This window comes from Streptomyces sp. NPDC104226 (genome assembly GCF_055584085.1).
In genome coordinates, this window is record NZ_JBVJMS010000003.1 from 619,616 (window position 1) to 674,960 (window position 55,345).

Sequence of the window (55,345 nt, forward strand, 5' to 3'; positions counted from 1 at the left end):
CACTGGCCGATGTCCTGGAGGAGCTCGACGCACATGGCGTCGCCCTCGCGGGCCAGCTCGGTGATGAGCGGCCCGGTGATCTCGTGGACGTTGCCGCCGACCCGGGCGATGAGGTTGTACGCGACCGGGGAGTCGGCGGCGGCCAGCTCGCGGGCCTCGCGGACCAGGGCGTTGCCGGAGCTGTACTGCTCCCAGCAGCCGCGGTTGCCGCAGGGGCACCGGTGGCCCCCGGGGACCACCTGCATGTGGCCGAACTCGCCGGCCACCCCGTAGCGGCCGCGCTTGACCTGGCCGCCTTCGAGGATGGCCCCGCCGATCCCGGTGCCCAGGGTGATCATGACCAGGTGGTCCTCGCCCCGGCCGGCGCCGAAGCGCCACTCGGCCCAGGCGGCGGTGTTGGCATCGTTGTCCACCATGACCGGGACCGCGAGCCGGGACTGGAGGGCGTCGCGCAGCGGTTCGTCGCGCCAGGCCAGGTGCGGGGCGAACAGCACGCGGGAGCGGTCGGCGTCGACCCAGCCGGCGGCGCCGATGCCCACGGCGTGCACGTCGTGCCGGTCGGAGAGGTCGAGGACCAGCTCGACGATGGTGTCCTCGACCACCTTGGGGCTCTTGGACTTGTCCGGGGTCTCGGTCCGGATCTTCTCCAGGATGACCCCGTCGGCGTCGACGACGCCAGCCATCACCTTGGTGCCGCCGATGTCGATGCCGACGGTCGGAACGCGCGGGGCGGTCAGGTGCGACCTGCGCTCACGGGTCCCGATGGTCCGCAGGACGGTGCCTCGCGCCGCCCCCCGGTGGGCGAGCGTGAAGTCCCGGTACGTGCTCATCGAGTCGTGTCGTCCCTCATGGTGCGGTGGTGCCGGATGTGGTGCCGGATGCGCTCTCAGGTCCTGATTCTGCCACTCGCTCCAGTTCGTGGCTCAGTTCGTCGAGCTCGGAGCCGCCCGCCATCTGCCGGGTGAGCTCGTCCAGGGTGATCGAGTCGCGGGTGTGACTGCCCGCCATGGTGCCGCGCTTGAGCAGCACGAACCGGTTCCCGACCAGGTAGGCGTGGTGCGGGTTGTGCGTGATGAGGACCACGCCGAGGCCGGCGTCACGGGCGGCGGCCACGTACTTGAGGACCACGCCGGACTGCTTGACGCCGAGGGCGGCGGTGGGCTCGTCGAGCACGAGGACCTTCGCGCCGAAATGGACGGCGCGGGCGATGGCCACGCACTGCCGCTCGCCGCCGGACAGGGTGCCGATGGGCTGGTCCACGTCGCGCAGGTCGATGCCCATGCGCAGCAGCTCCGCGCGGGTGGTCTCGCGCATGAGCTCCACGTCGAGGCGGCGGAAGGGGCCGCGGCCCTTGGTGGGCTCGGAGCCGAGGAAGAAGTTGCGCCAGACGGGCATGAGGGGGACCACGGCGAGGTCCTGGTAGACCGTGGCGATCCCGTGGTCGAGGGCGGCGCGCGGGTTGGCGAGCTCGGTCTCCTCGCCCTCGATCTCGAAGGTGCCGGCGTCGTGCTTGTGCAACCCCGCGATGATCTTGATCAGGGTGGACTTGCCGGCGCCGTTGTCGCCGAGGACGCAGGTGATCTCCCCGGCCGAGACCTCCAGGGAGACGCCCTGGAGGGCGCGGATGTTGCCGTAGAACTTGCTGACGTCGGTCAGCTTCACCAGTGCGGTGTTCACGTCGCCGGTACTCACTTCGCCTCCGCCCGCTTGCGGACCCATGCGTTGAGCAGCGTGGCCAGCAGCAGCATCGCGCCGAGGAAGAACTTGAACCAGTCCGGGTTCCACTGGGCGTACACGATGCCGTTGCTGGTCATGCCGAAGATGAAGGCGCCCACGGCGGAGCCGATGGCCGAGCCGTAGCCGCCGGTCATCAGACAGCCGCCGATGACGGCCGCGATGATGTAGAGGAACTCGTTTCCGACGCCCTCGCCCGACTGGACCACGTCGAACGAGAAGAGGATGTGCTGCCCGGAGATCCAGGCGCACAGGGCGACGCCCATGTACAGGCCGATACGGGTCTTCACGACCGGTACGCCGGTCGCCCGGGCGGCGTCCGCGCCGCCGCCGACGGCGAAGATCCAGTTCCCGGCGCGGGTGCGCAGCAGGATCCAGGTGGCCACGGCGACCAGGAGCAGCCACCACAGGATGGTGACCTTGAGGGTGACCGAGCCGAAGGTCCACTGCGAGGCGAAGAGCGCGCGGGCCGAGTCGAAGCCCTCCATGTCGGCGATGGTCTTGGTGGAGACCGAGCCGCTGATCAGCTTGGTGAAGCCGAGGTTCAGGCCGGTCAGCATCAGGAAGGTGCCGAGCGTGATGATGAAGCTGGGCAGTTTCGTGCGGGTCAGCATGAACCCGTTGAAGAACCCGATCGCCAGGGTGACCAGCAGCGATACGAGGACGCCCACCCAGACGTTCGCCGTCATCTGGTAGCTGAACATCGAGCTGAAGAGCGCCGAGGTGGTGACCATGACCCCGGCGGACAGGTCGAACTCGCCGCCGATCATGAGCAGGGCCACCGGTACGGCCATGATGCCGATCGTGGAGGCCGAGTACAGGATCGTGCTCAGGCTGGAGGCCTGCAGGAAGCTGTCGGCGGCGAAGGAGAAGAAGACGAAGACGGCGATCGCACCGACCACCGCGCCGAGCTCGGGCCGGCCGAGCAGGCGGCGCAGCAGCGAGGTGGGTGCGAGCCGCTCGTCGCGCGGGGCGGGGGCCGGGGCGGACGCCTTGGTGGCGGTGCTCATCGGCTGCCCCGGTTGATGAACTGCTCCAGCTTCGCCGCCTCGGCCCCGGTGACGATCTGCGGCCCGGTGAGCACCGGGCGGCCGCCGCCGAGCACGTCGGCGTTGTAGCGGTAGAGCCAGAGCAGGTCCACGGCCTCGTAGCCCTGGAGGTAGGGCTGCTGGTCGACGGCGAATCCGAGGGCGCCGGACTTCAGGTCGCGGGCCACGGAGGCGTTGAGGTCGAAGGTGTCGACCTCGGCCTTGCTGCCCGCCGCCTCCTTGGCCTTGACGGCCGTGGGGGCGAAGGGCGCGCCGAGGGTGAGGATCGCGTCGACGGAGGGGTCCGCCTGGAGCTTGGCCTGCAGGGCCGCCTGGACGGACGGCATGTTGGTGCCCTCGACGTACAGGTTCTCCATGGTCCCGCCGGACTCGGCGAAGGTCTTCTTCGCTCCGGCGCAGCGCTGCTCGTGGCCGACGTTGCCCTGCTCGTGCAGGACGCAGACGGCCTTCTTGCGGCCTCGCTTGCCCAGCTCGGTGCCGACCGCCTCGCCGGCGATCTCCTCGTCCTGGCCGATGTGGGTGAGCGCCCCGTACGCGGCGGACTGGGCGGATCCGGAGTTGACCGTGACCACCGGGATGCCGGCCTTGACGGCCTTGGCGAGGACGTCCTTGAGCGCCTCGGGCTTGGCGAGGGAGACGATCAGCCCGTCGACCTTCTGGTCGATGGCGTTCTGGACGAACTGGGCCTGCTGCTGCGCCTGGTCGTCGTGGGCGTAGACGAAGTTGATGTTGTCCTTCGCCGCGGCCTCCTTGGCGCCCTTCTGCACGATGTCCCAGAAGGTGTCGCCGTCTCCCGCGTGGGTGACCATCGCGAAGGTCCAGCGCGGAGTGGAGACGGCGGGCCGGCCCGCCGCCTCGGCCTTCGCGCGGTCCTCGGCGCGCTTGCCGCCCGTACTGCTGCAGCCCACGAGGGAGGCACCCAGTACCGCCGCGAGCACCGCGCCCACGAGGCGTACCCCTGTCCGAACCCTAGCCACGTCTGCCCGTGCCTTTCGCTTGTCGGGCCGTTCCGCGGGCGCTGTCCCGCCGCGGTACCCGGTCGCCGAAACGGTCGTTTGTTTCACGCCGCAGCCGCCCAGTATCCGTCACAGTGCACCATGCAAGGTCATCGGGGCCATTGCGGACCGTGCCGGACACAGCGGGACAGATTGACAGCTCCCCCGGACGGGGCCACGTTGAGTGCATGCGCATCGGGCTCATCGGAACGGGCCGGATCGGTTCCTTCCACGCGGCGGCACTGGCACGCCAGGCGGACGCGGGATCGCTCCTGCTCGCCGACGCCGACCCCGCGCGGGCGGTGCGCCTCGCCGACCGGCTCGGGGCCACCGCCGCGCCCTCCGTCGAGCAGGTCTTCACCTGGGGCGTGGACGCGCTGGTGGTGGCCTGCGCCACTTCGGGGCACGCGGACCTGGTCGTACGGGCGGTCCGCGGCGGGCTGCCGGTGTTCTGCGAGAAGCCGGTGGCCCCGGACCTGGACCGCACCCTGGCGGTGCTGCGCGAGGTGGCGGCGGTCGGCGGGGTGCTCCAGCTCGGGTTCATGCGCCGTTTCGACGCGGGCTACACGACGGCGCGCGAGCTGGTCCGCTCCGGGGCCCTGGGCCGGCTGCACACCGTACGGACCACGACCGCGGATCCCTCGCCGCCGGCCGCCGAGTACCTGCGGACCTCGGGCGGGCTGTACCGGGACTGCCTGGTCCACGACTTCGACATGGTCCGCTGGGTGACCGGGCACGAGGTGAGCGAGGTGTACGCGACCGGGTCGGACGCGGGGCCGGAGCGGTTCCGGGAGGCCGGGGACGTGGACACCGCCACCGCCGTCCTCACCCTCGACGACGGGACGCTGGTCTCCAGTACCGGTACGCGGTGCAACGGCGCCGGCTACGACGTGCGGATGGAGCTGGCCGGGGAGCTGGACCAGGTCTCCACCGGGCTGGACGACCGTACGCCGATCGCCTCCACCGAGCCGCAGGGGCCGCCCCCGGCGACCAAACCGTGGCCGGGGTTCCTGGAACGCTTCGCGCCCGCCTACGAGGCCGAGCTGGAGGCCTTCGTCCGGCTGGTGCGGGGCGAGGGCCCCAATCCGTGCGACGGGGTCGAGGCGCTCGCCGCGTTCCGGGTGGCGGAGGCCTGCGAGCTCTCGCGGCGCGAGCGGCGCCCGGTGGCCATGGAGGAGCTGGCGGACCTCTGAGGCCGGCGGCCGGGTGTCCGGGGGGCGTGAGCCGCCCGGCGAGCTGCCCCGCCCGTGGGTCCGCCGGTCGTAAGCCGCTCGTCCCGTCCGCTGTTCCCGTCCCGCGCACGCCCGCTACCAGCGCACCGGGTGGCGGATCGTCCCCCGGATCAGGGTCCCGCGCGCCCATTCCAGGGGAGCCGGCTCCTCCCGGAGGTCCGGGAAGCGCTCCACCAGGGAGCGGATCGCGATCCGGCCCTCCAGGCGGCCGAGCGGGGCGGCGACGCAGTGGTGGATGCCGTGTCCGAAGGCGATGTGACCGCCGCGGGCCGGGCGGCGGATGTCGAAGGCCTCGGGGCGTTCGAAGCGGGCGGGGTCCCGGTCCGCCGCGGCGAGGCAGACGAGGATGGCGGAGCCCGCCTCGATGAACGTGTCGCCGATCTCCAGGTCCGTGCCGGCGAAGCGGAACGTGGCGGTCTCCACCGGGCCGTCGTAGCGCAGGATCTCCTCGACGGCGCCGTCGATCAGTCCGTCGGGGTCGGCGCGCAGGGCGGCGAGCTGGTCGGGGTGGGTGAGCAGTGCCCGCATCCCGTTGGAGATCAGGTGCACGGTGGTCTCGTGCCCGCCGACCATCATCAGGACGGCCATGGCGACCAGCTCCTGCCGGGAGAGCCGGTCTCCCCCGTCCAGCCTGCTGGTCGCCCAGTCACTGAGCAGGTCCTCGCCGGGACGGGCCGTCCTGGCGTCGACGAGCTCGGCCGTGTAGGCGGTCATGGCGCGCACGGCCGCGTTCTCGGCCTCGACGCCGGTGGGCGAGACCATCTCGGTGATCCAGCCGTGGAAGGCGCCGCGGTCGGCCTCCGGAACCCCGAGGAGCTCGCAGATCACGGTCATGGGCAGCGGCCGGGCGAAGGCCTCGATCAGGTCGGCGCGGCGCTCGGGGAGGGCCTCCATGCCGTCGAGCAGTCCGTCGACGATCTGCTGGATGCGCGGGCGCAGTTCCTCGATCCGGCCGGGGGCGAAGGAGCGGGAGACGTGCCGGCGCAGCCGGGTGTGGTCGGGCGGGTCGGCGCGCATCATGTTGGCGCTGGCCTCGGTCCGTTCCCGGTCCGTGTAGAGCCCGGAGGTCAGCCAGTTCTTGGAGACCGCGGGGTGGGTGAGGGCCTGGCGGGCCTCCTGGTGACCGACGATCAGCCAGACCTCCTGGCCGTCCGCCGCCTTCACCCGGTGGACGGGCCCCTCCGCACGCAGGCGCGCGTAGTGGGGGTACGGGTTTTCGTTGAAGTCTTCGGCGATCGTACTGAGGTCCAGAACCGGCATGTCGCCACCCTAGATGGGGAGTTGATCGCTCCGGAGCGCCTTTCGGCCATTCGTTCAGCCAGCCGTGCGCCGCCCCCAGGCGGTCCCCGCGAGCACCAGCGCGACGCCCGCGAATCCGGCCGCGCCGAGCCGCTCGCCGCCGATGGCGATGCCCGCGGCTGCGGCCCACAGGGGTTCGGTGCCGAGCAGCAGGCTGACGCGCGAGGGGGAGGTGCGGCGGACGGCCCACATCTGCACGAAGAAGGCGAACAGGGTGCAGAAGACGGAGAGGAAGGCGAGCCCGGCCCACTCGGCGGGGCCGAAGTCGGCGGCGGCCGCCCAGGGGCTCGCGCCGGTGCCGGGCAGCAGGGCCAGTACGGCGAACACGGCGACGGCGGTACCGAGCTGGACGGTGGTCAGGGAGAGCGAGTCGGCCTCCTGCACGGCCTTGATCCGGGCCATCAGCAGGACGTGCACCGTGCGGGCGAGCGCGGCGCCGAGGATGAGGAGGTCGCCGAGGCTCGGGGCAGTGAAGCCCGCCCCCTGGGTGAGCAGCACGACTCCGCAGACGGAGACGGCCGCGGCGCCGAGGAAGGCGGGCGAGGGGGCCGTGCGCCGGACGGCGGACTCGGCGAGCGGGGTGAAGATCATGGTCAGGCTGATGATGAGCCCGGCGTTGGTGGCGGAGGTGTGGACGACCCCGTAGGTCTCCAGCAGGAAGATGCCGCCGAGTACGAGTCCCAGCACCCCGGCGCCGCGCAGTTGGGCGGGGGTGAGCGCGCGCAGCTTGCGCCGGCCGGCGACGGCGAGGACGGGCAGGACCAGTGCGAAGCGCAGGACGAGCACCGCGATCACGGTGTGCGTCGTGGTGACGCCCTTGGCGGCGAGGTAGCTGCCTCCCCAGACGACGGCGACGAGCAGGACCGGCAGATCCGCGAGCCAGGCCCTGCGGGGGGCGGCGACGGAAGCGGGGGCGGCGAGGGTGGACACCGGTTCTCCAACGGCAGAAGGCAGGTGGAGACTTCGGCGGCTCGCACGGGGGGCGAGCCCAAGCTACCCGAGCATGATCGGCCGGTCGAGCCCTTTGATCCCCGGGCGGCGCCCCCGGCCCCCGGCCCCCGGGCCGCACCGCCGGCCCCCGGGCGGTGCGGGACGGGGCCCGGCGTCAGGCGAAGGTGCCGAACGCGGCGCGCCCCGTCGGCCGGTAGGTGTGGACGGCCGTGCCGGCCGAGGTGGTGCGGGAGCCCGTCAGCTCGAAGGCCGTGGGCAGCCCGCCCGTCGGGAACAGCCGCCGTCCGCCGCCCAGGAAGACGGGGAAGACCAGCAGGTTCAGCTCGTCCACCAGGTCCCGCGCCAGTAGCCACTGCGCCAGCGCGCCGCTGCCGTGCACCTGCAGCTCCCCCTCGGTCGCGTCCTTGACCCGTACGACCTCGCTCTGCAGCTGCTCCCCGTCGATCGCGGTGGCGGGGCCCCAGGCGGGCTCCTTGAGCGTGGTCGAGGCCACGTACTTGGGCAGCCGGTTCAGCCGGCTCGCGACCGGGTCGGCGGGGTCGTCGTGCTGCGGCCAGTAGGAGGCGAAGATCTCGTAGGTCCGGCGGCCGAACAGGAAGGCCCCGGCCCGGTCGAAGACCTCGGTGATGAACTCCCCCATGCCTTCGTCAGCGAAGGGCACGAGCCACCCGCCGTACGCGAACCCGCCGCTCGGGTCCTCCTCCGGGCCCCCGGGGGCCTGCATCACGCCGTCGAGGGTCAGGAAGGTGGTGAGGGTCAGCTTTCCCATGGCACTGCGCTCCTTGGCTCCGGTACGTCCGCTGTCACGGGTTCAGACTCCCGGGCCGCCGGTAACTCATCGCTCCGCCGCGCGCGAACGCGATGTCCGTTTCCCGCCAGCGGTGTTGTCCCCCGGGCGATTTCATTGAACTCGCAACCAATCAACGCGGGAGGAACACCATGAACGGCAGCCCAGTGGCCCTGGTGACGGGTGGCAGCAGGGGAATCGGCGCGGCGACCGCGCTGCGGCTGGCCCGGGACGGGGCCGACGTGGCCCTCACCTACACCGAGGACGCGGAGGCGGCCCGGGCGGTCGCCGGGAAGATCGAGGCGCTCGGCCGGCGCGGCCTGGTCGTGCGCGCCGACGCGGGTGACGCGGAGCGGGCCGCCGGGGCGGTGGAGGAGACGGTACGGAGCCTCGGCCGGCTCGACGTCCTGGTCAACAACGCCGGGGTCGGCGTGCTCGGCCCCCTGGAGGGACTCACCCTCGCGGAGGTGGACCGGGTCCTCTCGGTCAACGTCCGGGGCGTGTTCCTGGCCTCCCGGGCCGCGGCCGGCCGGATGGGCCGGGGCGGGCGGATCGTCACCATCGGCAGCTGCATGACCCAGCGGGTGCCGGGCCCGGGCGGGACCCTGTACACGATGAGCAAGGCGGCGCTCGCGGGCCTGACCAAGGCCCTCTCGAGGGAGCTCGGCGAGCGCGGGATCACCGCGAACCTGGTCCACCCCGGGCCGGTGGACACGGACATGAACCCGGCGGACGGCCCCTACGCCGCCGCGCAGTCGGCCGCGACGGCGCTGGGCCGCTTCGGCACCCCGGAGGAGGTGGCCGCCATGGTCTCCTTCCTCGCCGGCCCGGACTCCGCGTACGTCACGGGCGCGGAGTTCTCGGTGGACGGGGGGTTCGCGGCGTAGGGCCCGTCAGGGCAGCCAGCGGCCCGCCTTCATCAGGTCGCGGCCGGCGATCTCGTCGGCCTCGCGCCAGGCCTGGATCCACACGGGCGTGACCCGGAAGTACGGATAGGGCGTCTTGAGGGCGCTCGGGTCGAAGCCGGAGTGCGCGGCGAAGGCCTCGATCTCGCCGGGTGCGAGCTCCGCCGCCTCCAGCCGGGTCACGGAGCCCTCGACGAGGACCACGTCGCGGGTCGCGCCGAAGGCCAGCCGGGCACGGCCGCTCGCCGCGAGGTTGCGTCCGGTGGGCAGGGTGCGTCCCGTCGACAGCAGGAAGGTCTCCCCGTCCCACCGGAAGGAGAGCGGCACGAGGGTCGCGACGCCTTCGGCGTCCGCGGTGGCAACCCAGACGTCGACGTCGCTCCCGAACCGGGCCAGCGCGTCCTCGCGCCGCTGCTCCGTCGTGCGTGGCGTGCTCTGCTCCATCGTGGCCCCCCTGGGTCTCCGCCGTAGGGGCAGGCTAGCAACGCCCGCAGGGGCGCACCGTCGAAACGGTGCGCCCCTGCGGGGTGTTCGCGCGTGCCCCGGGGGTGTCGGCCCCCGGGGCGGTCACGAGGGTAGCGTCAGCCGCCCAGCTCCTGGTGACGGGCGGTGTGCGCGGCGGTGCCGGCCTCCGTCAGCCCGCCGAAGAGGCGCAGGCGGGAGAAGCCGCCGTCCGGGAAGATGTCGATGCGCACGTGCGTGCCGACCGCCGGGGCGTCGAGCACGAAGCGGTGGTTGGTGTCGGGCTGCAGGCGGGTGCGCGGCAGGAACTCCGTCCACTCGCCCTCCTCGCCGGTCTTGATGGACAGCGAGGCCCAGCCGGCCGAGTTGCCCTTGAGGTACGCGGTGTCGATCTCGACGGCGCGGATCTCGGACTCGGCGACGAGCTGGTAGCGGATCCAGTCGTTGCCGTTGTCGCGGCGGCGGGCGGTCTCCCAGCCGTCGTCCATCTTGCGGGAGCGGCCCGGGTTGATGGTGTTGGTCGGCGGGGAGTAGAAGCGGTTGGAGGCGTCCTGGACGGAGCCGCCGTTCTCCAGGGCCACCACGTCGAAGGAGCCGAGCGCCGCGAGCCACTTCGGGTCCGGGACGACCTCGCCGTAGACGCGCAGGCGGGCGATGCCGCCGTCGGGGTGCTGGTTGACGCGCAGGTGCGTGAAGCGCTGCTCGGCGTCGACCTCGAAGCCGTTGGCCGCGTGGCCGCCGACGGGGGTGCGGGGGACGATGGTCGTCCACTTGATGTCGTCGCCCTGGAGCTCCGCCGGGGTCGGCGCGAGGGCGCCCTCCCAGTTGGTGGCCTCCACGGAGACGGCCTGCGGCATGTTGCCGCGGAAGTGGGCGGTGTCGACGACGATGCCGCGGATGACGCCGGGGGCGCCCAGGCGTACGAGCGCCCAGTCGTGGTCCTCGGGGGTCGGCCAGGGCTGGGTGGCGGAGATGCCGCGGCGGCGGCGGGTCTCCCAGCCGTCCATGACCTTGCCCTTGTGGCCGAAGTCCTCGGGGTCGAAGTGCGCGGCCTCGGAGATCAGCAGGTTCTCGCGCTGGGCGAAGAACTCGTCGTTGGCCTCGATGACACCGGCGCCGAGTTCACGGGCGGCGAGGTTCGCGTACTGGGTGAACGGGAAGTCCGCGCTGCGGTAGTCCGCGTACGGGTCGCCGCCTCCGTACGGGTTCGCGTTGCCGGTGAAGGATTCAATCGCCACTGTCAGTTCTGCCTTTCAAGGAGTCGGCCGGTGGGCTCGGACGGGGTGCCGTGGTCGGCGATCTGCGTACCGCGCAGCCAGGTGGACTTCACGACGCCGTGCAGGGTCTTGCCCGCGTACGCCGTGACCTGGTTGCGGTGGTGCAGGTGGGCCGGGTCCACGGTGAAGGTCTCTTCGGGGGCCAGGACGGCGAAGTCGGCGTCGCGGCCGGCCTCGATCGCGCCCTTGCTCGCCAGACCGGCGAGGGCGGCCGGGGCGGTGGACATCCAGCGGACGACGTCCTCGAGGGTGCGGCCGCGCTTCTTCGCCTCGCTCCAGATGGCCGGAAGGCCCAGCTGGAGGGAGGAGATGCCGCCCCACGCGGTGGCGAAGTCGCCGGTCTTGAGGTCCGCGGTGGAGGGTGAGTGGTCGGAGACGATGCAGTCGATCGTGCCGTCGGCGAGCGCGTCCCACAGGACGTCCTGGTTGGCGGACTCGCGGATGGGCGGGCAGCACTTGAACTCGGTGGCGCCGTCCGGGACTTCCTCGGCCGTGAGGGTGAGGAAGTGCGGGCAGGACTCGACCGTGATCCGTACGCCCTCGGCCTTGGCCGCGGCGATCAGCGGCAGAGCGGAGGCGGAGGACAGGTGCAGGACGTGGACGCGCGCGTTCAGTCGCTTCGCCTGGTCGATCAGGTTGCGGATGGCGTCGTTCTCGGCGTCCTGCGGACGGGAGGCCAGGAAGTCGGCGTACTTGGGGCCCGGGTTCTGCGGCGCGGAGTCCAGCTGGTGCGGGTCCTCGGCGTGCACGATCAGCAGGCCGCCGAAGCCGGTGATCTCGGCGAGCGAGGCGGCCAGCTGCTCCTGGTCGAGGAGGGGGAACTCGTCGACGCCGGAGGGCGACAGGAAGCACTTGAAGCCGAAGACGCCGGCGTCGTGCATCGGGCGCAGGTCCTTGACGTTGTCCGGGAGCGCACCGCCCCAGAAGCCGACGTCCACGTGCGCCTTGGTCCGCGCCACGTCCTGCTTGACCACCAGGTTGGCGGTGGTCGTGGTCGGCGGCAGCGAGTTCAGCGGCATGTCGAGGATGGTGGTGATGCCACCGGCCGCGGCGGCGCGGGTGGCCGTCCAGAAGCCTTCCCACTCGGTACGACCGGGGTCGTTCACGTGGACGTGGGTGTCGACCAGGCCGGGGAGGAGCACGTCGTCGCCGAAGTCCTCCAGCCGGGCCCCGGCCGGTACGTCGGCCTCGTACGGCAGCACGGCCGCGATCTTCCCGCCGGCGACGGCCACCGAAGCGGCACGCGTCCCCTCGGGGGTGATGACGCGCGTCGAGCGCAGTACCAGTTCCACAGCCAGGTCGGACACCGGAACCTCCCCATCTACTTCCACAGAGCGAAATTCAACGTTCTGTTGACGGAGTCTTCACGTCGATCCGGAACCAGTCAAGAGCGCCCGGACGGACCACTGACGTCTACGTACCGCAATTGGATGTTTCCACAGGATGGAATTAAGATTTCGCTATGCAGAATGTAGCTACCACCACCAGGAACCGGACGGGTAACTTCCCGAGGACGTCCGCCACCAGGACAAACCGCCTCTGACCGGCGGGGACGGCATCGCCCCGGCTCTAGGGCCGACGCAGACCGACCGGTAGGCTGCTTGCTTGCCTGCCAGCACCGAAAGGACCGCGCCCGTGCCGACGTCCAGCGCCAGCACCACCGACGCCTCCACCAAGCCCACCGCCGCCAGCGGTGGCGTCCAGTCCCTCGAGCGCGCCTTCGATCTGCTCGAACGCATGGCCGACGCCGGGGGCGAAGTCGGCCTCAGCGAGCTCTCCGCCGCCAGCGGTCTGCCGCTGCCCACCATCCATCGCCTCATGCGCACCCTCGTGGCGTGCGGCTACGTCCGGCAGCAGCCCAACCGACGGTACTCCCTCGGACCCCGGCTGATCCGCCTCGGCGAGTCCGCGTCGCGGCTGCTCGGCACCTGGGCCCGCCCGTACCTGGCGCGTCTGGTCGAGGAGACCGGCGAGACCGCGAACATGGCCCTGCTCGACGGGGACGAGATCGTCTACGTCGCCCAGGTGCCCTCCAAGCACTCGATGCGCATGTTCACCGAGGTCGGCCGCCGGGTGCTGCCGCACTCCACCGGCGTGGGCAAGGCGCTGCTCGCGTACACCCCCGCGGAAGAGGTCCGGGCGCTCCTCTCGCGCACCGGGATGCCCGCCGCGACCGAGAAGACCATCACCACCCCCGAGGGCTTCCTGGACGCCCTGGAGGTCGTCCGGCGGGTGGGCTACGCAGTCGACGACAACGAGCAGGAGATAGGAGTCCGCTGCCTGGCGGTCTCCGTGCCGAACTCGCCGACCGCCGCCGCGATCTCCATCTCCGGCCCGGCCGGCCGGGTGACCGAGGCCGTGGCCGAGTCCTTCGTGCCGATCCTCCAGGGCGTCGCGGCCGAGCTGTCGGTGGCCCTGCAGAGCCAGAACCCGGCGTAGGCCCCGGCCGGGCGGTAGACCCGAAAGAGCCCGGCGCCCCTCCGAAGGGGCGCCGGGCTCTCGCGTACCCCCGGACGCGCCGGGGGCGCACGGCGCAGCCCCCTCCGGGCTGCCGGAGGGGGCTGTGCCGCTGATGGCGCCGGTCAGGCCGCCGGGACGGAGTCCGCGCCCTGGGTCAGACGGCCGTCCGTCATCGACGCCGTGGCGTCCATGCGCTCCAGGTGTGCGTGGTCGTGGGTGACCAGCACGGTGGCCGTGGAGCGCTCGCGGGTGAGGGTGACCAGCAGATCCAGTATCGCGGCGCCGCGCTCGTGGTCGAGGGCGCTGGTGGGCTCGTCGACCAGCAGCACGGCGGGCTCGTTCATCAGGGCCCGGGCGATGTTGATCCGCTGGCGCTGCCCTCCAGAGAGCTGGTGCGGCCGCTTGTCGGCCTTGTCGGCCAGGCCCACCGCGTCCAGCAGCTCCAGGGCCCGCCGGCGCAGGGCTCGCGCCGGCCGGCCGGAAAGGTGGGCCATCACCTGGAGCTGTTCGGCGGCGGTGAGCGAGGCCAGCAGGTTCGGCTGCTGGAAGACGATGCCGATCTTCTCCCGGCGCAGCGCCGACTTCTCGCCCGCGCCGAGCTGCGAGGTGTCCTGCCCCGCCACGACCACCCGGCCCGCGTCGGGCGTGACCAGGGTGGCGGCGACCGCCAGCAGGCTGGACTTCCCGGAACCGGAGGGGCCGACCACCGCCGTCAGGGTGCCCGCGGGCACCTCCAGGCCGACCGCGTCCAGCGCCGTGAGGCGGCCGTCGCCGTCCGGGTAGGTGAGCGTGACGTCGTGCACGAGCAGGGTCATCGGGCGCTCCCGAGAGCGGTCAGGGGGTCGACGGCGGTGATCCGCCGGATGGACAGGGCGGCGCCCAGCGCGCCGAGCGCGATCATGACGGCGGCCGGGACCAGCACGGTGGCGGCGTCGAGGACGAAGGGCACGGCACCGCCGCTGATCAGCGCTCCGAAGCCGGCCGCGAGCGCGGTGCCCGCGCCGGTGCCGAGCACCAGCATCACCACCGCCTGCCCGAGGGCGTCCTTGAGGAGGTACGGAGTGGAGGCACCCAGTGCCTTCAGCACGGCGATGTCCCCGCTGCGCTGGATGGTCCAGACGGTGAAGAAGGCTCCTATGACCAGGGCCGAGATGGCGAAGAGGAACCCGCGCATCAGCTGGAGCGAGCCGTTCTCGGAGGTGTAGGAGCCGATCGCGCTCAGGGCCTCGTCGACGGTCTGCGCCCTGGTGCCGGTGGCCCGGTCGCCGGCCGCCCAGTCGACGCCCTTGCCGTCCAGGGCCACGACGGTGGCGAGGGTGTCGATGGATGTGCCGGGGTTCCCGACGCGCTGCCAGTCGTTGAGGTCCATCCAGACGACCGGGGTGTGGCTGTAGGCGGCCGTGCCGGAGACGCCGGCCACGGTCGTCTCGACCTGGCCGATCCTGAGCTTCGCCCCGGCGGTCAGCCCGCCGAGCTCCTTGGCGGCCTTCTCCGTGAGGACCACCCCGCCCTGGGCGAGACCGCCGTCCCGGGGCGCGAGGGGGCCCGCCGGATCCACGCCGAAGACGGACACGGCCGCCGTGCGCTCACCCGAGACCACGTTGGTGGTGCGGATGCCCAGCGGCTGCGCCGAGGTCACCCCGGGCTGCTCCCGCCAGGCCAGCCAGGCCTTCTCGGGCACCTGGGAGTTGGTGAAGGAGACCTTCTGGTCCCCGGCGGGCGCGGCGAACGCGAGGCGGGTGGTGGCGGGCAGCCCGGTGACGGCCGAGATGTTCTCCCGTGCCAGGCCCGCGGTGAGCCCGGACAACAGGCCGACCAGCAGCGTGATCAGCAGTACGACCGACCCCATCAGGGCGAAACGGCCCTTCGCGAACCGTAGATCTCTCCATGCGACGAACATGTTCCCCACCTTGGTCTTCCGCGTGGACACAAGGCATCGCGCCACAGTAGGGATCCTCGTATCGAAGGGCGCACCAAGACATCAATCCTTTGGTTGACCGGGGCCCCCGGACCCGGACTTACGCTGGTCAGGCCATGACTCCTTCGTTCCCGCCCGCCGCGGCCGCCGGCCCCGCACCCGCCTCGCCCGCGCACCCCGCCGCCCCCGGCGTCCGCACCCTCACCCCCGTCTCCCGCATCCTGCGGCTGTGCCTGCACGCGCTGCTGTTCGGCCTGCTCGCCCTCGCCGCCGGGCGGGCCGTCGCCGACTCGGCGCCGCTGGCCGGCTGGGTGGTCGCGGCCTGCGCGGTGCTGGCCGGCGTGTACCTCGCGGGCGTACTGACCCCCGCGGTGCACCGCTCGGCGCGCGCCGGGGCCGTGTGGCTGGCCGGACTGTGCACGGCCTGGGCCGCGCTGCTGGTGGTCTCCCCCGACGGGCTGTGGATCGCCTTCCCGCTGTACTTCCTGGAGCTGCACCTGCTGCGGCTGCGCTGGGGCGTGGCTGCCGTCGCCGTGACGGCGGCCACGGCGATCGGCGGCTTCCTCGCGCACAGCAGCGCGGTGACCCCGGGAGCCTTCCTCGGGCCGCTGCTGGGCGGCGCCGTGGCGGTGGCGACCGTACTGGGCTACCAGGCGCTGTACCGGGAGAGCGAGCGGCGCCGCGAGCTGATCGAGGAGCTCATCACGACCCGGGCCGAGCTCGCGGCGGCCGAGCGGAGCGCCGGGATCCTGGCGGAGCGGGAGCGGCTGGCCCGGGAGATCCACGACACCCTGGCGCAGGGCCTGTCGTCCATCCAGCTCCTCCTGCGGGCCGCGGAACGCAGCCTGCCCGAGGGCTCGGCGGCCCTTCCGCACATCGGCCGGGCCCGGGAGGCCGCCCAGGAGAACCTCGCCGAGGCGCGTCGCTTCGTACGGGCCCTCACGCCTCCGGACCTGGAGCACGGGTCGCTGCCGGCCGCGCTGGAGCGCCTCTGCACCGGGGCTCCGGGCCCCCGGGTCCGCTTCTCCCTGAGCGGCGCCCCGCGCCCGCTGCCCACCCCCTACGAGGTGGCGCTGCTGCGGATCGCGCAGTCGGCGCTGGCCAATGTGGTGCGGCACGCGGAGGCCGGACGCGCCGAGATCACCCTGACCTTCATGGACTCCTCCGTGACCCTGGACATCGTCGACGACGGCAGGGGCTTCGACCCCTGCGCGGCCTCCTCCGCCCCCTCGGGCGGGGGCGGCTTCGGGCTGCCGGCGATGCGCTCGCGGGCCGAGACCCTCAGCGGCCTGTTCACGGTCGAGTCCGCCCCCGGCCAGGGCACCGCCGTGGCCGTCACCCTTCCCCTGCCCGCGGAGGCCCTGTCATGACGATCCGCCTGCTCCTCGCCGACGACCACCCCGTGGTCCGGGCCGGGCTGCGCGCGGTGCTGGACACGGAGCCGGACTTCGAGGTGGTCGCGGAGGCGGCCACGGCGGAACGGGCGGTGGAGCTGGCCCGCTCCGCCGGGGTCGACGTGGTCCTGATGGACCTCCAGTTCGGCCCCGGCGGCGGCATGCACGGCTCGGCGGCCACGGCCCTGATCACGGCCGGGTCCCCGTCCCCCCGGGTGCTGGTCCTGACCACGTACGACACGGACGCGGACATCCTGGCCGCGGTGGAGGCGGGCGCCTCGGGCTACCTCCTCAAGGACGCCCCGCCGGAGGAGCTGGCGGCGGCGGTCCGCACCGCGGCGGCCGGCCAGTCGGCGCTGGCCCCGGCGGTGGCGCTGCGCCTGATGGACCGCATGCGCACCCCCGCCGAAGCCCTGACCAAGCGCGAACTGGAGGTGCTCCAGCTGGTCGCGGACGGCCTGTCGAACCAGCAGATCTCCAAGGAGCTCTTCCTCAGCCAGGCCACGGTCAAATCCCACCTGGTCCACATCTACGCGAAGCTGGGCGTCGACTCCCGCACCTCGGCCGTGGCCGCAGCCGCCACCCGCCGCCTGATCCGCACGCCGTGACCACACCCTGCGGTGCCGTCTCCTACGCCCTTCCACCCCGGACCCGCCGGGGTGTGGTCTTTCCAGCCGTCCGGCGTTTGAGGACCGGGGTCCGGGGCCGAGCCCCGGAAGGGGTCCGGGCGCAGCCCGGGGAACGGAGGAAGGGCGGGTAGGGGACTTCGCCCCGCAGGGCCCGCCCACCCGCCCGGGGCCCGGGGCGCCCCCGGCTAGGCCACCCAGTACGGCCGGTCCACCGCCGAAGGCAGCGGCACGCCCCCGTGAAAGGCCTCCGCGAGCCTCCGTACGCCCTCGTCCAGCTGCTCCGCCGCCAGCGTGTACGGGATCCGCAGCCGGTGCTCGAAGGTCCCGGGGTCCACCCCGAACCGCGCGCCGCGCCCGATGTTGACCCCGGCCGCCGCCGCCCGGTCCGCCAGCGCGGAGCTGACCGGCTCGCCCAGGTCCACCCAGAGCGAGAGACCGCCCGGCGGCACCCGCCAGGACCACTCGGGCGTGTGCCGCTCCAGCGAAGCGATCAGCGCCGCCCGCTGCCCGCGCAGCCGCTCCAGCCGGGCGGGCAGCGTCCGCTCCAGCCCCTCCAGCAGCGGGAGCGCCACCAGCTGGTCCAGGACCGAGCCGGTCATGTCGGCCGCCACCCGTACCGCCGTCAGCTCGGTGATCATCTTGGCGGTGGCCCGGATCCACCCGACGCGCAGCCCGCCCCAGTGGGTCTTGCTCAGCGAGCCGATGGTCACCACGTGGTCCGCCCCGCCCTTCGGCGCGAGCGAGGCCAGCGGGGCGGGCGCGGGCGCGTCGAGCGCGATGTCGGCGATGGTCTCGTCGACCACCAGCCAGGTCCCGGTCCGCCGGGTCGCCGCCAGCAGCCGCAGCCGCTGCTCCTCCGGCATGAGGGCTCCCGTCGGGTTGTGGAAGTCGGGGATCACGTAGGCGAGCCTCGGCACGGTCTGGCGGAGCGCGGATTCGGCGATCTCCAGGTCCCAGCCCGCGTCGGAGACGGCGATCGACCCGGTGCGCAGCCGTGCGTGGCGCAGGGCGTCCAGGGCGTTGGCGTAGGTCGGGTTCTCGGTCATCACCCGGTCCCCGGGCCGGCACAGCATGCTCACCACCAGGGCGAACGCCTGCTGGGCGCCCGCCGTGACGAGGATCTGCTCCGGCCGGGTCGCCAGTCCCCGCCGGGTGAACCGCTCCGCGATGGCGGTCCGCAGGTCGGGCAGCCCGAAGGGGTGGTAGCCGGGGCTGCGGGCGAAGGCCGGGAGCCTGGGCGCGGCCCAGGCCACGGCCTCGGTGAGGGTGCCCTCGGGGGCGCCCATGGCGGCGATGGCGAGGTCGATGCCGGGGTCTCCGTCGGCGTGGTAGCCGCCGGCGCCGACGAGGGCGTGCGCGCCGACCGGGCGGTGGCCGTCGGGGAGCTCGGTCCAGGTTCCGGAACCGCGGCGGCTGCGGACGTAGCCGCTCTCGCGCAGGAGGTCGTAGGCGCCGGTGACGGTGGCCCGGCTGGCGCCGACCGCCTCGGCGAGCTCGCGTTCGGCGGGCAGGCGCACGTGCAGGGCGATCCGGCCGTCGAGGATCAGGGTGCGGACGGCGTCGGCCAGGGACCGGTAGCCGGGGCGGGCCCGTACCTCCGCCGGGAGCAGGGCCGCGAGCTGGCGGCTGCCGATCGTTCTGTCCGCCGTCTGGACCACTCGCCCGTTTGCCATGCCAACCTCCCCTGATTGGCTCTGCCTGCCAGGCCAATCCGGGTCCAGACTCGCTGCATTGGCCGCCGATTGGCAAGGAGATGCCGCAATGTCGAATGGGTTGACCGACCGTGACGAACGGAACCTGCTCACCGCCGCCGAGAACCGGATCGCCGAGCCCCTGCGCGTGGGTGCCGCGCTGGCCGCCGTACGGCGCCTCCTGCGGCGCGAGCGAGAATCGGTGGCATGTCGGACCACAGCAGCACCTCAGACCAGCAACGGCAGCCCCATCGGCCCGCGGCGGCAGCCGACGGCTCCGTTCCCCCGGTGATCGCCGGCCTGCTCCTCGCCGCCGGCGGCGGCCGGCGCCTGGGCGGCCGCCCGAAGGCCCTGCTGACCTACCGGGGCCGCCCGCTGGTGGAGAACGCCGTACGGGTCCTGCGCGAGGCGGGCTGCGGCCCGCTGCACGTGGTGCTCGGCGCCTCCGCGGCCGAGGTGCGCGAGCGCGCCGACCTGAGCGGGTGCGTGGTGACGGACAACCCCGACTGGGCCGAGGGCATGGGCTCCTCCCTGCGGGTCGGCCTCGCCTCGCTGGCCGGTACGGGCGCCCGCGCGGCCCTGGTCTCCCTGGTGGACCAGCCGGGCATCGGCCCGGAGGCGGTGGCCCGGGTCCGGGCCGCCTACCGGTCCCCCGCGAGCCTGGTGGCGGCGGCCTACGACGGCGAGCGCGGGCACCCGGTGCTGTTCGGGGCGGACCGCTGGCCGGACATCGTGGCGACGGCCACGGGCGACAAGGGCGCGCGGGTGCACCTCTCGGCGCACGCGGACGAGCTCACGCTGGTCGAATGCGGTGACATCGCGGAGGCCTTCGACATCGACACCCCTCCCGACCTGGCACGACTCGCCTGAGCGGGCTGTGACCGCGATGGCACTGAGGGCCACCGGAAGTGGCCCGGGAACCGGAATCTGTCGACTCAGAGAATCTCGACATCAACAAACCATTGAACTTCCACCATGAGGAAATTACTATCCACTGGTCAGAAGCGCCCTGAACCCCCAGACGGCGCCCGCGACCGTATCCCGGAACTCTCCACACCCGACGGCACTGCGTGCCGTCTTGCGCGAGCATTCCCCGCGGCCGCCAGGCACCGCCGCTGAAGGAGTGACAGATATGTCCGCACCAGCGCCGTCGCTGGCCATCGTCGACGCCGAGCCCCTGCCCCGGCAGGACGAGGTCCTCACCGACGCGGCTCTCGCCTTCGTCGCGGAGCTGCACCGGCGGTTCGCCCCCCGCCGCGCCGAGCTCCTCGCCCGCCGCGCCGTGCGCCGCGCCGAGATCGCCCGCACTTCCACGCTCGACTTCCTCCCGGACACCGCACAGGTCCGCGAGGGCGACTGGAAGGTGGCGCCGGCCCCGGCCGCGCTGAACGACCGCCGTGTGGAGATCACCGGTCCGACGGACCGCAAGATGACCATCAACGCCCTGAACTCGGGCGCCAAGGTCTGGCTCGCCGACTTCGAGGACGCCTCGGCCCCCACCTGGGAGAACGTGGTCCTCGGCCAGGTCAACCTGATCGACGCCTACGAGCGCCGCATCGACTTCACCGACGCCCGCACGGGCAAGGCGTACGCCCTCAAGCCCGCCGAGGAGCTCGCCACCGTCGTGATGCGCCCCCGCGGCTGGCACCTGGAGGAGCGCCACCTGCAGTTCGAGGGCGGCCCGGCCTCCGGCTCCCTCGTCGACTTCGGCCTGTACTTCTTCCACAACGCCAAGCGCCTCATCGCGCTCGGCAAGGGCCCGTACTTCTACCTGCCGAAGACCGAGTCCCACCTGGAGGCGCGCCTCTGGAACGAGATCTTCGTCTTCGCCCAGGACTACGTCGGCATCCCGCAGGGCACCGTCCGCGCGACCGTGCTGATCGAGACCATCACGGCCGCGTACGAGATGGACGAGATCCTCTTCGAGCTGCGCGACCACGCGGCGGGCCTGAACGCCGGCCGCTGGGACTACCTCTTCTCCATCGTCAAGAACTTCCGTGACGGCGGCGAGAAGTTCGTCCTGCCGGACCGCAACGCGGTGACGATGACCGCCCCCTTCATGCGGGCGTACACCGAGCTCCTGGTCAAGACCTGCCACAAGCGCGGCGCCCACGCCATCGGCGGCATGGCGGCCTTCATCCCGTCCCGCAAGGACGCGGAGATCAACAAGGTCGCCTTCGAGAAGGTCAAGGCCGACAAGGACCGCGAGGCCGGCGACGGCTTCGACGGCTCCTGGGTCGCCCACCCCGACCTGGTCCCGATCGCGATGGCCTCCTTCGACGCCGTCCTGGGCGAGAAGCCCAACCAGAAGGACCGGCTCCGCGAGGACGTCTCCGTCGCCCCCGGCGAGCTCATCGCGATCGACTCCCTCGACGCGAAGCCCACGTACGACGGCCTGCGCAACGCCGTCCAGGTCGGCATCCGCTACATCGAGGCGTGGCTGCGCGGCCTCGGCGCCGTCGGCATCTTCGGCCTGATGGAGGACGCCGCCACGGCCGAGATCTCGCGCTCGCAGATCTGGCAGTGGATCAACGCCGGCGTGGTCTTCGAGAACGGCAAGCTCGCCACCGCCGACCTCGCCCGCGAGGTCGCGGCCGCCGAACTCGCCGCGATCCGCACCGAGGTCGGCGACGAGGCCTTCGAGAACGGCAAGTGGCAGCAGGCCCACGACCTCCTCCTCCAGGTCTCGCTCGACGCCGACTACGCGGACTTCCTCACCCTCCCCGCGTACGACCAGCTCGTCGGCTGACACCCCGCCTCCGGCTGAATCGCACAGCAGCCGGACCGCCGAGCAGTACGAGAACGCCCCCGAAGCCTTCCGGCTCCGGGGGCGTTCTCGTGCGTCCGCACCCAGTGCGCCCGACCCGTCGGCGCCGAACGACCGGTCGGTTGTTACTTGTTCGTAACTTGCCCGTACCTAGCGGTAACAACGCGCGGGGTGGCACCTTTCCGATTGCCACCGGCCGGAGGTAACCCCCACTTACCCCGCCATGCACCGGAGTTGTTCCCGGCTTCCGCATGGCCGACCGCAGGAGTTCCGCAGTGACCGGAATGCGCAGCGAGAACATGGACCGGGCCCGTCGGGTGCGACGACTGGCCGGGATCGGGATGGCAGTGCCGCTCGTCGCCGGGGCCCTGGTCGCCGCAGGGGCCGGAACGGCCGTGGCGGGACCGGGGAACGGCCCCACGGCCGTGGTCTCCCTCGGCGACAGCTACATCTCCGGGGAAGCCGGACGCTGGAAGGGCAACAGCCTGACCAACAGCGGGAACCGGACCGGCACCGACCGGGCCTGGGTGACCGGCAGCAGCTACGACCCCGGCAAGGTCTACGGGGCCACCGCGGGCGGATGCCACCGGTCGGACTCCGCCGAGGTGAAGAGCGCGGGGCCGCTCGCCGACGTCGCGATCAACCTGGCCTGCTCCGGGGCGGTCTCGCAGAACGTGTTCCGCGCCTCCAACGGAGGCGTCGCCTTCAAGGGCGAGGCCCCGCAGGCCGATCAGCTCGCGGCCGTGGCGGCGAGCAACAACGTCAAGGTCATCGCGCTGTCCATCGGCGGCAACGACCTCGGCTTCGCCGACATCATCAAGGAGTGCGCGTACGACTTCGTGATCTGGAACTCCTACTGCTACGACGACCAGCAGGAGGGTGTGGACGCGAAGATCGACCGGGTCATGGCCGACGTCGGCAAGTCCGTGGACGAGGTGCGGGCCGTCATGCGCGGCGCCGGATACGCCGACTCCTCGTACCGGATCGTGCTCCAGTCCTACCCGTCGCCGATCCCGCGCGGCGCGGAGAACCGGTACACCCAGAGCGACTGGAGCCGGCTCAACACCGGCGGGTGTCCCTTCTGGAACAAGGACTCCGACTGGGCGCGGGACTCCCTCGTGCCGCAGATCGCCGGGCGGCTCAAGGCGGTCGCCACGGCCAAGGGCGCGCAGTTCCTGGACCTGAAGGACATGATGCAGGGGCGCGAGGTGTGCGCGAAGGCGAGCAAGCAGGTGACCACCGCGGCGCCGGCCTCGGCGAAGACGAGCGAGTGGGCGCGCTGGATCGACAGCAGCGAGACGCAGGGGCTGATCCAGGAGTCCATGCACCCGAACTACTTCGGGCAGCTCGCGGCCGGCCGCTGCCTGGCCCTGGTCGTGGCACAGCCGGCGACCAACGGCTTCGCCTGCAAGAACACCGCCGGGACCGACCAGAGCGGGATGTACCTCACCCCGGCCCCGTAGCCACAGCCGTACGGCACGCAGCCCCCGTTCCGGAGCCCCGGGCCGGGGGCGGCGTGCCGTGCGGGCTCAGCCGGTGTGGAACGGATGCCCCTTGTCGAGGAGTTCGGAGTCGGCCCAGCAGACGATGGGGTAGCCGAGGCTCTTGAGGGCGAGCCGGGCCTCCTTGACGTAGCGCGTGGGACGGACGGGCAGCGGCTCCCCGGCGGCGGCCGCGGCGAGGGCCACGACGTAGTGGAGGTCCGTGCCGACGAGGGCGTACCACACGTAGGCGAGGCCACGCGCGCTGTCGGCGGGGTCCAGGCCGGCGGCGGCCGCCTCGACTTCCGCGCGGGTGATGGTGAAGGGGGCTCCGCCCAGGGTGAACGGGGTGCTGCGATCGGGCATTGCGTTCCTTCGGGGCGGAGGTCGGGGCGGCGTTGCGGCCTGCAGGAGCCGCGTACCAGCCTATATTCGGGTGATCGCGTGCGGTCCGGGTGGGATGCTCGCGGCATGACCTCAGTCGGTACCGCCCGCTCCGCCCGTCCGGCGCGTCCCAGTCTCTACATCTCCGTCGACGTCGAAGCCGACGGGCCGATCCCCGGGCCGTACTCGATGATCAGTTTCGGGGCCGCCGTGGCCGGGCGGCAGGACGGGGCTTCGTACACGGCCGCCGACCCGCAGCGGAGCACCTTCTACCGGGAGTTGCGCCCGATCAGCGAGGCGTACGTGCCCGAGGCGCTCGCGGTCAGCGGCCTGGACCGGGACCGCCTGAAGCGCGAGGGCCTCGAACCGGCCCTCGCCATGGCCGAGTTCCGCGCCTGGGTGCGCAAGGTCTCGGCGGGGGCGCAGCCGGTGATGTGCGCCTATCCGGCCTCCTTCGACTGGACCTTCCTGTACTGGTACCTGATGAACTTCGGCGGCGACAGCCCCTTCGGCCACTCGGGCTGCCTGGACATGAAGACCCTCTACGCGGCCAAGGCCCGGGTCCCGCTCCGCGCCGCCGTCAAGGGACGCATGCCGCGCGAGCTGCTCTCCCGGCGGCCGCACACCCATCACGCCCTGGACGACGCCGTCGAGCAGGCCGAGCTGATGAGCAACCTGATGGCGTGGGAGCCTCCCGCACGCTCCCCGCTCGTCACGCACCTCTCCTGGGGCCGCATGGAGGTGGAGGGGCTCCCGCCCGGCAAGGACTTCGTGCTGTACCCGGGCGGCGGCCGGTCCTGGGACTGGGCCGAGCACGGCACCCGGCACGAGCCGGGCATCCAGCCCGCCGACGTGACCGGGCTCCTCGACCGCGGCTGCACGGTCGCCGTCCTCAGCCGCGGGATGGAGCTGCGGCTCCACACCATGCCCGGGACGCTGCGGCTGCTCCAGGACGCGGGGGTGGAGGTCCACGTCGAGGAGACGACCGCCGCGGTCGAGCTCTACAACCGGCTGGCCGCGACCGAGCGCGTGGGCGGGCTCTTCCACTCGACCTGCTGAGCGGCGCGCGGCGCGCGGCGAGCGCCCGGTCAGCCCGCCAGTTCCGGCAGGAGTTCGCGCAGGGGTGTGCGGATGCCCGAGGTGTAGGCCGTGCGGAAGGCCTGCGGGGTGAGGCCGGCGCGGACCGCGTGCTGGACGCGGGGGGCCCGGGCCGCGGGCGGGCGGGTGCGGGAGACTGCGCCGAGGAGCCGGGCGGCTTCGGCGTAGCGGCCTTGGTCCGCCTCCAGTTCGGCGAGGAGCTCCACCGAGAAGGCCTGGCCGAGGGTGTCGTCCAGCGCGAACTGGGTCCGGAGCGCGCTCAGCAGTGCTCTACGGGCCTGTCCCGGGTGGCCCTCGTCGCGCTGGACCACGGCGTGGGCGCAGCTCGCCCAGGACCGGGCCCACAGGTCGGCCGAGCCGTCCGGCCCGCCGGCCGGCGGGCCGTCCCCGACCGGGACCGAGGCCGGGTCCGTACGGGCGAGCGCCAGGGTGTGCGCGGCGCGCAGGGCTTCCCGGCCGGGGCCGAAGTCCGGGTCCGCCGGGAGGAGTTCCAGTCCCTCCCGGTACTCCTCGACGGCGTCCTCGTACCGGCTCTCCCACAGCGCGAGCGTTCCGCGCAGGTGCGCGAGGTACGCCAGGCAGGCGTCCTCCCCCTCGTGGACGGCCTCCTGCCACGCCTCCACCAGCAGGGGGTCGGCGCCGTCCGCCTCCCCGAAGGCCGCGACCAGCCACGCCGCGAGCCACAGGGCCCCGGCGGGCCGGGGCGCCGGGTGCACGGCCAGGGCGCGTTCCACGTGCCTGCGCCCCTCCGCCGCCATCCCGCACGCGGACCACAGGAACCACAGGGACACCGCGATCTCCAGGGCTGCGCCCGGTCCTCCCGCGGCGAGCGGGTTCATCGCCGCGCGCAGCTCGGGGAGTTCCCTCAGGGCGAGGGCGCGCGCCTCGCCCTGCGCACCGGCGCGCCACAACTGCGCGGCCCGCTCCGCCACCACCCGGCAGCGTTCGCGGTGGCGCCGGGCCGTCGTCGCGCCGTCCCCGGCGGGTCCGTGCGCGAGCCGCCGGGCCGCGTACGCCCGTACGGACAGCGGCAGCCGGTAGCGGCCGGGTCCGGCGTCCGCGATCAGGCCCGGGGCCAGCCGGAGCAGAGCCTCGACTGCCGTGTCCGGGGTCAGCGTCCCGAAGCCGCACACCTCGGCGACGGCCGCCCTGTCGAAGGAGCCCGCGAAGACGGAGAGCCGCTCCCAGAGCAGCCGTTCGGCCGGCGAGGCCAGCCGGAGCGAGCGTTCGGCATCCACGCGGGCGCTGCGGCCCGCGCCCCCGGCGAGGAACCCCAGCGGGTCGGAGCCGAGTCTGCGGAGCGCCTGCGCGGGCGCGTACTGGTGCGAGCGGCCCGCCGCGAGCTCCAGCGCCCCGGGGATCCCGTCGAGCGCCCGGCAGAGCGCTGCCACGGCGCCCGCGTTGCGGTCGGTCAGCTCGAAGAAGGGGTCCGCGCCGCGCGCCCGCTCCGCGAAGAGCCGTACGGCCGCGTACCCGGCGACGTCCGCCACCGGGAACCGCCGGGCGGGGTCGGGCGCACCGTGCCCCGGCAGGACCGTTCGGGACGGGGGCAGCGGCTGCACGGAGGGCGCGGTCGGCACCGACAGCGGCGGTACCGCGAGCACCGCTTCCCCGGCGATCCGCAGCCGCCGCTGCGAGGTGGCCAGAATCCGTAGCCCCGGAAGCCGCAGCAGCTCGGCCACGAGCCCCGCACCGGCCTCCCCCAGCTGCTCGCAGCCGTCGAGCACGAGCAGCGCCGCACGCCCCGCCAGGCGGTCTGCGAGCTCCCCCGCAAGACCGTCCCAGCACCGCTCGGGCAGTCCCGCGAGGTCCACCCAGACCGCGTCCGGGCCGTCCCGGTCGCCCAAGGCCCCCAGGGCCCCCAAGGCGCGGACGGTGCGCACCGCGAGCCGGGTCTTGCCGATGCCGGCCGGTCCGGTGAGCGTGACCAGGCGTTCCGTGGCGAGCAGGGTGGCGAGGGCGTTGAGCTCCCGCTCCCGCCCGATGAAGCTCGACAGTTCGGCGGGCACCGCCTGCCGCACGCCCGAACCGGCCTCCCCCACACATCCTCCCGCTCTGTCCGACACGTGCGCACCGTCATGTGGTCAACAGCTGAACGCACAAAGAGAGATGATCTGCTCATAGTCCCGTTGTCCCGCCACCGACCGGGAGATCCACCAGGGGAGGGTATGAACTCGGCCATTTCCGCCATCGACGACACGGATCGGGCACTCGTCCACGCACTGCAGCTCGCACCCCGTGCGAGCTGGGAACTGCTGGGTCCGGTCCTCGGCGCGCGCCCGGACACCCTGGCCCGCCGCTGGGAGCGGCTCACCGGGTCCGGCGAGGCATGGATGAGCGGACTCGGGCTGCGCAACGGCGTCACGAAGCCCTGCATGGCGTGGGTGGAGGTCACGTGCACCGCGGGCACCTCGCCCTCGGTGGGGGACGCGCTCGTGGCGGACCCGCACGCACTGGGGATCGAGCACACCACCGGGAGCCGGGACCTGCTCGTCTTCGTGGCGGTACCCGACCTGCCGACGCTGTACGCCTACCTGTCCTGCCGGGTGCAGCGGATCCCCGGCGTGGTGGGCACCCGCACCTCGATGGTGACGGCGGTGCACTACGCCTCCGACCGCTGGCGCCTGGACCAGCTGACCCCGACCCAGATCGGCCTGCTGACCCGGCGGACCAGGCGGCCCGCGGCTTCCGGCCCGGACCGGCCTGCGGTGGCACCGCTCCAGGAGGAGGACCGGCCGCTGGTCCTGGCCCTGGCCTCGGACGCGCGGCGCACCGTGGCCTCGCTGGCCCGGGAGTTCCGGATGAGCGAGTCGACCGTACGGCGCAGGCTGGCGCGGCTGGAGGGCGGGCTGAGCCTGCGCTACAGCTGTGCGCTGGCCTCGGCCCTGTCGGGCTGGCCGGTGTCGGCGACGCTGTGGGCGGAGGCCTCCGAGTTCGAGCTCGCCGACTGCGCGGCGGTCGCCGCGGGGCTGCGCGAGACCCGTGTCTGCATGTCCGTCAGCGGCCCCTGGAACTTCATGATCGGGGCCAGGCTGCGCACGGTGGAGGACCTTTCCCGCTACACGGCGGAGCTCACCCGGCGGCTGCCGGGCCTGCGCATCACGGACTCGGCGGTGGCCCTGCACGTCCGCAAGTCGGAGGCACAGGAACTGGACCGCCGCGGCCACCGCGTGCGGACCGTCCCGCCGGACATCTGGTCGGACCCGGTCCCGGACAGCTCCGCCCCCGCGGTCCCGGCGTGCCGGTAGGGCCGGTAGGCCCGGGTGGCCGGTAGGCCCGGGTGGCCGGTAGGCCCGGGTGGCCGGTAGGCCCGGGCTTGGCCCTGAGACCCGGGCGCCCGCAGAACGTGGGCGCGCTCCTAAGCCCGGGCACGCCAGGCCCGGGGGCCCGCGCCCGGGGCGCCCGTAGGCCCGACCGCGCCCGAAACGCGTACGGCGGTGCGGACGTCAGCCCCGCAGTGGGTGACGTCCGCACCGCCGTGTCCGTCCACCGGCCGGGAACAGCCCGGTCAGTGCACCAGTACCGGATCCGGGGCGGCCGCGGCCGATCCCTTCTTGGCACCGAGGTGGTTGAAGGCCAGGTTCAGCAGGATGGCCACGACGCAGCCGGTGCTGATGCCCGAGTCGAGGACGACCAGCAGGTCCTCGGGGAAGGCGTGGTAGAAGTTCGGGGCCGCGATCGGGATCAGGCCTATGCCGAGCGAGGCGGCGACGATCAGGGCGTTCTCGCCCTTCTCCATGGCCGCGCCGGCCAGGGTCTGGATGCCGCTGGCGGCCACCGAGCCGAAGAGGACGATGCCCGCGCCGCCGAGGACCGGCAGCGGTACGACTCCGATGAAGGAGGCGGCGACGGGACACAGTCCCAGCAGGATGAGGATGCCGCCGCCGGCCGCGACCACGAACCGGCTGCGGACCTTGGTCATGGCGACCAGGCCGATGTTCTGCGCGAAGGCGCTGCACATGAAGCCGTTGAACAGCGGGCTGAGCGCGCTGCCGAGCGTGTCGGCGCGCAGGCCGCCCTCGATGGTCTTCGCGTCCGCCGGACGGCCGACGATCTTGCCCAGCGCGAGGATGTCGGCGGTGGACTCCGTCATGCACACGAGCATCACGATGCACATGGAGATGATCGCGGCGACCTGGAACTGCGGCGCCCCGAAGTGGAACGGCGTCGGGAAGCCGATGAAGTCGGCGTTCTTGACGGCGTCGAAGTTCGTCATGCCCAGCGGCAGCGCGATGAGCGTGCCGGCGACCAGGCCGAGGAGGATGGAGATCTGCTGGAGGAAGCCGCGCAGGAACTTGCGCATCAGCAGGACGATGGCGAGGGTGACCGCGGCCATGGCGATGTTCTTCATCGAGCCGTAGTCGGTGGCGTGGCTGTTCCCGCCCTGCGACCAGTTGAAGGCCACGGGGAGCAGCGAGACGCCGATCAGGGTGATGACCGTACCGGTGACGACCGGCGGGAAGAACCGGACCAGTTTGCCGAAGTACGGGGCGGCGAAGAAGCCGAGGATTCCGGCGACGATGATCGCGCCGAAGATGATCGGGATGGCGTTGTCGCCCTCACCCTTTCCGATGGCGATCATCGGGGTCACACCGGCGAAGGAAACGCCGTTGACGAAGGGGAGCTTGGCGCCGATCTTCCAGAAACCGAGGGTCTGGAGGAGGGTGGCGAGTCCTGCGGTGAAGAGCGAGGCGCCCATCAGGAAGGCGGTCTCGGTGGCGGAGAGGCCGACGGCCGGTCCGACGATCATGGGCGGGGCAACCACACCCGCGTACATGGCGGCTACGTGCTGGAGACCGCTGGTGAACATCTTCAGCGGGGGCAGAGTCTCGTCGACCGGGTGCTTTCCCCCTGCGTCGTCCGAGGCCTGCGGTACTGCGACTGCGTCTTTGCGAAACCTGGGCGCCTGGGCCACGGCTTCCTCCGAACTGTTAAACACGCCGGCAGGGACGTGATGTGTCTGGGAGGTGATGCGAAAGCTGTGCGAGTCGAGCTCTGTATGGAGTTGTGAGGGTGGTGTGGTGCTGCGGTGGTGCGGTGTTGCGAATGCTTGTCCCAAGGGGTGCGGAAACGATTCGCCCGAGGCGTTTCCACGCAGGGGCGGCCCGGGGGCCGCCGGTGAGGAAGTCGAAGTGAGCTGGAGGTGCCGTAGCAGTGGCGCGGTACACGGGCTGCGGGGCCCATGGCACGTTCGACAGAGCGACTGGCACGAGTCACCGCTCCCGGGGCGCCCTCGGAAAAACCTCGGGCGCTACCCGGGAACAGCTGCCGTGGACCCCGCTCGGGTCCGCGGCCGCCGGCCGGGGGCCGTCCCCCCCGGCCGGACTCCGTGGGATCAGGCCTGCGCGGAGATCCGCGCGAGGCGCTGGGCCTCTTCCCGCGTGGACACGGCGATGGCGTCCTCGTCGGCGAAGAGCAGACGGTTGTTCTCGACGATCTGCTTGCCGTTGACGAACGACGCGGTGACCGGGGCCGCCGCACCGAAGACCAGGGCCGTGACCGGGTCGGCGATCGAGGAGTGCAGGAGGGTGTTCAGGTTCCACAGCACGAAGTCGGCGCACTTGCCGGCTTCCAGCGAACCGATGCTGTCGGCGCGGCCGAGGACCTGGGCGCCACCGAAGGTACCGAGGCGCAGGGCCTGGCGGGCGTTGAGCGCGCGCTCGCGGTGGACCGGGTTCAGGCGGTTGATCAGCAGCGCGTTGCGCAGCTCGGTGTGCAGCTCACCGGACTCGTTGGAGGCGGTGCCGTCCACGCCGAGGCCGACCGGGACACCGGCGGCGAGCATGTCCGGGACGCGGGCGATGCCGGCGGCCAGACGGGCGTTGGAGGACGGGCAGTGCGCGACACCGGTCTTGGTGCGGGCGAACGCGGCGATGTCGGAGTCGTTCATGTGGACGCTGTGCGCCATCCACACGTCCTCGCCGAGCCAGCCGGTCGACTCGAAGTAGTCGGTCGGGCCCATGCCGAACAGTTCCTTGCAGAACTGCTCTTCCTCGACGGTCTCCGAGCCGTGCGTGTGCATGCGCACACCCAGGCGGCGGGCCATCTCGGCACCCTGCTTCAGCAGCTCGGTGGAGACCGAGAAGGGGGAGCACGGGGCGACGGCGACCTGGGTCATCGCGTCGAAGGAGGCGTCGTGGTACTTCTTCACGGTCGCCTCGGTGTCCGCGAGGGCACCCTCGAGGGTCTCGACCGCGTGGTCCGGCGGCAGGCCGCCGTCCTTCTCGCTGCGGTCCATCGAGCCGCGGGCGAGGGTGAAGCGGACGCCCATCTCGGAGGCGGCGCGGATGATCGACCCGGACAGGTCGCCGGAGCCCTTGGGGAAGACGTAGTGGTGGTCCATCGCGGTGGTGACGCCACCCTTGGCCATCGCGGCGAGGGAGCCCTGCGCGGCCGTGTACGTCATCTGCTCGTCGATGCGCGCCCACGTCGGGTACAGCGCGACCAGCCAGTTGAAGAGGTTGTGGTCGGTGGCCAGGCCACGCGTGATCCACTGGTAGAAGTGGTGGTGCGTGTTGACCAGACCGGGGGTCACGAGGTGTCCGGTGCCGTCGATGCGGCGGACGACGTTCTCGAGGTTCTCGGGGGCCTTGCCCGCGCCGACGAACTCGATCTTGTTACCGGCGACGACCACGTGACCCGAGGCGTACTCGGTGTCGTTGGCGTCAACGGTCGCAATCGCACAGTTTTCGATGACGATGCGCTCTACGGCGCTGTCATGGGCTGCCGATGCTGCCATGGGACTTCCTCGTGCTTTCAGTGGCGGTGCGGGCACGGCAAAACCCAGGGGATTTGAGTGCCGGAGCCGGGGGCCTTGACAGCTGACAGTACTGCCGCCCCGTGTGGTGCGTCCGGGTGCCGATTCAGGAAGTTGAAAGTGTTGGGTGGGCTGACGGGTGCCGCGCCGCCCCGGGGCCACTGCGGAGCCCCGGGACGCGCGTGCCACATCAGAGGTTGGTCATGTCCACGGGGATACGGGCGTCAACGCCGTCGCGGAGGACCGTCGCCTCGATCAGACCGTACGGACGGTCCGCGGCGAAGTAGACCTCGTTGTCGTTCTTGAGACCGAAGGGCTCGAGGTCGACGAGGAAGTGGTGCTTGTTCGGGAGCGAGAAGCGAACCTCGTCGATCTCCGAACGGTGGTTGATGATGCGCGAACCCATCTGGTACAGGGTCTGCTGCAGCGACAGGGAGTAGGTCTCCGCGAAGGCCTGGAGCATGTGCTTCCGGGTCTCGGCGTAGGACTTCTCCCAGTTCGGCATCCGCTGGTCGTCGTCCGACCAGCTGAAGCGCCAACGAGCCGAAACCTGGGTCGCCAGGATGCGGTCGTAGGCCTCCTTCAGGGTCGTGTACTTGTCCTTCACGTAACCCCAGAACTCGGAGTTCGTGGAGTTCATGACGACGAGGTCCTTGAGGCCGGAGATGACCTCCCAGTTCTTGCCGTCGTACGTGATCTGGGTGACCCGGGTCTCGCCGCCGTTGCGGACGAACGAGTGGTTCACCTCGTCGGAGCCGATGAACTTGGAGTTCGCGTCCGAGGTCGCGATCCGGGACCAGGAGTACTCCTCGATCCGGATGCGGGCCTTCTGGATCGGCTCCTGGCTGTTGACGAACCAACGCGCCAGGTGGATGCCGAACTGCTCGGCGGACTCGATGCCGTACTCCTTGGCGAACGCGTACACCGTGTTCTTGGTGGTGTCCGTCGGAAGGACGTTGGCGTTCGAGCCGGAGTAGTGGACGTCGTCCATGTCGCCGGAGAGGGCGACCGAGACGTTCAGGTCCTTGATGTGGTGGGTGTCGCCGTCCCGCGTGATCTTGACAACGCGGTTCTCTGCTTTGCCGTACTGGTTCTGGCCCAGAATGGTGGCCATGCTAGCTCCCTCGGTAAACGGAGTAGCCGAACGGGTTGAGCAGCAGCGGTACGTGGTAGTGCTCGCCCGGGTTCACCGCGAAGGTGATGGTGACCTCGGGGAAGAACGCACCGCTGTCCCTTACGCGGGGGGCGTCCTGCTGTGCCTCGGCGGCTTGCTTCTTGGAGAAGTACGTCTCGGTCTCGAAGTCGAGACGCACGTGGGTGGTGCCCTCCGGCAGAGCCGGCAGGTCCTTGCAGCGCCCGTCCGCATCGGTGGCGGAGCCACCCAGGGCCGCCCACTCGCCGTCGAGACCCGTACGGGCCGACAGGGAGATCGCGACGCCTTCGGCGGGCTTTCCGATGCTGGTGTCCAGGATGTGCGTGGACACCGACGCGGTGGTCTCAGTGCTCATGCTCGGTCTTACTCTCCTTCTACGGATTCCACGAGACGGGTCAGCCGAATCCGGTTGATCTTGACGAGCTCGCCACGAGCGATTTCCCGCTCCTGTTCCGGCGAGTTCTCGATCCGGACCTTGACCGCGTCCCGCATGAACTCACCGGTCGCACCGGTGGCGCAGATGAGGAAGACGTGGCCGAACTTCTCCTGGTAGGCCAGGTTCAGTTCGAGGAGCTCGGACTTGAGCTCCTCAGAGGCACCGGCCATGCCACGCTGCTCGCGGGCGGAGGTCGGGTCTCCCGGCTTCGGCCGGCCGATCGGCGCGTGGCCACCCATCGCCTCGCCCAGGTCCTCCGCGGTGAGCTCGGCCATGGCGGCCTCGTTCGCGGAGAACAGGGTGTCGGCGTTGGTGAAGGGGCGCTGGGCGAGCAGCTTGCTGCCCCATGCCGAGCTGGCACACACCTCGTGCAGCTCGGCCGTGGCCGCGCTGTCGTCCAAGGCGTTGAACCGGGTGAGACCCGGGGTCGGACTCGAAGTCACGGTAGGCCTCCGTGGCCTGTTGTTGCTTTGACGGGCTGCGCATAGCTAACGCCCTCGACAACACGGCGTCAACACTTTGTTGAAACTTCCCGTACACAAAAGCCGCCGCCCGGGTGAATTGGGCGGCGGCTCGTCACGGTGGGTCAATCAGGATTCACTCTTGGTTGGTCGCGGTGGACCCTTTGGGAGTGTTTGAGTCCCGGTTCAAATAGTTGTAGACCGTGAAGCGACTCACGCCCAGGGCTCCCGCGACCGTCTCCACACCGTGCCGGACCGAGAAGGCGCCCCGCGCCTCCAGTATCCGCACGACGTCCTGCTTGGACTTCCGGTCGAGCTGGGACAACGGTACGCCGTGCCGGCGCTCCAGCGCCGCCAGGATGTGGTCCAGCGAGTCGGAGAGCTGCGGAAGCCGTACGGCCAGCAGGTCCTGACCCTCCCACGCGAGCACGACGTCGTCCGGCTGGGCCAGGGACGGGTCCATCAGCTCGCCGCCCATGGCGTCCACCAGCGGCTTGACCGCGGCGACGAACGGGTGGTCCCGGGGCTCGGTCATGGCGTGTCCTCCCCGATCACGTTGACCTGGAGCGAGACGCGCGTGGCTCCGGCCTCCAGGGAGTTCCGCAGCAGGGCGGCGACCGCGGTCAGCACCGCGTCGGACTCGCCCTCGGCGGTGTTGCCGAACGGGCCGACGTCCACCGCGTCCAGCTGGGCCGTCTGGATGACCTCGCGAGCGGCTACGGCATGGGCAGGGGCCTCTTCTAGATCGAAGGGCTCGGTCGTGAACTCCACTCTCAATCGCACGCCGCTCAAGCTACCTGGCAGTCCGGACTTTTCGGGAGGCGGTACTTGACAACCGGGCCGCCCTGCTTGCAGTCTTCCATCAGGCAGAAACTAACTTCCGCAATACGGAAGGAGCGCACACCCCTCATGGGATACACGGACCAGCGCTTCGATGTAAATCTTTCGATCCTCTTCACGGAACTCCCGCTCCTGGAGCGTCCCGCGGCTGCCGCCGCAGCGGGCTTCACGGCGGTCGAGCTGTGGTGGCCCTGGATCGAGACCCCCACCCCCGCTCAGGAGGAGCTCGACGCCCTCAAGGCCGCTCTTGAGGACGCCGGCACCCAGCTGGTGGGCCTGAACTTCTACGCCGGCCAGCTGCCGGGCCCGGACCGCGGTGCGGTGTCGGTTCCCGGTGAGGAGTCGGAGCGCTTCAACGCCAACATCAACGTGGCCGCGGACTTCGCCGCCTCCGTTGGCTGCAAGGCGCTGAACGCCCTCTACGGCAACCGCGTCGAAGGCGTGGACCCGGCCGTTCAGGACGAGCTCGCCCTGAAGAACCTGGTCGTGGCGGCTCAGGCCGCGGACCGCGTCGGCGCGATCCTCCTGATCGAGACCCTGAACAAGCCCGAGTCGCCGCTCTACCCCCTGGTGAGCGCCCCGGCCGGCATCGAGGTAGTGGACAAGGTGAACGAGGCCACCGGCCTCGGGAACGCCAAGTTCCTGCTCGACCTGTACCACCTGGCGATGAACGATGAGGACCTCTCCGAGGTCATCGAAAAGTACGCCGCCAAGACCGGTCACGTCCAAATCGCGGACAAGCCGGGACGAGGTGCCCCCGGCACCGGCGAGCTGCCCCTCGAAGAGCTGCTCGACCAGCTCCAGAAGGCCGGCTACCAGGGCTTTGTCGGTCTCGAGTACAAGGCCGCCGACGCCGCCGCCTCCTTCGCATGGCTGCCGGCCGAGGCCCGCGCCGCGAAGTAAGCGGGAAAAGTCCGGGCGAACAGCCAGGCACCTGACGAACTTTTCGTACGAAGCATTAAGAGAAGGACCCTCATCATGAGCAACCTCCCCAAGATCGCGTGGATCGGTCTCGGCATCATGGGCTCCCCCATGGCCGAGAACCTCCTGAAGGCCGGCTACTCGGTCACCGGCTTCACGCTGGAGCAGGACAAGCTGGACCGCCTGGCCGCCGCCGGTGGCTCCGCCGCCGGTTCGATCGCCGAGGCCGTCAAGGACGCCGACGTCATCATCACGATGGTGCCCGCCTCCCCGCAGGTCGAGGCCATCTCCTACGGTGAGAACGGCATCCTCGAGAACGCCAAGTCCGGCGCGCTGATCATCGACATGTCGTCGATCACCCCGCAGACCTCGATCGACCTGGCGAAGAACGCCGCCGCCAAGGGCATCCGCGTCATCGACGCCCCGGTGTCCGGTGGCGAGGCCGGCGCCATCGAGGCCGTCCTGTCGATCATGGTGGGTGGCGAGCAGGCCGACTTCGACGAGGCCCTGCCGGTCCTCGAGGCCCTCGGCAAGGTCATCGTCCTGTGCGGCCCGCACGGCTCCGGCCAGACGGTGAAGGCCGCCAACCAGCTCATCGTCGCGGTGAACATCCAGGCGTGCGCCGAGGCCGTCGTCTTCCTCGAGAAGTCGGGCGTGAACCTCGAAGCCGCTCTGGACGTGCTCAACGGCGGTCTGGCCGGCTCCACGGTCCTGACCCGCAAGAAGGCCAACTTCCTGAACCGCGACTTCAAGCCCGGTTTCCGGATCGACCTGCACCACAAGGACATGGGCATCGTCACCGACGCCGCCCGCAACGTCGGTGCGGCCCTCCCGGTCGGCGCGGTCGTCGCCCAGCTGGTCGCCTCGCTGCGCGCCCAGGGTGACGGTGGCCTGGACCACTCCGCGCTGCTCCGCGCGGTCGAGCGCCTCTCCGGCGCCCAGATCTGAGCTCCGCTCGGATAGGCGGCCCGAGCCCGGTCTCCCCGACCGCAGGGCCGCCGCCCGCCCCGCTCACGGGGCCCTGAGTTTCCGGATGGTGCCGGTGCTGACACCTGTCCTGTCGCGCCCAAGTGCCGGCACCGTCCGGATTACCTCTCCCTCAACTTTCATTTCAACAAACTGTTGACGTCTCGTTCATGCCGAAATTAGTCTGTTCCGCATGACGGAAGACGATTTCCGTCAGCAGTTATCCGTACGGAAGGTCACCATGTCGAAGCGCACGCTGACGACCGAGTCTGGCGCCCCGGTCGCCGACAACCAGAACTCCGCTACCGCCGGCGTCGGTGGCCCCCTGCTGATCCAGGACCAGCAGCTCCTCGAGAAGCTCGCCCGGTTCAACCGCGAGCGCATCCCGGAGCGCGTGGTGCACGCCCGCGGCTCCGCGGCGTACGGCTACTTCGAGGTGACCGACGACGTCACCGCGTACACCAGCGCCGCGTTCCTGAACACGGTCGGCAAGAAGACCGAGACCTTCCTGCGGTTCTCCACCGTCGCCGACTCGCTGGGTGGCGCGGACGCCGTCCGCGACCCGCGCGGCTTCGCGCTGAAGTTCTACACCGAAGAGGGCAACTACGACCTCGTCGGCAACAACACCCCGGTGTTCTTCATCAAGGACCCGATCAAGTTCCCCGACTTCATCCACTCGCAGAAGCGCGACCCCTTCACGGGCAAGCAGGAAGCGGACAACGTCTGGGACTTCTGGGCGCACGCCCCCGAGGCGACGCACCAGATCACCTGGCTGATGGGTGACCGCGGTATCCCGGCGTCGTACCGTCACATGAACGGCTACGGCTCCCACACGTACCAGTGGACCAACGCGCAGGGCGAGGCCTTCTTCGTCAAGTACCACTTCAAGACGAACCAGGGCATCCGCTGCCTGTCGGGCGAGCAGGCCGCCGAGCTCGTCGGCTCCGACGCCAACTCGCACCAGACCGACCTGCTGCAGGCCATCGAGCGCGGTGTGAACCCGAGCTGGACCCTGTACGTCCAGGTCATGCCGGCCTCCGAGGCCGCGGACTACCGCTTCAACCCGTTCGACCTCACCAAGGTGTGGCCGCACTCGGACTACCCGCTGCAGCGCGTCGGCCGCCTGGTCCTGGACCGGAACCCCGACAACGTCTTCGCCGAGGTCGAGCAGTCCGCGTTCTCCCCGAACAACTTCGTCCCGGGCATCACCGCCTCGCCGGACAAGATGCTCCAGGGCCGCCTCTTCGCGTACGCCGACGCCCAGCGTTACCGCCTCGGTGTGAACCACACCCAGCTGCCGGTCAACTCCGCGAAGGCGGCGAAGGTCGACAACTACGGCCGCGACGGCGTCATGGCGCTGCGCAACGGCTCGCGCCACGACAAGAACTACGAGCCCAACTCGCACCAGGGTCCGGCCGAGACCGGTCTGGCGCTGGGCGCCCCGAAGGCCGTCTCCGGCTACACGGGCACCCACGAGGCTCCGGCGCACACCAAGGACGACGACTTCTTCCAGGCCGGTGAGCTCTACCGCCTGATGTCGGAGGCCGAGAAGCAGCGTCTGGTGGCGACCATCGCCGGCGGCCTGTCGCAGGTCACCCTCGAGGACGTCATCGAGAAGAACCTGGCTCACTTCCACGCCGCCGACGCCGACTACGGCAAGCGCGTCGAGGAGGCCGTCCGCGCCCTGCGCGACGCCTGAGCCCACAAGCTGCGCCGGGGTCCTGACGGGAGGTCAGGATCCGGGTGCTGAGCCCGCACTGCGGACCCGGATGAGGGGTGGTACGCGGTGAGGGCAGGACGAGGACCGTGGCGAGCGTGCGAGCCAGTGCGGTGGTAATGGGTTCCGAGGCCCGTCTCTTGACCTGAGGGAGACGAAGCCGGAGTTCTCGTCGCCGCTCGCCACGGTCCCAGCCAAACCTCTCCTCTCTATACGGGGGCCACGCACAGAGCCCCCTGCATACGGAGGACAACCTCCCCCACCCTCTCCGCCCGGCGGTGCGAACGTCCTGTCGCGCCAGCCTCGTACCGTCGGGCGGTAACAAGCACCACACACTCAAAGAGCCGAGTCACGGACGGTCCCGTGACTCGGCTCTTTGTCATGCCCGGGGGCCGGCGGCTCAGCTGAACACGACCGACCGGAGCTCCAGCCGCTCCGAGCCCCGCCCCACGAGCGGCCGCAGCGTGAACCAGTCCCCCGTGCAGTCCGGCTCGGTGAAGACCGTCGCCGTGGAGTCGGTGAGGTTGCGCGGCGAGTGGGCGGACGCACTGGCACCGGGATCGGCCACCTCGGGCAGGGTGATGCACTCACCGCTCTCCGGGTCGGGCAGGGCGGCACGCTGCGGGCGCCCGTCCGGTCCGATGTACGTGTACTCGAACACCCCGGCGGCGGCCGAGGCCGACGACGGAACGGTCAGCAGCAGCGCAAAGGCGCCGAAGGCGGCAACGGCGGCACGACGAAGACGCATCAGGGAATCCCCTCGGGAGAGCAGGAGCAGCGGGAAGCATCGGAAAGATGCAAAGCCACCCTTGCTGAGCTCCCGAGCCCAGTCACCGCCCTTCTCGCGCCGTATCGGTTCTCCCTCACCCGAACGGACCCGAACGCCCCCGAAGGGCGGCACAGGCGCCTTCTGAGCCCTGGAGCCCCTCTCCTTGCCCCACGGAGCCCCTCCCCGTACGGGAGGCCGCCTTTCGTCCTCCTACCTGGGATCGTCGGTTTCCCAGGGATGGGAGAAGAGGCCGGGCCGGACTCCCCACGCGCTTAGCACGCTGCCCAGCTCACGCTCGTCCGCGGCGTCGGCGGCCTCGACGAGGCATGCGCCGCGGTCGTAGTCGAAGCCGACCATGTGCTCGGAGTCGTACTCCCAGTGCTCCAGCCGAAAGCTTCGTCCAGGGTCGCTGCGAACCCACCCCTCGCCCCCGGCCCGGACGTCGGGCTCGCTCCGTACGGGACGGACGTCCACGAACGCCCGGCGATCCGGTCGCGATGCCGGCACTTCCACGACCAGCCTCCTGCCGAGTCGGAGCGCGGTCAGTTTGCCCGTCGGCCAGTCCCATCCGTCATCCACGGGCCTCATTGTCCGCACCGGCCGGGGGACAACGTCAGGGGGGGCCGGTGCCCTGAGGGCCCCGCGTGGTCGGCGGGCGTGCCGTCTGGTGGAACGGGGGTGGGACCTCCGGCCCCTGGGGGACGCGGAACGGCCCCCGTTCCTCCTGGGGGAGGGACGGGGGCCGTTCGGTGGTGCTAGACCAGCCTGATGGGACTAGGCGGGCAGGGTGTTGCGGATCGCGGAGGGGGCGTGGCCGGCCTCGGTCGCGAGCTCCTCGAACTCGGTGACGTCGCTCATGTCGACCGTCTTGCTCATGGAGATGTTGGTGATGCGTTCCAGGATGGCCTCGACGACGACCGGGACCTGGAACTCCTGGGCCAGCTTCTTGGCCTGCTCGAAGGCCTCGCCCAGCTTGTCCGGGTCGGTGACGCGGATCGCCTTGACGCCCAGGCCCTCGGCGACCTTGACGTGGTCGACGCCGTAGACACCCAGCTCGGGGGTGTTGATGTTCTCGAACTCGAGGTTGACCTCGAAGTTGATGCCCAGACCGCCCTGCGCCTGACGGATCAGACCCAGGTAGGCGTTGTTCACGAGGACGTGGACGTAGGGGACCTTGTGCTGGGCGGCGACCGCCAGCTCCTCGATCATGAACTGGAAGTCGTAGTCGCCGGACAGCGCGACGATCGGGGTCTCCGGGTCCGCGGTGGCGGCACCGATGGCGGCCGGGATGGTCCAGCCGAGGGGGCCGGCCTGGCCGCAGTTGATCCAGTTGCGCGGCTTGTAGACGTGCAGCATCTGCGCACCGGCGATCTGGGACAGACCGATGGTGGTGACGTAGCGGGTCTCGGGGCCGAACGCCTTGTTCATCTCCTCGTAGACGCGCTGCGGCTTCATGGGGATGTTGTCGAAGTGCGTGCGGCGCAGCAGCGTCGCCTTGCGCTCCTGGGCGGAAGCGGCCCAGGCGCTGAAGTCGGGCAGCTTGCCCTCGGCCTTGAGCTCCTTGGCGATCTCGATGAAGAGCTCCAGGGCCGCCTTGGCGTCCGAGGCGATGCCGAAGTCCGGGGCGAAGATCTTGCCGATCTGGGTCGGCTCGATGTCGACGTGGACGAACTTGCGGCCCTTGGTGTAGGCGTCGAGGTTGTAACCGGTGTGACGGTTGGCCCAACGGTTGCCGATGCCGAAGACGAAGTCCGACTCGAGGAACGTCGCGTTGCCGTAGCGGTGCGAGGTCTGGACTCCGACCATGCCGGCGGCCAGCTCGTGGTCGTCCGGGATGACGCCCCAGCCCATGAGGGTGGAGATGACCGGGACGTTCGTCAGCTCGGCGAACTCGACCAGCAGGTCGGCGGCGTCGGCGTTGATGATGCCGCCACCGGCGACGATCAGCGGACGCTCGGACTCGAGCAGGAACTGCAGGGCCTTGGCGGCCTGGGCGCGGGTCGCGGCCGGCTTGTAGACCGGCAGCGGGGAGTAGGTCTCGGGGTCGAACTCGATCTCGGTCAGCTGGACGTCGATCGGGAGGTCGATCAGGACCGGGCCCGGACGGCCGGAGCGCATCAGGTGGAAGGCCTCCTGGAACACGCCCGGAACCTGGGCGGCCTCGAGGATGGTCGTCGCCTTCTTGGTGACCGGCTTGGCGATCGAAGCGATGTCGACGGCCTGGAAGTCCTCCTTGTGGAGCTTCGAGACCGGAGCCTGACCGGTGATGCACAGGATCGGGATGGAGTCCGCGATCGCGGAGTACAGGCCGGTGATCATGTCGGTGCCGGCCGGGCCCGAGGTACCGATGCAGACGCCGATGTTGCCGGCCTTGGCGCGGGTGTAACCCTCGGCCATGTGCGAGGCACCCTCGACGTGGCGGGCCAGCGTGTGAGCGATTCCGCCCACGTTCTTGAGCTCGCGGTAGAACGGGTTGATCGCAGCACCGGGGACGCCGAACGCTTGTTCGACACCCTCGAGCTTGAGGATCTCCACTGCAGCGGCGGCGGCTGTCATACGAGGCATCGAGTTCTCCTGCGGGTCTGGCGGGTCAGGCTTTTCCGTAATCCGGAAGTTTTGTTCTGCTATACGGAACAAGCTAAGCGGCGACTCCCTGCAACGTCAAGGCGGTACGGCACCCCGGAACCCACCAAAAGCCGCGTCCCGGGCGGTGAGTCGTACGAAAAACCAGGACCAGCCAGAAAATCGGGGGTCCGCCCACCCCTCCGGTGGCAGGTGGTGGACCATGGGGCTACGCACAGCGACGGAGGGGGTCCAGGTCTCATGGCGGATGCGGTACCGGTGCGCTGCCCGGCGTGCCTGCGCGAGAACGACTACGCCGCCCCGGTCTTCCCCTGCGCCTGCGGGAACCCGGTCACCCCGCCCCTGGACCTGACCTCGCCGCCCCGGGAGCTGACCCACCGCACCTGGACGCAGAGCTGGGTCGCGGTGCGGTGCGAGGCCTGTCGGCGGGAGAGCGAGTGGCCGCATCCGGAGGTGGGGTGCACCTCCTGCGGGACGGTCGTCCTGGTTCCGGTGCATCCGCTGGAGCCGGCGGGCGGCGGGATTGCACGCACTCCTCTCGCGTCCCCTCCTTCTCCCCCTTCTCCTTCTCCCCCTTCTCCTTCTCCCACCGGGATGGAGCCGCCCGGGTGGCCGGGGCGGCAAGGGTGGCCGGGGTCGCCGGGGTCGCCGGGATGGCCCGACGGCACGGCCCCGGCCCCGGCCGGCCCCGCGGTGCCGCGGCCCGCCTTCCGGCCCGTGACGATCCGTACCGCCCGGGACGCGGTGGTCACCGCCGCGCTGTACCTGCGCTGGCTCGGCTTCCAGGACGTGCGCCAGCCCGACGGGCGGCCGATCCCGTCGGCGGCGGTGGACCTGCGGGCCCCCGGCCTGGTCGCCCAGGTGGACCCGACCACGGCCCCGGCCGGGCTGCGGGCGGTGGAGTGCGTCTGGCTGAACGGGCTCACGGCCTGCGCGACGAGCGTCTACTTCTCCCTCGCCGGATACACCGACGACGCCCGCGCCCGCGCGGACGACCTCGGGATACCGCTCTTCGTCATGGACCTCACGGGCAGGCCCCAACCGGTCAACGACCCGGCGGACGACCTCGTCGGCATGGGGGCCTAGGCACGGGGCTAGGCTCGGGGGATATCACGTGCGTTTGCCTGCCGAGGAGAGCTTGATGAGCCTGTACGACATCCCGCTGACCACCCTGTCCGACGAGCCCACCAGCCTCGCCGCGCACAAGGGCAAGGCGATCCTGCTCGTGAACACCGCCTCGCAGTGCGGTCTCACCCCGCAGTACTCGGGTCTGGCCCGCCTGCAGTTCAAGTACGAGGAGAAGGGCTTCACCGTCATCGGTGTGCCCTGCAACCAGTTCGGCGGCCAGGAGCCGGGCAACGCCGACGACATCCAGACGTTCTGCGCGGCCGGCTTCGGCGTCACCTTCCCGATGCTGGAGAAGACCGAGGTCAACGGCGAGAACCGGCACCCGCTCTACAAGGAGCTCGTGAAGGTTCCGGACGCCGAGGGCGAGGCCGGTGACATCACCTGGAACTTCGAGAAGTTCCTGATCTCCCCCGCCGGCGAGGTCGTGGCCCGCTTCCGCCCGCGCACGGAGCCCGAGGCTCCCGAGGTCATCGCGGCGATCGAGGCGCAGCTGCCCGGCTAGCCGACGGCCCGTACCCGGCTACACGGGTGCGGCAGTACGGCGGTACGGGGCTGCGCGCGCAGCCCCGTACCGCCGTCACGAACCGGGCCGGGGTCAGTTCACCTGCCGGTCCAGGCCCGACCAGTACGGCTCGCGGAGCTTGAACTTCTGGATCTTGCCGGTGGCCGTGCGCGGGATGGCGGCGCGGAACTCGACCGTCGTCGGGGCCTTGTACCCGGCCAGTCGCTGCTTGCAGTGGGCGATGATCTCCGCCTCCTGGACGGCCTGTCCGTCGACTCCCTCGGCGAGGACCACGAGGGCCTTGATCGTCTCGCCCCACTTCTCGTGCGGCACACCGATGACGGCGACCTCGGCGACCGCCGGATGGCTGAAGATCGCGTCCTCCACCTCGATCGACGACACGTTCTCGCCGCCGGTGATGATCACGTCCTTCTTGCGGTCGGAGATCGTCAGGTGGCCGTCGGCCTCGTCGACCGTGCCGCCGTCACCCGTGTGGAACCAGCCGTCCCGCAGTGCGGCCGCGGTCTCCTCCGGCTTGTCCCAGTACCCCTCCAGTACGACGTTCGACCTGGCCAGGACCTCGCCTTCCTCGGAGACCCGCAGCTTGACCCCCAGTGCGGGCAGCCCCGCACGCGACAGCCGGCGCGCCCGTTCCTCGGCCGGCAGCCCGGCGTCGGCGGGCAGGGTCCGGTTGAAGGTGAGCAGCGGCGAGGTCTCGGTGAGGCCGTAGATCTGCGTGAACTCCCAGCCCAGCTCCTCCCCCATGCGCTGGATCGTCCGGCTCGGCGGCGGGGCGCCCGCGCAGACGATGCGCACCCGGTCGCGGCCCGGGATCTCGCCCTCCCAGCTCGCCGCCGCGTCCAGCACGGTGTTCCAGACGGCGGGCGCACCGCACATCAGCGTGACTCCGTGCTCCTCGACCCGGCGCAGGATCTCGGCGCCGTCGACCTTGCGCAGCACCACCTGCTTGACGCCGAGCCCGGCCATCACGAAGGGCATGCCCCAGCCGTTGCAGTGGAACATCGGCAGCGTGTGCATGTAGACGTCACGCTCCCAGACCCGGGTGTGCAGTCCGAAGGTGAGCCCGTTCACCCAGATGTTGCGGTGGGTGAGCTGCACCCCCTTGGGGCGGGCGGTGGTGCCGGAGGTGTAGTTGATCGTCGCGGTCGCGTCCTCGTCCGGGTGCGACCAGGGGCGCGGCTCCACGCCGAAGCGCATCAGCTGCGTGTCCGTCTCCGTCCCGAGGACGAAGCGGTGGCGGGCCTTGACGCCCGCCAGCGCCTCGTCCAGTTCCGGGTCGACGAGCAGGACCGAGGCCCCGCTCTGCCGGACCACGTAGTCGACCTCCTCGGGCTTGAGCCGGAAGTTGACCGGCACGCAGACGCGCCCGCTCATCGGCACCGCGAAGAGCAGCTCCAGGAGCCGGGCGGAGTTGTGGCTGACCACGGCCACGCGCTCGCCCTCGCCCACCCCCAGCGCGTCGAATCCCGCCTGCCAGGCCCGTACGCGCTCGCCCAGCCTCCCGTAGGTCGCATCGGGAACCGGTGGAGCGGGCTGATCCGGCTCGTCCACCACACCCGGGCTCGACGAGAACCCCAGCTCCGCCCGGTCGAGGAAGTCCGTGACGGTCATGGGAATCCGCATGTGCTCTCTCCTAGGTCCCTGATCCCGAACAGCTGCATGACTGGCGCGCCGCCGCCGTCCGACGGCGGTCGAGCGGCGCGCCACGAACGAGAACGATCGCGCGGGTGATCTCGGTCGTGCCAGGCATCGTGCCGTGTCCGGCGTACGGGCCACCAGAGCGCGGCGCCGTCGGGTGGGGACTCACGGACGGATGGAACCGAAGCGGACCTCACCCGCCCCGTCGCCCATCACCGCGAGCAGCGCCTCTCCCTCGGCCACGATCTCCGCCTTGACGGCCTTGGAGACGGCGGAGAACAACTCGACGGTGAGGTTCCCTGCGCCCTTCCCTGCGCCCTTCCCTGCGCCTTTCTCTCCGTCCTTCCCTCCGGCGTCCAGCTTCCAGAGCCCGGCGAGGAAACCGTCGAGGAGCAGCGTGCAGTGGGCCTGGTTCCCGGTCCAGCTGCTCCCCTTCAGCTCGGGCGGGATCACCCGGGAGCGGTCGGCGTGGGAGAGGAGCAGGTTGTCGAACTCGGGAAGGAAGCGCGGCGGGGCGGGCTGCCCGGCATCGGGGCGGGGCCCGTCGGGCAGATCGAAGAGTTCGACGCCGTTCTCGTCCTGGAACACCTCCAGTACGGGCCTCAGCCGCTCGAAGGCCTCGCGCAGCCGGGTGAGCCCGGCCCACGTCTGCATGTCCTTGACGGAGGCGGGCCCGAAAGCCCCGAGATACCGCAGAACGGCAGCATCGATCCCCGAGCCCTCCCCACCGGACTCACCGCTCTCGCCTCCTCCCTCTCCTCCCTCCGCGTCCCTTCCCACCCACTCGCTCAAGGTGGTGAGGCGGACCTGCCCGCTCTTCCCCCAGACCCCGCGCGGGGTGACCTGGACGAGCGGCAGCCGGCAGCGCGCGGCGACGGACAGCGACTGCGGGTCGGCTCCGGGCCACTCCTTGAGCAGCTCCTCCCGTATCTCCGCCATGGTCCGCGGTTCGGCCTCCACGAACTCCCGCGCCCGCTCGGCCAGCCTGTCCAGGTCCACTCCGACCAGGCCCTTGCGGAAGTAGTTGATCTCCCGGTCGCGGGCGGGCTGGACCAGGGGACGCAGGGTGAGCGCGTCGCGGACGGTGTGGGTGTGGATGGTGGACCTCATGGTGACCATCCGGACCACCTGCCGGGACTCCATCAGCCCGGCGAGCTCGGCCGGGCCGAATCCGGCGAGGCGGGCGTGGAGCTGGAAGTAGGGCGGCTTCGCGTTCTGCGCCTGCAGCCCCAGCAGGTGCTCGGTGGCGTCCTGCGCGGACATCTCGGCGCGGGTCAGGAGCAGCTGGCGGGCGAGCGTGGCACGGTTCAGCGCACGGGTGTCGAGTACGGGACGCGTCGTCTTGGAGGCCATGCCGACAACGTATCGGCCCATGCGGACACATTCTGTCCGCAACTCCGTTCCGGCCGCATCCGCCCCACCGGAACGCGCACGGACCACCCGGGGACCACCTGCTCCCCCCGGAGGACCCAGCGGACCCCGGAGCACCCGGCGGACCATTCACCCGGATATCCTGCACCTTGCCCGTAAACACCCGTTCGACCGGGAGCTGACCTGCGATGTCGGAGCGACCAGACCGCCGCCGCCCCTCGCCGCCGCCCGGCGCCGGGCCCGCGAAGCGGGTGGGCTGGCGGCGCCCGGCCGCTCTCCCCTCCACTCCCCCGGCCACACCCCCACGGGCCCCGAAGCCGGCCCCGCAGGCACCCACGCCCGCGGACCACCGCAGCGTGATCGACTCCGCGGTCTACCGCGACGGAGTCCGGATCGCCTCCCCCACCACCCTCGCCGACACCTTCCGTCGGCTGCGCGAACAGCCCGACGGCATGGCCTGGATCGGCCTGCACCGCCCCACGGAAGCCGAACTCCACTCCCTGGCCGACGAGTTCAACCTCCACCCGCTCTCCGTCGAGGACGCCCTGGAGGCCCACCAGCGCCCCAAGCTGGAACGCTACGGAGACACCCTCTTCGTCGTCCTGCGCGCCGCCCGCTACCTGGACGCGCTGGAGGAGGTCGACTTCGGCGAGCTCCACATCTTCGTCGGCCCCGACTTCCTGATCACGGTCCGCCACGGAGCGGCCCCGGACCTCTCGGCGGTCCGCCGCCGCATGGAGGAGTCCCCCGAACTCCTCTCCCTCGGCCCGGAAGCCGCCCTGTACGCCATCCTCGACGCGGTGGTCGACGGCTACGCCCCCGTCGTCGAGGGCGTCCAGATCGACATGGACGAGATCGAGACCGAGGTCTTCAGCGGCGACCCGGAAGTATCCCGCCGCATCTACGAACTCTCCCGGGAAATGGTCGAGTTCCAACGCGCCACCCGCCCCCTGGTCGGCATGCTCCACAGCCTGATGGCCGGCTTCGCGAAGTACGGCACGGACGAGGAACTCCAGCGCTACCTCCGCGACGTGGCCGACCACGTCACCCACACCAGCGAACGCGTGGACGGCTTCCGCCAGGCCCTCACAGAAATCCTGACGGTCAACGCCACCCTGGTCTCCCAACAACAGAACGCCGAAATGCGCGCCCTGGCCGAGGCCGGCTTCGAACAGAACGAGGAGATCAAGAAGATCTCCTCCTGGGCAGCCATCCTCTTCGCCCCCACCCTGGTCGGCACCATCTACGGCATGAACTTCGAGGACATGCCGGAGCTGAAGTGGGCAGGCGGCTACCCCTTCGCGATCCTCCTGATGGCCGTGGTCTGCGTAAGCCTGTACGTCATCTTCAAGAAGCGCGACTGGCTCTAGCCGGGAGCCGCGTGTGCCGACTAGGGGTGTGGTGGGGCCTGCAGAGATTCGAGCTGCCTCGCGAGGCCGGCCGTGGACTCCTTGCCGCATGACAGGACCACGAAGAGTTTGCTGAGCGTGACGCCCTCGGGTCTCTTGGTGTAGGACCACCGCTGACCGGCGCGCCATAGAGCTCTGAAGAACTCTTCGCGCGCGGCATCGTCCCCGGACAGCACGCTCTCGGCGGCGTCGACGATGAGGACGTGGTGGTCCGATGAGAGCCACCCGAGATCGCGAAGGCAGTCGTAGAAGGCGTTCCAGTTCCATCCGAAATAGTCGGGGAACTTGAGCGATTCATCGAATTGCTGAAACGTCGAGATCTCATCGGTCATATCGCGCCCGTCCAGGCGTGCCACGTAGACACTGCCGGACGCGGGCAGGAGTTCATCAAGGCATACGCCACCGCCTGCTGTGATGACGTGCATCCACGGGGCGATTCGGATTTCCGGTTCCTCTTCTGTCATCAGTTCACCCATCTGGGACTTTCACCCACAATGTACGTCTGGTAGTGAGTGGGAGTGTAGTAGGCGGACCCATCACTGCCGAGCACCCAACGCTCACCGCCCGGCGTGGGATTGTCCGGTGACGGGTAGGTTCCATATTCCCTATAGGTGATCGGCTGGCCTGATGGCTCGAGGGTGGGAAGCCGGTAGCCACCGTTCTTTCCACTGTTCTCGAATGGCTCCACCCACCATTTCGGCCCGTAGAATCCTGGGCCGCCTCCCCAGCCCCAGCCTTCCTTGCGCACGTCCTGAAGGACGTCCAAGGCCTCCGCGGGGATGGACTTGGGTACCCATCCGTGGATTCTGCTGACGTCTCCCAGCGTTTCTCCCGGAGTGAAGGTCGGGCAGGCCGCCAAACCCAGCGGGTCGACCCACGTGTGGGGATTGGGAACGTAGGCCGCCGGATTGGGTGCCGGCGTGAGACCCAGGGGGTCCTGGCTGAGGTAGCGGGCCGTTTCGGGGTCGTAGTGGCGGAAGTAGTTGTAGTGAAGGCCCGATTCCGGGTCGAAGTACTGGCCCGGGAAGCGGAGCGGGGTGTACGCCTTGCTGGTGGACGCCCAAGTGGTGGTGCCCCACACCGTGGTGCGGGTGCGCCAGGACAGCGCCCCGGCCTCGTCGATCAGTTCCGCGGGGGCCCCCACCAGGTCGGTGACGATGCTGAAGAAGCGGGCGTCCACGACCTCTTGGGGTGAGTCCCGGTGCAGGAGGCGTTCTCGCTGGGTCAGGGGCTGCAGGCCCTTGTGGTCCCAGGTCAGGACCACCGCATGGGCGAGGTCCGGCGATTGCGTCGTCTGTTCGCACAGGGTCGTGCCGTCCCAGGTGAACACGACCTGTTCCAGAACCGTCGTGCCGTCGGCAGCGAGGCGCTGCTTGGAAGTGCGGCGGCCGAGTGCGTCGTACGCGTAGCGCCATACGGCACCATCAGGCATGGTCACCCCGCGCAAGCGGTCCTCGGCGTCCCAGTCGTACCGCCAGGTGTCCGTGGTGCCGGACAGCCGGGTCCTCCGACGCAGGGTGACGCGACCCAACGCGTCGTGTTCGTAGCGCGTCCTGCCCGCGCGCTTTACCGTCGTGCCGGTGTACTCGCGTGGGCCCACGGCGTCCTGGCCCGGGTGGGTGGCGGGCCAGGAGGCGGTCGCCTGGTTGCCCGCTTCGTCGTAGGCGTACCGCTCGGTCCACCCCTCCGCCCGCACGGCGGTCACCCGGCCGGCCGCGTCCAGGTCGAAGGTCTTCGCGCCCGTGAGCTGGTCGTCCAGGCCCGTCGGGTTTCCGTCGGCGCGGTACGTGTAGTCGCGGCGCTGGATGCTGTGACCGGCGCAGGTGACGTGCTGGGTGGCGAGGCGGCCCCCGTGGTCGTACCGGGACGACAGCGTGACGGTATCGCCGATCCGGCGGGTGACCTCCCGGCCGACCGCGTCGTAGCCGAACGTGATGGGCAGATCGGCCGTGGCAAGGGAGGCGGGGTAGCCGACCGCGTCATAGGTCCAGGTGCTGACCGCCCCCGTCGGGGTGGTACGGCCGGTGCGGCGGCCGAGCTCATCGTGGGCGAACGCCGTCGTCCGGCCGTTCACCGTCTCGGACTTGAGGCGGCCGTAGCGGTCCCGCAAGCGCGTGAGCGCGGCATCCGGGCCGACCGCTTCCGCGAGCTGGTCGCCGGAGTCGTACGCGAAGGTGGTCACAGCGCCGGCGGCGTCCTTGCGGACGACCCGGTCCAGCTCGTCCCACTCGTAGCGGATGGTCTGGCCGAGCACGTCCGTCCGGGACACGAGCCGCCCTGCCGCATCCCTTCCGTACGTCAGCGTCCGGTCGCCGAAGTCGGTCTCGGCCAGGACCCGGCCGGCCGGGTCGTACACGTAGTCCCAGGTCAGTCCCTGGGGGTTGGTGACCTGGGTGAGGTGGAGGTCGGTGTCGTAGCGGAACCCGTAGCGGAAGCCGTCCGGCCCCGTGCGGGCCGTCAGGACGTCGAAGTCCGCGTACTCGAAGGTCGTGACCCCGCCGAGAACGTCCACGTGGGCGACGCAGTTGCCCTCGCCGTCGTACGTCCACGACTGCTCGCTGCCGTCGGCCTCGACACGGCGGGCGAGTTGGCCCTCGACCGTCCAGTCCATGCGCGTGACGGCACCCAGCGGGTCGGTGATCGACACGGCTCGACCGAAGGCGTCCCGCTCGTAGTACGTGGTCGCCCCCAGCGGATCGGTGATGGCGAGGGGCAGACCGGCGCGGTCGGAAACGATGGCCGAGGTGTTCCCGAGCGCATCGGTGACCGAGGTGACGACGCCGGTCTCGTCGTAGGTGAAACGGGTGATCGCTCCGGACGGCGCCGTGACCGACGTCCGGTTGCCGTGGGCGTCGAACTCCTGGCGCCGGACGTTGCCGTCGGTACCGACCGTGCGTATCGGGAGCCCGATCCCGTTGTACTCGGCTCGCGCCTGCCGTCCGTCCGGGCGCTCCACCACGGTCACGAGGCCCCGTTCGTCGAAGACGCAACACACGTGCCGAAGCGGGCCGGGCGGCGGACGAGAAGGAGGTGGACGGGGGGGGAACGGCGCGCGGGTCAGTTCGCTCCGGGTGTGGGTTGTTCGGTTCGGGTGGGGGGTGTCGTGGTCGGGTCGGGTTGCGGCTCGGGGCGTTGGTGGCGGTGCGTCAGTGCTGCGGTCAGGGTGCCGGCCAGGAGGCCCCAGAATGCGGAGCCCACTCCGAGCAGGGTCACCCCGGATGCCGTGGCCAGGAAGGTGATCACCGCGGCCTCCCGTGCGCCCTCGTCCGAGAGTGCCGAGGCGAGCGAGTTCCCGATGGTGCCCAGCAGTCCGAGTCCCGCGATGCCGAGGACGAGGGCGGTGGGCAGTGCGGTGAGCAGCGAGCCGACCGTTCCGCCGAAGACGCCGACTCCCAGGTAGAACACTCCCGCCCAGACGCCGGCCAGGTAGCGGCGGTTCGGGTCCTCGTGTGCCTCACGGCCCGTGCAGATGGCCGCCGTGATGGCCGCGAGGTTCAGTCCGAAGCAGCCGAACGGCGCGAGCAGCAGATTGGTGGCGCCCGTCCAGGTGATCAGGGGCGACACCGGCACCCGGTCGTAGCCGTCGCCGCGCAGGACCGCGACGCCCGGCAGGTTCTGTGAGGCCATCGTCACGACGAACAGCGGCAGCGCGACGCTGACGATCACCTGCCACGAGAACGCGGGGGCCGTGAAGACCGGTTCGGCGAAGGCGAAGCGGATCCTCCCCGGCCGCACGGAGCCCTGTACGGCCGCGACCGCGACTCCCGCGGCGAGCGCTGCGACGACCGCGTAGCGGGGCAGGAGTCTGCGGCCCAGGAGATAGACCGCGAACATGGAGAACACGACGGCGAAGTGGCCGTCCATGCGGGCGAAGAGTCCGGTGCCGAACTGTACGAGCACCCCTGCGAGCAGGCCCGCCGCGAGCGGCACGGGAATCCGTCCCATCACGCGCTCGAACCAGCCCGTCAGCCCGCTGAGCACGATCAGCGCGGCGGAGACGAGGAAGGCGCCGACGGCCTGGGCCATCGTCACCCCGTCGAGTCCGGAGACCAGCAGCGCGGCCCCGGGGGTGGACCAGGCGGTGACGACGGGGGCCTTGTACCGCAGGGACAGTCCGATGCAGGTGATCCCCATGCCGACCCCGAGGGCCAGCATCCAGGAGGTGAGCTCCCGCGGTCCCGCTCCTGCCGCTTCTGCGGCCGTGAAGACGATCGCGGCGGAACTGGTGACTCCCACCAACACCGTGATCAGGCCCGCCACGACGGCGGTGAGCGGCGTGGCCCTGCGCAGCTTCCGGGCTATCTCGGCTCGTCCGAGCCGGTTGCCCGTCACCGCGGGTAGCGCACGATCAGGAGCGCCTCGACGTCTCCCGAGGGCGCTTCGTACAGGTGCGGGACGTCGGCGGCCCAACTCGCGTGCATGCCGGGGCCGATCAGGGCGGGTGCGGCCAGCCCGCCGACGCGTGCGGTGCCGGCGAGGACGACGAGGTGCTCCGTCGTGCCGGCGGTGTGGGCGGCGGACTCCTGGGTCGCACCGGCCCGGATGCGCACCCGGTACGTCTCCGAGACCGCGTCGTCGGCCTCGAACCGCTCGACGAGGACGGCGTCGACCGCGTCGCCGGAGAGGGTGGCGGGAGACGCGAGATCGAGCAGCGCGGCGCTCAGGGGCACCTTGAGCGCCGTCGTCAGGGCGTAGAGCGTCTCCAGAGTGGGGTTGCGCCGACCGCCCTCCAGTTCGGAGAGCGTCGCCTTGCCGACGCTGGACCTGCGGGCCAGTTCGGACAGCGACATCCCCTGTGCTTCGCGCAACTCGCGCACGCGCGAGCCGACGCGGGCGGCCGGATCCATGGTGTTCCTTCCCCTGACCGGGGGTCGGTTGCTCCAGCACCCCGAGTGGATCCATCGTTCCATAAACAGAACGTTCCGTCTATGGAACCCGTCCGTCCCGACGACGCCCCGGGTGGGCGCGTCCCCGTGCTCAGGCGGTGATGGCGGCCAGTTGCTCCTCCAGGGCTGCCAGGGTCCGGTAGCAGGGCATCACCTGGGCGATGGAGGCGTTCGGTTCGCGGCCCTCGCGGATGGCTGCGACGAACTCGCGGTCCTGGAGTTCGATGCCGTCCATCGAGACGTCGACGCCGGTCACGTCGATCGGCTCGTCCTTGCCGGTGGCCAGGTCGTCGTAGCGGGCGAGGTAGGTGCCGGTGTCGCCGATGTAGCGGAAGAAGGTGCCCAGCGGGCCGTCGTTGTTGAACGACAGTGACAGCGTGCAGATGGCGCCGTTCTCCGCGCGCAGCTGGATGGACATGTCCATCGCGATGCCGAGCTCGGGGTGGATCGGGCCCTGGATCGCGTTGGCCTGCACGATCGGCGAGCCCGTCTGGTACGCGAACAGGTCGACGGTGTGCGCGGCGTGGTGCCACAGCAGGTGGTCGGTCCAGGAGCGCGGCTGGCCGAGGGCGTTGAGGTTGGTGCGGCGGAAGAAGTAGGTCTGTACGTCCATCTGCTGGATGGCGAAGTCTCCGGCACGGACCTGCTGCCGGACCCACTGGTGGCTCGGGTTGAAGCGCCGCGTGTGCCCCACCATCGCCACCAGTCCGGTGCGCTGCTGCGCCTCCAGGCACGCCTCGGCGTCGGCGAGGGAGGCGGCCAGCGGGATCTCGGTCTGGACGTGCTTGCCCGCTGCGAGGCAGGCCAGTGTCTGCGCGGCGTGCATCGGCGTGGGCGTGGCGAGGATGACGGCGTCGACGTCGTCCATCGCCAGTACCTCCTCCAAGGTCGCGACCCCGCGGCCGATGCCCTGCTTCTCGGCGAAGCTTTGGGCGCTTTCGAGGGTGCTGCTCACGACGGCGGTCACCTCGACGCCCTTGATCCGCCTGAGCGCGGCCGCGTGCTTGGCTCCGAAGGCGCCGCCTCCGGCCAGGGCGATCCGGATGGTCCGGTCCTCGGTCGTGCCGGGGATCGTGTCGGTGGTCGTGTCGGTGGTCATGTCGTCACTCCTTCTCGGCGGGCTTGCGGGCCCCCGGGTGGTTCTCCAGGATCAGGTGGCCTACGGCGGTGTTGGACGCCGGCACGTGGTAGAAGCGGTGCTTGAGCTCGATCCGTCCGGATCCGTCGAGGTCGCTCATCGCGCCGCGGGCGATCAGCCACATGACCAGCTCGATGCCCTCCGAGCCCGCCTCCTCCACGTACTCCAGGTGCGGGACCTGCGACAGCCCGGCCGGGTCCGCGATCAGGTCGTCGAGGAAGGCGTTGTCCCATTCCCGGTTGATGAGGCCGGCGCGGGGGCCCTGCAGCTGGTGGCTCATGCCCCCGGTGCCCCACACCTGGACCTTCAGGGGCCGGTCGTAGGACTCGATCGCCTTGCGCAGCGCCTGGCCGAGCCGGAAGCACCGGTCACCCGAGGGCACGGGGTACTGCACCACGTTGACGTGGAACGGGATCACCTTGCACGGCCACTCCTCGACGTCCCCGAACATCAGCGACAGCGGGACGGTCAGGCCGTGGTCGACGGTCATCTCGTTGACGAGGGTCAGGTCGAAGTCGTCCCTGATGAGGGAGTGCGCGATGTGCGCGGCCAGGTCTGGATCGCCCTCGATGCCGGGCACCGGGCGGGGTCCGTAGCCTTCGTCGGCGGTGGAGTAGGCCGCTCCGGTGCCGAGCGCGAAGGTCGGGATCAGCGACTGGTCGAACGTGCTGGCGTGGTCGTTGTAGACCAGGAAGACCACGTCGGGCAGGTTCTCCCGCGCCCACTGCTTCGAGTACGCGTAGCCCTCGAAGACCGGGCTCCAGTACGGCTCGTCGGTGATGTGGTGGTCGATCGCCGCGCCGATCGCCGGCACGTGCGAGGTGAAGACGGCGCCGGTGATCGTGGCGTGCTCGGCCGGCGGGGTCCGGTCGGCGTGTGCCGCTTCGAGGACGGCGTGGTCGATCCGGTTCCCCTCGACGGAGCGGCCGCCGCCGACCATCATGCCGCGGTACTCCTGCTCGGTCATGCCGGTCATCGAGCCCGCCATCTGCTGGAACGACAGCCCGAGCGTCGCGCCCCATTTGGCGAGGAAGTAGATGTTGCCGCCCTCGCGTATGGCGGCGTTGAGGTCGCGGTCGAGCAGCGCCTGCTTCTGTTCCTCCCGGAGCGGCCAGGCGTCCAGGTAGGCGCGCTCGTCGGCGAGGTAGAGCTCGCGGTTGTCCGCCGTCATCAGCGACATGCAGAACTGGTTGAGGTGGTATCCCCTGGCGGACTGCTCGGCGTCGAAGATGGTCGTCCCCGGCACCAGTTTGTAGGTCTTGTCCAGTGACATGGTGAGCCTCCGGTCGTGGGGTGGGTCAGCCGGCGTCCGGCCAGTACAGGCGCATGGGGTTGTCGACGAGGAGCCCCTGCTGCAGGGCCGGGGTGGGCGCGATGTGCGGGACGAAGTCCACGAGCAGGCCGTCGTCCGGCATGTGGCCGGTGAGGTTCGGGTGCGGCCAGTCGGTGCCCCACAGCACCCGGTCGGGGAACTCCTCGACCACGCGCCGGGCGAAGGGGACCACGTCGCGGTAGGCGTGCTGCTCCCCGTCGAGGGCCGGCGGGCCGCTCACCGACAGCCGCTCCGGGCAGGTCACCTTGCACCAGATGTCCGGCCGCGCCCGCATGAAGTCCAGGAACGCCTCGAACTCCGGGCCGTGCGGGTCCTCGGTGACGTCGGGCCGGCCCATGTGGTCGACGACCAGCGGCAGCGGGATCGAGAGGAGGAAGTCGCGCAGGTCGGCGAGGTCCGCCGCCTCGAAGTAGACGACCACGTGCCAGCCGTAGGGCGCGATCCGCTCGACGACGTCCCACAGGTCCTGCCGCGGCGCCGCGTCGACGAGCCGCTTCACGAAGTTGAACCGCACGCCGCGGACGCCCGCCTCGTGCAGTTCCCGCACCTGCGCGTCCGAGATGTCCGGCCGGACCGTCGCGACGCCCCGGGCCAGGCCTCCGGACGCCCGCAGGGCGTCGAGCAGGGCGCTGTTGTCGGCGCCGTGGCAGGTCGCCTGCACGACGACGTTACGGGCGAAGCCCAGGCGGTCGCGCAGCTCGAAGAGCTGCTCCTTGGAGGCGTCGCAGGGGGTGTACTTCCGCTCGGGGGCGTACGGGAAGTCCGCGCCCGGGCCGAAGACGTGGCAGTGCGCGTCGACGGCG

General features: G+C 71.0%; 51 protein-coding genes and 1 pseudogene (2 of these 52 cut by a window edge). 17 read left to right on the forward strand and 35 right to left on the reverse strand.

The genetic code is table 11. The features are described 5' to 3' along the window. The 4 genes in view from ACZ60J_RS12705 to ACZ60J_RS12720 are tightly spaced (at most 16 nt apart) and all read right to left on the reverse strand, a layout consistent with a single transcriptional unit that may run on beyond the window. On the reverse strand, positions 1–830 hold the 5' portion of the coding sequence (locus ACZ60J_RS12705) for an ROK family glucokinase (RefSeq protein WP_274550214.1). It extends 334 nt beyond the left edge of the window; 830 of the gene's 1,164 nt are visible here — the first part of the coding sequence; it begins with the start codon at positions 828–830; its stop codon lies beyond the left edge, outside the window. A 16-nt stretch (positions 831–846) separates the two neighbouring features. Continuing rightward, entirely contained in the window at positions 847–1,719 is an 873-nt protein-coding gene (locus ACZ60J_RS12710; protein WP_469681258.1) for an ATP-binding cassette domain-containing protein, read from the reverse strand. Further along, complete coding sequence (locus tag ACZ60J_RS12715) at positions 1,689–2,744, reverse strand: ABC transporter permease (RefSeq protein WP_469681260.1); 1,056 nt, start codon at positions 2,742–2,744, stop codon at positions 1,689–1,691. Before ACZ60J_RS12715 ends, ACZ60J_RS12710 begins: the two co-directional genes overlap by 31 nt. After that, complete coding sequence (locus tag ACZ60J_RS12720) at positions 2,741–3,760, reverse strand: sugar ABC transporter substrate-binding protein (protein ID WP_469681262.1); 1,020 nt, start codon at positions 3,758–3,760, stop codon at positions 2,741–2,743. The genes ACZ60J_RS12715 and ACZ60J_RS12720 overlap by 4 nt, the downstream gene beginning before the upstream one ends. Before the next feature lie 206 nt (positions 3,761–3,966). Between ACZ60J_RS12720 and ACZ60J_RS12725 the strand changes: the two genes are divergently transcribed. Continuing rightward, on the forward strand, positions 3,967–4,971 hold the full coding sequence (locus ACZ60J_RS12725; protein ID WP_469681263.1) for a Gfo/Idh/MocA family protein: 1,005 nt from the start codon (positions 3,967–3,969) through the stop codon (positions 4,969–4,971). A gap of 114 nt (positions 4,972–5,085) precedes the next feature. Here the strand turns inward: ACZ60J_RS12725 and ACZ60J_RS12730 are convergent, their stop codons facing one another. From ACZ60J_RS12730 to ACZ60J_RS12740, 3 genes are all read right to left on the reverse strand, one after another. After that, positions 5,086–6,270: a cytochrome P450 family protein gene (locus tag ACZ60J_RS12730; protein WP_469681265.1), complete on the reverse strand. Its 1,185-nt coding sequence runs from the start codon at positions 6,268–6,270 to the stop codon at positions 5,086–5,088. A gap of 54 nt (positions 6,271–6,324) precedes the next feature. Beyond that, positions 6,325–7,239, reverse strand: a complete 915-nt coding sequence (locus ACZ60J_RS12735) for a DMT family transporter (RefSeq protein ID WP_469681267.1) — start codon at positions 7,237–7,239, stop codon at positions 6,325–6,327. A gap of 175 nt (positions 7,240–7,414) precedes the next feature. Then, entirely contained in the window at positions 7,415–8,029 is a 615-nt protein-coding gene (locus ACZ60J_RS12740; protein WP_469681269.1) for a dihydrofolate reductase family protein, read from the reverse strand. 170 nt (positions 8,030–8,199) lie between these two features. On the opposite strand from ACZ60J_RS12740, the gene ACZ60J_RS12745 reads away from it, so the two are divergent. After that, positions 8,200–8,934, forward strand: coding sequence for an SDR family NAD(P)-dependent oxidoreductase (locus ACZ60J_RS12745; protein ID WP_469681271.1), 735 nt, complete (start codon positions 8,200–8,202; stop codon positions 8,932–8,934). Positions 8,935–8,940: 6 nt separating this feature from the next. Here ACZ60J_RS12745 and ACZ60J_RS12750 read toward each other — a convergent pair whose 3' ends face one another. The 3 genes from ACZ60J_RS12750 to allB all read right to left on the reverse strand — a co-directional run bounded on the left by ACZ60J_RS12750 (position 8,941) and on the right by allB (position 11,989). Then, positions 8,941–9,396, reverse strand: coding sequence for a pyridoxamine 5'-phosphate oxidase family protein (locus ACZ60J_RS12750; protein WP_469681273.1), 456 nt, complete (start codon positions 9,394–9,396; stop codon positions 8,941–8,943). A gap of 137 nt (positions 9,397–9,533) precedes the next feature. Next, complete coding sequence (alc, locus tag ACZ60J_RS12755; protein WP_469681275.1) at positions 9,534–10,652, reverse strand: allantoicase; 1,119 nt, start codon at positions 10,650–10,652, stop codon at positions 9,534–9,536. Positions 10,653–10,654: 2 nt separating this feature from the next. After that, entirely contained in the window at positions 10,655–11,989 is a 1,335-nt protein-coding gene (allB, locus tag ACZ60J_RS12760) for an allantoinase AllB (protein ID WP_469681535.1), read from the reverse strand. A 337-nt stretch (positions 11,990–12,326) separates the two neighbouring features. On the opposite strand from allB, the gene ACZ60J_RS12765 reads away from it, so the two are divergent. After that, positions 12,327–13,130 carry an IclR family transcriptional regulator gene (locus ACZ60J_RS12765; protein ID WP_469681276.1) on the forward strand — a complete coding sequence of 268 codons (804 nt, stop codon included), beginning with the start codon at positions 12,327–12,329 and terminating at the stop codon, positions 13,128–13,130. A 143-nt stretch (positions 13,131–13,273) separates the two neighbouring features. Here the strand turns inward: ACZ60J_RS12765 and ACZ60J_RS12770 are convergent, their stop codons facing one another. Then, positions 13,274–13,966: an ABC transporter ATP-binding protein gene (locus ACZ60J_RS12770; protein WP_469681278.1), complete on the reverse strand. Its 693-nt coding sequence runs from the start codon at positions 13,964–13,966 to the stop codon at positions 13,274–13,276. After that, the gene (locus tag ACZ60J_RS12775; RefSeq protein WP_469681280.1) at positions 13,963–15,051 is read right to left on the reverse strand and encodes an ABC transporter permease; all 1,089 of its coding nucleotides are present in this window, start codon (positions 15,049–15,051) and stop codon (positions 13,963–13,965) included. The genes ACZ60J_RS12770 and ACZ60J_RS12775 overlap by 4 nt, the downstream gene beginning before the upstream one ends. 134 nt (positions 15,052–15,185) lie before the next feature. Between ACZ60J_RS12775 and ACZ60J_RS12780 the strand changes: the two genes are divergently transcribed. Together ACZ60J_RS12780 and ACZ60J_RS12785 are read left to right on the forward strand one after the other, a co-directional pair. Further along, entirely contained in the window at positions 15,186–16,439 is a 1,254-nt protein-coding gene (locus ACZ60J_RS12780; RefSeq protein WP_469681281.1) for a sensor histidine kinase, read from the forward strand. Then, a complete protein-coding gene (locus ACZ60J_RS12785; protein ID WP_469681283.1) occupies positions 16,436–17,071 on the forward strand; it encodes a response regulator in 636 nt (211 codons plus the stop codon). The genes ACZ60J_RS12780 and ACZ60J_RS12785 overlap by 4 nt, the downstream gene beginning before the upstream one ends. A gap of 206 nt (positions 17,072–17,277) precedes the next feature. Here the strand turns inward: ACZ60J_RS12785 and yczR are convergent, their stop codons facing one another. After that, positions 17,278–18,765: a MocR-like transcription factor YczR gene (gene yczR, locus ACZ60J_RS12790; protein WP_469681285.1), complete on the reverse strand. Its 1,488-nt coding sequence runs from the start codon at positions 18,763–18,765 to the stop codon at positions 17,278–17,280. Positions 18,766–18,853: 88 nt separating this feature from the next. Between yczR and ACZ60J_RS12795 the strand changes: the two genes are divergently transcribed. The 4 genes from ACZ60J_RS12795 to ACZ60J_RS12810 all read left to right on the forward strand — a co-directional run bounded on the left by ACZ60J_RS12795 (position 18,854) and on the right by ACZ60J_RS12810 (position 23,013). After that, positions 18,854–19,075 (forward strand): hypothetical protein, encoded by a 222-nt coding sequence (locus ACZ60J_RS12795; RefSeq protein ID WP_469681287.1) that lies wholly within the window; start codon positions 18,854–18,856, stop codon positions 19,073–19,075. Next, entirely contained in the window at positions 19,072–19,653 is a 582-nt protein-coding gene (locus ACZ60J_RS12800) for a nucleotidyltransferase family protein (RefSeq protein ID WP_469681289.1), read from the forward strand. The genes ACZ60J_RS12795 and ACZ60J_RS12800 overlap by 4 nt, the downstream gene beginning before the upstream one ends. Positions 19,654–19,915: 262 nt before the next feature. Beyond that, complete coding sequence (aceB, locus tag ACZ60J_RS12805) at positions 19,916–21,532, forward strand: malate synthase A (RefSeq protein ID WP_469681291.1); 1,617 nt, start codon at positions 19,916–19,918, stop codon at positions 21,530–21,532. Between the two features lie 302 nt (positions 21,533–21,834). Then, positions 21,835–23,013 (forward strand): SGNH/GDSL hydrolase family protein, encoded by a 1,179-nt coding sequence (locus tag ACZ60J_RS12810; RefSeq protein WP_469681537.1) that lies wholly within the window; start codon positions 21,835–21,837, stop codon positions 23,011–23,013. Positions 23,014–23,079: 66 nt separating this feature from the next. On the opposite strand, the gene ACZ60J_RS12815 is transcribed toward ACZ60J_RS12810, so the two are convergent. Further along, positions 23,080–23,397, reverse strand: a complete 318-nt coding sequence (locus tag ACZ60J_RS12815; RefSeq protein WP_469681293.1) for a hypothetical protein — start codon at positions 23,395–23,397, stop codon at positions 23,080–23,082. Between the two features lie 105 nt (positions 23,398–23,502). Here ACZ60J_RS12815 and ACZ60J_RS12820 point away from each other — a divergent pair, with 105 nt between their 5' ends. After that, positions 23,503–24,474 carry an MTH938/NDUFAF3 family protein gene (locus tag ACZ60J_RS12820; protein WP_469681295.1) on the forward strand — a complete coding sequence of 324 codons (972 nt, stop codon included), beginning with the start codon at positions 23,503–23,505 and terminating at the stop codon, positions 24,472–24,474. Positions 24,475–24,503: 29 nt separating this feature from the next. Here the strand turns inward: ACZ60J_RS12820 and ACZ60J_RS12825 are convergent, their stop codons facing one another. Beyond that, a complete protein-coding gene (locus ACZ60J_RS12825) occupies positions 24,504–26,555 on the reverse strand; it encodes an ATP-binding protein (protein WP_469681297.1) in 2,052 nt (683 codons plus the stop codon). Positions 26,556–26,681: 126 nt separating this feature from the next. Here ACZ60J_RS12825 and ACZ60J_RS12830 point away from each other — a divergent pair, with 126 nt between their 5' ends. After that, on the forward strand, positions 26,682–27,761 hold the full coding sequence (locus tag ACZ60J_RS12830; protein ID WP_469681298.1) for an Lrp/AsnC family transcriptional regulator: 1,080 nt from the start codon (positions 26,682–26,684) through the stop codon (positions 27,759–27,761). 260 nt (positions 27,762–28,021) lie between these two features. Here ACZ60J_RS12830 and ACZ60J_RS12835 read toward each other — a convergent pair whose 3' ends face one another. The 7 genes from ACZ60J_RS12835 to ACZ60J_RS12865 form a co-directional block, all read right to left on the reverse strand. Further along, a complete protein-coding gene (locus tag ACZ60J_RS12835; protein ID WP_469681539.1) occupies positions 28,022–29,428 on the reverse strand; it encodes a nucleobase:cation symporter-2 family protein in 1,407 nt (468 codons plus the stop codon). A 420-nt stretch (positions 29,429–29,848) separates the two neighbouring features. After that, complete coding sequence (locus ACZ60J_RS12840; protein WP_469681300.1) at positions 29,849–31,252, reverse strand: 8-oxoguanine deaminase; 1,404 nt, start codon at positions 31,250–31,252, stop codon at positions 29,849–29,851. A gap of 208 nt (positions 31,253–31,460) precedes the next feature. After that, on the reverse strand, positions 31,461–32,384 hold the full coding sequence (gene pucL / locus ACZ60J_RS12845) for a factor-independent urate hydroxylase (RefSeq protein WP_254381168.1): 924 nt from the start codon (positions 32,382–32,384) through the stop codon (positions 31,461–31,463). 1 nt (position 32,385) lies between these two features. Further along, positions 32,386–32,778, reverse strand: coding sequence for a hydroxyisourate hydrolase (gene uraH / locus ACZ60J_RS12850; RefSeq protein ID WP_250740538.1), 393 nt, complete (start codon positions 32,776–32,778; stop codon positions 32,386–32,388). An 8-nt stretch (positions 32,779–32,786) separates the two neighbouring features. Beyond that, positions 32,787–33,302, reverse strand: a complete 516-nt coding sequence (uraD, locus tag ACZ60J_RS12855) for a 2-oxo-4-hydroxy-4-carboxy-5-ureidoimidazoline decarboxylase (RefSeq protein WP_469681302.1) — start codon at positions 33,300–33,302, stop codon at positions 32,787–32,789. A gap of 154 nt (positions 33,303–33,456) precedes the next feature. Then, entirely contained in the window at positions 33,457–33,855 is a 399-nt protein-coding gene (locus tag ACZ60J_RS12860) for a helix-turn-helix domain-containing protein (RefSeq protein ID WP_469681304.1), read from the reverse strand. Next, positions 33,852–34,103: a thiamine-binding protein gene (locus tag ACZ60J_RS12865; RefSeq protein WP_469681306.1), complete on the reverse strand. Its 252-nt coding sequence runs from the start codon at positions 34,101–34,103 to the stop codon at positions 33,852–33,854. Before ACZ60J_RS12865 ends, ACZ60J_RS12860 begins: the two co-directional genes overlap by 4 nt. A 126-nt stretch (positions 34,104–34,229) precedes the next feature. Here ACZ60J_RS12865 and ACZ60J_RS12870 point away from each other — a divergent pair, with 126 nt between their 5' ends. The 3 genes from ACZ60J_RS12870 to ACZ60J_RS12880 all read left to right on the forward strand — a co-directional run bounded on the left by ACZ60J_RS12870 (position 34,230) and on the right by ACZ60J_RS12880 (position 37,746). After that, the gene (locus tag ACZ60J_RS12870) at positions 34,230–35,063 is read left to right on the forward strand and encodes a TIM barrel protein (protein WP_469681308.1); all 834 of its coding nucleotides are present in this window, start codon (positions 34,230–34,232) and stop codon (positions 35,061–35,063) included. 75 nt (positions 35,064–35,138) lie between these two features. Continuing rightward, positions 35,139–36,029, forward strand: coding sequence for a 2-hydroxy-3-oxopropionate reductase (locus ACZ60J_RS12875; protein ID WP_361769791.1), 891 nt, complete (start codon positions 35,139–35,141; stop codon positions 36,027–36,029). Positions 36,030–36,288: 259 nt separating this feature from the next. After that, a complete protein-coding gene (locus ACZ60J_RS12880) occupies positions 36,289–37,746 on the forward strand; it encodes a catalase (RefSeq protein WP_469681541.1) in 1,458 nt (485 codons plus the stop codon). A 418-nt stretch (positions 37,747–38,164) separates the two neighbouring features. Here ACZ60J_RS12880 and ACZ60J_RS12885 read toward each other — a convergent pair whose 3' ends face one another. From ACZ60J_RS12885 to ACZ60J_RS12900, 4 genes are all read right to left on the reverse strand, one after another. Then, a complete protein-coding gene (locus ACZ60J_RS12885) occupies positions 38,165–38,512 on the reverse strand; it encodes a hypothetical protein (RefSeq protein WP_469681310.1) in 348 nt (115 codons plus the stop codon). A gap of 231 nt (positions 38,513–38,743) precedes the next feature. Next, a complete protein-coding gene (locus tag ACZ60J_RS12890) occupies positions 38,744–39,112 on the reverse strand; it encodes a hypothetical protein (protein ID WP_469681312.1) in 369 nt (122 codons plus the stop codon). Between the two features lie 195 nt (positions 39,113–39,307). Continuing rightward, on the reverse strand, positions 39,308–41,098 hold the full coding sequence (gene gcl / locus ACZ60J_RS12895) for a glyoxylate carboligase (RefSeq protein ID WP_469681314.1): 1,791 nt from the start codon (positions 41,096–41,098) through the stop codon (positions 39,308–39,310). 308 nt (positions 41,099–41,406) lie between these two features. Beyond that, a complete protein-coding gene (locus ACZ60J_RS12900; RefSeq protein ID WP_469681559.1) occupies positions 41,407–41,649 on the reverse strand; it encodes a hypothetical protein in 243 nt (80 codons plus the stop codon). On the opposite strand from ACZ60J_RS12900, the gene ACZ60J_RS12905 reads away from it, so the two are divergent. Then, positions 41,570–42,202, forward strand: coding sequence for a hypothetical protein (locus ACZ60J_RS12905; protein ID WP_469681543.1), 633 nt, complete (start codon positions 41,570–41,572; stop codon positions 42,200–42,202). The two genes, ACZ60J_RS12900 and ACZ60J_RS12905, sit on opposite strands and share 80 nt — an antisense overlap. A 55-nt stretch (positions 42,203–42,257) precedes the next feature. Next, positions 42,258–42,746 (forward strand): glutathione peroxidase, encoded by a 489-nt coding sequence (locus tag ACZ60J_RS12910; RefSeq protein WP_469681316.1) that lies wholly within the window; start codon positions 42,258–42,260, stop codon positions 42,744–42,746. 93 nt (positions 42,747–42,839) lie between these two features. On the opposite strand, the gene ACZ60J_RS12915 is transcribed toward ACZ60J_RS12910, so the two are convergent. Beyond that, positions 42,840–44,390 carry an AMP-binding protein gene (locus tag ACZ60J_RS12915; protein WP_469681318.1) on the reverse strand — a complete coding sequence of 517 codons (1,551 nt, stop codon included), beginning with the start codon at positions 44,388–44,390 and terminating at the stop codon, positions 42,840–42,842. Positions 44,391–44,570: 180 nt separating this feature from the next. Continuing rightward, a complete protein-coding gene (locus ACZ60J_RS12920; protein WP_469681320.1) occupies positions 44,571–45,779 on the reverse strand; it encodes a winged helix DNA-binding domain-containing protein in 1,209 nt (402 codons plus the stop codon). A gap of 185 nt (positions 45,780–45,964) precedes the next feature. Between ACZ60J_RS12920 and ACZ60J_RS12925 the strand changes: the two genes are divergently transcribed. Next, complete coding sequence (locus ACZ60J_RS12925) at positions 45,965–47,146, forward strand: magnesium and cobalt transport protein CorA (protein ID WP_469681322.1); 1,182 nt, start codon at positions 45,965–45,967, stop codon at positions 47,144–47,146. Positions 47,147–47,166: 20 nt separating this feature from the next. Here ACZ60J_RS12925 and ACZ60J_RS12930 read toward each other — a convergent pair whose 3' ends face one another. The 7 genes and pseudogenes from ACZ60J_RS12930 to ACZ60J_RS12960 all read right to left on the reverse strand — a co-directional run. Continuing rightward, the gene (locus ACZ60J_RS12930) at positions 47,167–47,661 is read right to left on the reverse strand and encodes a barstar family protein (RefSeq protein WP_469681324.1); all 495 of its coding nucleotides are present in this window, start codon (positions 47,659–47,661) and stop codon (positions 47,167–47,169) included. Continuing rightward, positions 47,649–50,192 (reverse strand): annotated as a pseudogene (locus tag ACZ60J_RS12935) (RHS repeat-associated core domain-containing protein); the annotation flags it as partial. The pseudogene ACZ60J_RS12935 and the gene ACZ60J_RS12930, both read right to left, overlap by 13 nt. A 50-nt stretch (positions 50,193–50,242) precedes the next feature. Further along, the gene (locus ACZ60J_RS12940; RefSeq protein WP_469681326.1) at positions 50,243–51,517 is read right to left on the reverse strand and encodes a benzoate/H(+) symporter BenE family transporter; all 1,275 of its coding nucleotides are present in this window, start codon (positions 51,515–51,517) and stop codon (positions 50,243–50,245) included. After that, positions 51,514–52,032 carry a helix-turn-helix domain-containing protein gene (locus ACZ60J_RS12945; RefSeq protein ID WP_469681328.1) on the reverse strand — a complete coding sequence of 173 codons (519 nt, stop codon included), beginning with the start codon at positions 52,030–52,032 and terminating at the stop codon, positions 51,514–51,516. The genes ACZ60J_RS12940 and ACZ60J_RS12945 overlap by 4 nt, the downstream gene beginning before the upstream one ends. Positions 52,033–52,162: 130 nt before the next feature. Continuing rightward, positions 52,163–53,170, reverse strand: a complete 1,008-nt coding sequence (locus tag ACZ60J_RS12950) for a Gfo/Idh/MocA family oxidoreductase (RefSeq protein WP_469681330.1) — start codon at positions 53,168–53,170, stop codon at positions 52,163–52,165. 4 nt (positions 53,171–53,174) lie between these two features. Further along, on the reverse strand, positions 53,175–54,482 hold the full coding sequence (ligA, locus tag ACZ60J_RS12955) for a protocatechuate 4,5-dioxygenase subunit alpha (protein WP_469681332.1): 1,308 nt from the start codon (positions 54,480–54,482) through the stop codon (positions 53,175–53,177). Positions 54,483–54,507: 25 nt separating this feature from the next. Beyond that, positions 54,508–55,345, reverse strand: partial view of an amidohydrolase family protein gene (locus tag ACZ60J_RS12960; RefSeq protein WP_469681545.1) — the 3' portion only. Its footprint extends 80 nt past the window's final position; the window shows 838 of its 918 coding nt (coding positions 81–918); its start codon lies off the right edge, out of view; it ends in the stop codon at positions 54,508–54,510.

Excerpts from the sequence above, each read along its gene's own strand:
- ACZ60J_RS12710 (WP_469681258.1), bottom strand. The coding sequence starts at position 1,719 with ATGGGTCCGCAAGCGGGCGGAGGCGAAGTGAGTACCGGCGACGTGAAC.
- ACZ60J_RS12715 (WP_469681260.1), bottom strand. The coding sequence starts at position 2,744 with ATGAGCACCGCCACCAAGGCGTCCGCCCCGGCCCCCGCCCCGCGCGAC.
- ACZ60J_RS12725 (WP_469681263.1), top strand. The coding sequence starts at position 3,967 with ATGCGCATCGGGCTCATCGGAACGGGCCGGATCGGTTCCTTCCACGCG.
- ACZ60J_RS12730 (WP_469681265.1), bottom strand. The coding sequence starts at position 6,270 with ATGCCGGTTCTGGACCTCAGTACGATCGCCGAAGACTTCAACGAAAAC.
- ACZ60J_RS12740 (WP_469681269.1), bottom strand. The coding sequence starts at position 8,029 with ATGGGAAAGCTGACCCTCACCACCTTCCTGACCCTCGACGGCGTGATG.
- ACZ60J_RS12745 (WP_469681271.1), top strand. The coding sequence starts at position 8,200 with ATGAACGGCAGCCCAGTGGCCCTGGTGACGGGTGGCAGCAGGGGAATC.
- ACZ60J_RS12750 (WP_469681273.1), bottom strand. The coding sequence starts at position 9,396 with ATGGAGCAGAGCACGCCACGCACGACGGAGCAGCGGCGCGAGGACGCG.
- ACZ60J_RS12770 (WP_469681278.1), bottom strand. The coding sequence starts at position 13,966 with ATGACCCTGCTCGTGCACGACGTCACGCTCACCTACCCGGACGGCGAC.
- ACZ60J_RS12775 (WP_469681280.1), bottom strand. The coding sequence starts at position 15,051 with ATGTTCGTCGCATGGAGAGATCTACGGTTCGCGAAGGGCCGTTTCGCC.
- ACZ60J_RS12780 (WP_469681281.1), top strand. The coding sequence starts at position 15,186 with ATGACTCCTTCGTTCCCGCCCGCCGCGGCCGCCGGCCCCGCACCCGCC.
- ACZ60J_RS12785 (WP_469681283.1), top strand. The coding sequence starts at position 16,436 with ATGACGATCCGCCTGCTCCTCGCCGACGACCACCCCGTGGTCCGGGCC.
- yczR (WP_469681285.1), bottom strand. The coding sequence starts at position 18,765 with ATGGCAAACGGGCGAGTGGTCCAGACGGCGGACAGAACGATCGGCAGC.
- ACZ60J_RS12795 (WP_469681287.1), top strand. The coding sequence starts at position 18,854 with ATGTCGAATGGGTTGACCGACCGTGACGAACGGAACCTGCTCACCGCC.
- aceB (WP_469681291.1), top strand. The coding sequence starts at position 19,916 with ATGTCCGCACCAGCGCCGTCGCTGGCCATCGTCGACGCCGAGCCCCTG.
- ACZ60J_RS12810 (WP_469681537.1), top strand. The coding sequence starts at position 21,835 with ATGCGCAGCGAGAACATGGACCGGGCCCGTCGGGTGCGACGACTGGCC.
- ACZ60J_RS12815 (WP_469681293.1), bottom strand. The coding sequence starts at position 23,397 with ATGCCCGATCGCAGCACCCCGTTCACCCTGGGCGGAGCCCCCTTCACC.
- ACZ60J_RS12820 (WP_469681295.1), top strand. The coding sequence starts at position 23,503 with ATGACCTCAGTCGGTACCGCCCGCTCCGCCCGTCCGGCGCGTCCCAGT.
- ACZ60J_RS12830 (WP_469681298.1), top strand. The coding sequence starts at position 26,682 with ATGAACTCGGCCATTTCCGCCATCGACGACACGGATCGGGCACTCGTC.
- ACZ60J_RS12840 (WP_469681300.1), bottom strand. The coding sequence starts at position 31,252 with ATGGCAGCATCGGCAGCCCATGACAGCGCCGTAGAGCGCATCGTCATC.
- pucL (WP_254381168.1), bottom strand. The coding sequence starts at position 32,384 with ATGGCCACCATTCTGGGCCAGAACCAGTACGGCAAAGCAGAGAACCGC.
- uraH (WP_250740538.1), bottom strand. The coding sequence starts at position 32,778 with ATGAGCACTGAGACCACCGCGTCGGTGTCCACGCACATCCTGGACACC.
- ACZ60J_RS12860 (WP_469681304.1), bottom strand. The coding sequence starts at position 33,855 with ATGACCGAGCCCCGGGACCACCCGTTCGTCGCCGCGGTCAAGCCGCTG.
- ACZ60J_RS12870 (WP_469681308.1), top strand. The coding sequence starts at position 34,230 with ATGGGATACACGGACCAGCGCTTCGATGTAAATCTTTCGATCCTCTTC.
- ACZ60J_RS12875 (WP_361769791.1), top strand. The coding sequence starts at position 35,139 with ATGAGCAACCTCCCCAAGATCGCGTGGATCGGTCTCGGCATCATGGGC.
- ACZ60J_RS12880 (WP_469681541.1), top strand. The coding sequence starts at position 36,289 with ATGTCGAAGCGCACGCTGACGACCGAGTCTGGCGCCCCGGTCGCCGAC.
- ACZ60J_RS12885 (WP_469681310.1), bottom strand. The coding sequence starts at position 38,512 with ATGCGTCTTCGTCGTGCCGCCGTTGCCGCCTTCGGCGCCTTTGCGCTG.
- gcl (WP_469681314.1), bottom strand. The coding sequence starts at position 41,098 with ATGCCTCGTATGACAGCCGCCGCCGCTGCAGTGGAGATCCTCAAGCTC.
- ACZ60J_RS12910 (WP_469681316.1), top strand. The coding sequence starts at position 42,258 with ATGAGCCTGTACGACATCCCGCTGACCACCCTGTCCGACGAGCCCACC.
- ACZ60J_RS12915 (WP_469681318.1), bottom strand. The coding sequence starts at position 44,390 with ATGCGGATTCCCATGACCGTCACGGACTTCCTCGACCGGGCGGAGCTG.
- ACZ60J_RS12920 (WP_469681320.1), bottom strand. The coding sequence starts at position 45,779 with ATGGGCCGATACGTTGTCGGCATGGCCTCCAAGACGACGCGTCCCGTA.
- ACZ60J_RS12925 (WP_469681322.1), top strand. The coding sequence starts at position 45,965 with ATGTCGGAGCGACCAGACCGCCGCCGCCCCTCGCCGCCGCCCGGCGCC.
- ACZ60J_RS12930 (WP_469681324.1), bottom strand. The coding sequence starts at position 47,661 with ATGGGTGAACTGATGACAGAAGAGGAACCGGAAATCCGAATCGCCCCG.
- ACZ60J_RS12945 (WP_469681328.1), bottom strand. The coding sequence starts at position 52,032 with ATGGATCCGGCCGCCCGCGTCGGCTCGCGCGTGCGCGAGTTGCGCGAA.
- ACZ60J_RS12950 (WP_469681330.1), bottom strand. The coding sequence starts at position 53,170 with ATGACCACCGACACGACCACCGACACGATCCCCGGCACGACCGAGGAC.
- ligA (WP_469681332.1), bottom strand. The coding sequence starts at position 54,482 with ATGTCACTGGACAAGACCTACAAACTGGTGCCGGGGACGACCATCTTC.